This window comes from Pseudomonas sp. SZ40 (assembly GCF_052958135.1).
This window is the reverse complement of sequence record NZ_JBQWIF010000021.1, coordinates 57,144-98,120: the sequence shown is the minus strand read 5'-3', so window position 1 is coordinate 98,120 and position 40,977 is coordinate 57,144. Positions and strand designations below refer to the sequence as shown.

At 62.6% G+C, this 40,977-nt stretch carries 39 protein-coding genes and 1 pseudogene (1 of these 40 cut by a window edge); 14 read left to right on the top strand and 26 right to left on the bottom strand.

Annotated features, from left to right (window positions below; translation table 11 throughout):
- Nucleotides 1–141: 141 nt before the first annotated feature.
- A complete protein-coding gene (tyrS, locus tag ACT9T4_RS17055) occupies nt 142–1,341 on the bottom strand; it encodes a tyrosine--tRNA ligase (RefSeq protein WP_042554333.1) in 1,200 nt (399 codons plus the stop codon).
- Between the two features lie 210 nt (nt 1,342–1,551).
- Here tyrS and ACT9T4_RS17050 point away from each other — a divergent pair, with 210 nt between their 5' ends.
- Both ACT9T4_RS17050 and ACT9T4_RS17045 read left to right on the top strand, forming a co-directional pair.
- Nucleotides 1,552–2,970, top strand: coding sequence for a peptidoglycan DD-metalloendopeptidase family protein (locus ACT9T4_RS17050; protein ID WP_042554332.1), 1,419 nt, complete (start codon nt 1,552–1,554; stop codon nt 2,968–2,970).
- Nucleotides 2,971–2,974: 4 nt separating this feature from the next.
- A complete protein-coding gene (locus ACT9T4_RS17045; RefSeq protein WP_499118076.1) occupies nt 2,975–4,063 on the top strand; it encodes an anhydro-N-acetylmuramic acid kinase in 1,089 nt (362 codons plus the stop codon).
- A gap of 64 nt (nt 4,064–4,127) precedes the next feature.
- Here the strand turns inward: ACT9T4_RS17045 and erpA are convergent, their stop codons facing one another.
- The 3 genes from erpA to ACT9T4_RS17030 form a co-directional block, all read right to left on the bottom strand.
- The gene (gene erpA, locus ACT9T4_RS17040) at nt 4,128–4,481 is read right to left on the bottom strand and encodes an iron-sulfur cluster insertion protein ErpA (protein WP_042554330.1); all 354 of its coding nucleotides are present in this window, start codon (nt 4,479–4,481) and stop codon (nt 4,128–4,130) included.
- Nucleotides 4,482–4,555: 74 nt separating this feature from the next.
- On the bottom strand, nt 4,556–4,966 hold the full coding sequence (locus ACT9T4_RS17035; protein WP_179539157.1) for a bactofilin family protein: 411 nt from the start codon (nt 4,964–4,966) through the stop codon (nt 4,556–4,558).
- Between the two features lie 16 nt (nt 4,967–4,982).
- Entirely contained in the window at nt 4,983–5,633 is a 651-nt protein-coding gene (locus tag ACT9T4_RS17030) for a DUF6776 family protein (protein WP_231570167.1), read from the bottom strand.
- Between the two features lie 271 nt (nt 5,634–5,904).
- Here ACT9T4_RS17030 and hemJ point away from each other — a divergent pair, with 271 nt between their 5' ends.
- The 4 genes from hemJ to ACT9T4_RS17010 all read left to right on the top strand — a co-directional run bounded on the left by hemJ (nt 5,905) and on the right by ACT9T4_RS17010 (nt 9,284).
- Entirely contained in the window at nt 5,905–6,330 is a 426-nt protein-coding gene (hemJ, locus tag ACT9T4_RS17025) for a protoporphyrinogen oxidase HemJ (protein ID WP_042554327.1), read from the top strand.
- Nucleotides 6,331–6,354: 24 nt separating this feature from the next.
- Nucleotides 6,355–7,293 (top strand): NAD(P)H-dependent flavin oxidoreductase, encoded by a 939-nt coding sequence (locus ACT9T4_RS17020; protein ID WP_499118074.1) that lies wholly within the window; start codon nt 6,355–6,357, stop codon nt 7,291–7,293.
- Nucleotides 7,294–7,399: 106 nt separating this feature from the next.
- Entirely contained in the window at nt 7,400–8,389 is a 990-nt protein-coding gene (locus ACT9T4_RS17015; protein ID WP_499118072.1) for a DUF805 domain-containing protein, read from the top strand.
- Nucleotides 8,390–8,495: 106 nt separating this feature from the next.
- Nucleotides 8,496–9,284 carry an SDR family NAD(P)-dependent oxidoreductase gene (locus tag ACT9T4_RS17010; RefSeq protein ID WP_042554324.1) on the top strand — a complete coding sequence of 263 codons (789 nt, stop codon included), beginning with the start codon at nt 8,496–8,498 and terminating at the stop codon, nt 9,282–9,284.
- Nucleotides 9,285–9,290: 6 nt separating this feature from the next.
- Here ACT9T4_RS17010 and ACT9T4_RS17005 read toward each other — a convergent pair whose 3' ends face one another.
- Entirely contained in the window at nt 9,291–10,772 is a 1,482-nt protein-coding gene (locus ACT9T4_RS17005) for an AAA family ATPase (protein ID WP_042554323.1), read from the bottom strand.
- Nucleotides 10,773–10,951: 179 nt separating this feature from the next.
- Between ACT9T4_RS17005 and coq7 the strand changes: the two genes are divergently transcribed.
- Nucleotides 10,952–11,599, top strand: coding sequence for a 2-polyprenyl-3-methyl-6-methoxy-1,4-benzoquinone monooxygenase (coq7, locus tag ACT9T4_RS17000; RefSeq protein WP_042554322.1), 648 nt, complete (start codon nt 10,952–10,954; stop codon nt 11,597–11,599).
- Nucleotides 11,600–11,637: 38 nt separating this feature from the next.
- On the opposite strand, the gene ACT9T4_RS16995 is transcribed toward coq7, so the two are convergent.
- Nucleotides 11,638–12,063, bottom strand: a complete 426-nt coding sequence (locus ACT9T4_RS16995) for an OsmC family protein (protein WP_042554321.1) — start codon at nt 12,061–12,063, stop codon at nt 11,638–11,640.
- Between the two features lie 424 nt (nt 12,064–12,487).
- On the opposite strand from ACT9T4_RS16995, the gene crp reads away from it, so the two are divergent.
- Nucleotides 12,488–13,132: a cAMP-activated global transcriptional regulator CRP gene (gene crp / locus ACT9T4_RS16990; protein WP_042554320.1), complete on the top strand. Its 645-nt coding sequence runs from the start codon at nt 12,488–12,490 to the stop codon at nt 13,130–13,132.
- A 38-nt stretch (nt 13,133–13,170) separates the two neighbouring features.
- Here crp and ACT9T4_RS16985 read toward each other — a convergent pair whose 3' ends face one another.
- From ACT9T4_RS16985 to ptsP, 3 genes are read right to left on the bottom strand one after another with little or no spacing between them, the layout of a single operon-like run.
- Nucleotides 13,171–14,910, bottom strand: coding sequence for a PTS fructose-like transporter subunit IIB (locus tag ACT9T4_RS16985; protein WP_042554319.1), 1,740 nt, complete (start codon nt 14,908–14,910; stop codon nt 13,171–13,173).
- Between the two features lie 15 nt (nt 14,911–14,925).
- Nucleotides 14,926–15,861: a 1-phosphofructokinase gene (pfkB, locus tag ACT9T4_RS16980; protein ID WP_042554318.1), complete on the bottom strand. Its 936-nt coding sequence runs from the start codon at nt 15,859–15,861 to the stop codon at nt 14,926–14,928.
- Nucleotides 15,861–18,737, bottom strand: a complete 2,877-nt coding sequence (gene ptsP / locus ACT9T4_RS16975; protein ID WP_499118068.1) for a phosphoenolpyruvate--protein phosphotransferase — start codon at nt 18,735–18,737, stop codon at nt 15,861–15,863. Before ptsP ends, pfkB begins: the two co-directional genes overlap by 1 nt.
- 151 nt (nt 18,738–18,888) lie before the next feature.
- Between ptsP and cra the strand changes: the two genes are divergently transcribed.
- Complete coding sequence (gene cra / locus ACT9T4_RS16970) at nt 18,889–19,878, top strand: catabolite repressor/activator (protein ID WP_042554316.1); 990 nt, start codon at nt 18,889–18,891, stop codon at nt 19,876–19,878.
- Here the strand turns inward: cra and ACT9T4_RS16965 are convergent.
- Nucleotides 19,868–21,925: an AsmA family protein gene (locus tag ACT9T4_RS16965; protein WP_499118066.1), complete on the bottom strand. Its 2,058-nt coding sequence runs from the start codon at nt 21,923–21,925 to the stop codon at nt 19,868–19,870. The genes cra and ACT9T4_RS16965 overlap by 11 nt on opposite strands.
- Nucleotides 21,926–22,072: 147 nt before the next feature.
- Here ACT9T4_RS16965 and ACT9T4_RS16960 point away from each other — a divergent pair, with 147 nt between their 5' ends.
- On the top strand, nt 22,073–22,855 hold the full coding sequence (locus tag ACT9T4_RS16960) for a TatD family hydrolase (protein ID WP_042554314.1): 783 nt from the start codon (nt 22,073–22,075) through the stop codon (nt 22,853–22,855).
- Here ACT9T4_RS16960 and ampE read toward each other — a convergent pair.
- The 3 genes from ampE to ACT9T4_RS16945 form a co-directional block, all read right to left on the bottom strand.
- Nucleotides 22,852–23,688, bottom strand: coding sequence for a regulatory signaling modulator protein AmpE (gene ampE, locus ACT9T4_RS16955; protein ID WP_042554313.1), 837 nt, complete (start codon nt 23,686–23,688; stop codon nt 22,852–22,854). The two genes, ACT9T4_RS16960 and ampE, sit on opposite strands and share 4 nt — an antisense overlap.
- Nucleotides 23,685–24,248, bottom strand: coding sequence for a 1,6-anhydro-N-acetylmuramyl-L-alanine amidase AmpD (gene ampD / locus ACT9T4_RS16950; protein WP_042554312.1), 564 nt, complete (start codon nt 24,246–24,248; stop codon nt 23,685–23,687). The genes ampE and ampD overlap by 4 nt, the downstream gene beginning before the upstream one ends.
- Before the next feature lie 147 nt (nt 24,249–24,395).
- Entirely contained in the window at nt 24,396–26,693 is a 2,298-nt protein-coding gene (locus ACT9T4_RS16945; RefSeq protein ID WP_042554311.1) for a DUF1631 domain-containing protein, read from the bottom strand.
- A gap of 294 nt (nt 26,694–26,987) precedes the next feature.
- Between ACT9T4_RS16945 and nadC the strand changes: the two genes are divergently transcribed.
- Nucleotides 26,988–27,836, top strand: coding sequence for a carboxylating nicotinate-nucleotide diphosphorylase (gene nadC, locus ACT9T4_RS16940; protein WP_042554310.1), 849 nt, complete (start codon nt 26,988–26,990; stop codon nt 27,834–27,836).
- Between the two features lie 50 nt (nt 27,837–27,886).
- Here nadC and trpC read toward each other — a convergent pair whose 3' ends face one another.
- The 3 genes from trpC to ACT9T4_RS16925 are packed head-to-tail and all read right to left on the bottom strand — an operon-like array spanning nt 27,887 to nt 30,359.
- A complete protein-coding gene (trpC, locus tag ACT9T4_RS16935; protein WP_499118063.1) occupies nt 27,887–28,723 on the bottom strand; it encodes an indole-3-glycerol phosphate synthase TrpC in 837 nt (278 codons plus the stop codon).
- Nucleotides 28,720–29,766 carry an anthranilate phosphoribosyltransferase gene (gene trpD / locus ACT9T4_RS16930; protein ID WP_499118061.1) on the bottom strand — a complete coding sequence of 349 codons (1,047 nt, stop codon included), beginning with the start codon at nt 29,764–29,766 and terminating at the stop codon, nt 28,720–28,722. Before trpD ends, trpC begins: the two co-directional genes overlap by 4 nt.
- Nucleotides 29,763–30,359, bottom strand: coding sequence for an aminodeoxychorismate/anthranilate synthase component II (locus ACT9T4_RS16925; protein ID WP_042554307.1), 597 nt, complete (start codon nt 30,357–30,359; stop codon nt 29,763–29,765). The genes trpD and ACT9T4_RS16925 overlap by 4 nt, the downstream gene beginning before the upstream one ends.
- A gap of 409 nt (nt 30,360–30,768) precedes the next feature.
- Here ACT9T4_RS16925 and ACT9T4_RS16920 point away from each other — a divergent pair, with 409 nt between their 5' ends.
- Entirely contained in the window at nt 30,769–32,010 is a 1,242-nt protein-coding gene (locus tag ACT9T4_RS16920) for a GAF domain-containing sensor histidine kinase (protein ID WP_499118058.1), read from the top strand.
- A gap of 16 nt (nt 32,011–32,026) precedes the next feature.
- On the opposite strand, the gene ACT9T4_RS16915 is transcribed toward ACT9T4_RS16920, so the two are convergent.
- From ACT9T4_RS16915 to ACT9T4_RS16890, 6 genes are all read right to left on the bottom strand, one after another.
- Entirely contained in the window at nt 32,027–32,608 is a 582-nt protein-coding gene (locus ACT9T4_RS16915) for a lysis protein (protein WP_156152713.1), read from the bottom strand.
- The gene (locus tag ACT9T4_RS16910) at nt 32,605–33,144 is read right to left on the bottom strand and encodes a glycoside hydrolase family 24 protein (protein WP_042554304.1); all 540 of its coding nucleotides are present in this window, start codon (nt 33,142–33,144) and stop codon (nt 32,605–32,607) included. The genes ACT9T4_RS16915 and ACT9T4_RS16910 overlap by 4 nt, the downstream gene beginning before the upstream one ends.
- A 95-nt stretch (nt 33,145–33,239) precedes the next feature.
- A complete protein-coding gene (locus ACT9T4_RS16905) occupies nt 33,240–34,376 on the bottom strand; it encodes a glycoside hydrolase family 5 protein (RefSeq protein WP_179539169.1) in 1,137 nt (378 codons plus the stop codon).
- Nucleotides 34,377–34,546: 170 nt separating this feature from the next.
- Entirely contained in the window at nt 34,547–34,873 is a 327-nt protein-coding gene (locus tag ACT9T4_RS16900; RefSeq protein ID WP_042554302.1) for a phage holin family protein, read from the bottom strand.
- Nucleotides 34,866–35,225: a putative holin gene (locus ACT9T4_RS16895; RefSeq protein ID WP_042554301.1), complete on the bottom strand. Its 360-nt coding sequence runs from the start codon at nt 35,223–35,225 to the stop codon at nt 34,866–34,868. The genes ACT9T4_RS16900 and ACT9T4_RS16895 overlap by 8 nt, the downstream gene beginning before the upstream one ends.
- A 504-nt stretch (nt 35,226–35,729) precedes the next feature.
- Entirely contained in the window at nt 35,730–36,092 is a 363-nt protein-coding gene (locus ACT9T4_RS16890; RefSeq protein WP_499118054.1) for a PA0613 family protein, read from the bottom strand.
- Between the two features lie 188 nt (nt 36,093–36,280).
- Here ACT9T4_RS16890 and ACT9T4_RS16885 point away from each other — a divergent pair, with 188 nt between their 5' ends.
- Together ACT9T4_RS16885 and ACT9T4_RS16880 are read left to right on the top strand one after the other, a co-directional pair.
- Entirely contained in the window at nt 36,281–36,943 is a 663-nt protein-coding gene (locus tag ACT9T4_RS16885; RefSeq protein WP_179539171.1) for an XRE family transcriptional regulator, read from the top strand.
- Between the two features lie 49 nt (nt 36,944–36,992).
- The gene (locus tag ACT9T4_RS16880) at nt 36,993–37,292 is read left to right on the top strand and encodes a pyocin activator PrtN family protein (protein ID WP_042554298.1); all 300 of its coding nucleotides are present in this window, start codon (nt 36,993–36,995) and stop codon (nt 37,290–37,292) included.
- 64 nt (nt 37,293–37,356) lie between these two features.
- Here the strand turns inward: ACT9T4_RS16880 and trhP are convergent.
- The 4 genes and pseudogenes from trhP to ACT9T4_RS16860 form a co-directional block, all read right to left on the bottom strand.
- A pseudogene (trhP, locus tag ACT9T4_RS16875) lies at nt 37,357–38,774 on the bottom strand (prephenate-dependent tRNA uridine(34) hydroxylase TrhP).
- 213 nt (nt 38,775–38,987) lie between these two features.
- A complete protein-coding gene (locus ACT9T4_RS16870; protein ID WP_042554296.1) occupies nt 38,988–39,290 on the bottom strand; it encodes a hypothetical protein in 303 nt (100 codons plus the stop codon).
- A gap of 45 nt (nt 39,291–39,335) precedes the next feature.
- Nucleotides 39,336–40,688 carry a cell envelope integrity protein CreD gene (gene creD / locus ACT9T4_RS16865; protein ID WP_042554295.1) on the bottom strand — a complete coding sequence of 451 codons (1,353 nt, stop codon included), beginning with the start codon at nt 40,686–40,688 and terminating at the stop codon, nt 39,336–39,338.
- A 192-nt stretch (nt 40,689–40,880) separates the two neighbouring features.
- Nucleotides 40,881–40,977: the end of a CBS domain-containing protein gene (locus ACT9T4_RS16860; protein WP_499118051.1), read on the bottom strand. The gene runs 341 nt beyond the window's last position; 97 of the gene's 438 nt are visible here — the last part of the coding sequence; the start codon falls outside the window, past its right edge — the gene reads right to left on this strand; the stop codon is at nt 40,881–40,883.

Genomic DNA, 40,977 nt, shown 5'->3' with positions numbered 1-40,977 from the left:
CATTCTACTCGAATTCGCCGTCCGTGCAACCTTTATTTTCGTCTAACTTCTTGTTTAATAAGGAGTTTTCAGATCAGGCCGCGCCGGAAGTGGTGCGCATTATAGGCCCCCACGAAATCAGGTCAAGGGCTTATTTCAGGTTTATTCGGATTTCAGCGTAATACGCGCGAAAGCCTTCTTGCCGGCCTGACAGACATGCGTCGCACCCAGCTTGAACACGAAGGCTCGATCGACAACCTGACCATCCACTCGCACACCACCTGAACCCAGCAGGTCGCGAGCGACTGCCGCATTCTTCACCAAACCTGCCTTATTAAGGAGAGCGGCGATCGGCATGTCTTCGGCAGAAGCCAGCTCAACCTCTGGCAGGTCCTCCGGCAGCTCGCCGTCCTTCATACGGTTACCGGCAGAGCGGTGCGCGGTTGCAGCGGCTTCTTCGCCGTGAAAGCGCGCGACGATCTCTTCGGCCAGCTTGATTTTGATATCACGAGGGTTGGCGCCATTCTCGACATCCGTCTTGAACTGCCCGATCTCGTCCATGGAGCGGAAGCTCAGCAGTTCGAAGTAGCGCCACATCAGCGCATCCGGCATGGACACCAGCTTGTTGTACATGACGCCGGGCGCTTCCTGGATACCTATATAGTTGCCCAACGACTTGGACATCTTCTTGACGCCATCCAGACCTTCGAGCAGCGGCATGGTGACCACGCACTGAGAGGCCTGGCCATAGGCGCGCTGCAGCTCACGCCCCATCAGCAGGTTGAATTTCTGATCGGTGCCACCCAGCTCGACATCGGCACGCAAGGCAACGGAGTCGTACCCCTGCACCAGCGGGTAAAGGAACTCATGAATGGCGATCGGCTGATTGCCGGAGTAGCGCTTGTCGAAGTCGTCGCGCTCGAGCATCCGCGCCACGGTGTACTGCGAAGCCAGACGAATGAAATCGGCAGGCGTCAGCTCGTTGATCCACGTGGAGTTGAAGGCAACCTCGGTCTTCGCCGGATCGAGGATCTTGAACACTTGCTGCTTATAGGTCTCGGCGTTCTCGAGAACCTGCTCGCGGGTAAGCGGCGGGCGAGTGGCGCTCTTGCCGCTAGGGTCGCCGATCATTCCGGTGAAGTCGCCAATCAGGAAGATCACCTGGTGACCCAGATCCTGAAACTGGCGCAGCTTATTAATAAGCACGGTGTGGCCCAGATGCAGATCCGGCGCGGTCGGGTCGAAGCCAGCCTTGATACGCAGCGGCTCGCCACGCTTGAGCTTGTCGATCAGCTCCGCCTCAACCAGGACTTCTTCCGCACCGCGCTTGATCAGCGCGAGCTGCTCTTCAACCGACTTCATAAGGACTCACAATCACCAAATTCAAAAGGGAACCAACCATACAAGATCACGGACAAATGACAAGTTTTGCCCAGCGTAAAGCCACAGGCTTACCAGCCATCACCTTCAGGGTTGCCTCAAGGTGGATTTGGTTATATTTTATACAGTTACTGCATATTCATCAGTATCTTCTTTTCCTCTTCATCTTTTCACTTCAAAAAAAGCAGCCCTATGACCTCGACAACTAAAGCGCCGCCGCTCTATCCCAAAACCCACATCATTGCAGCGAGCGGCGTAGCCGCACTGCTCAGCCTGGCCCTCCTGGTGTTCCCTTCCCGGGAAGTAGAAGCGAAAAAGACCTTTCTCAATCTCGACATGGACAACGGCTCGGAGCAGGTACAGCAGAACCTGCCGACGCCTCCGGCAGACGTGGCACAGGATCAACCTGCCGATGAATCACCCTTCGCGCAAATTGAAGGCAACGAAGACACCCAGAACGCCGAGCTGGAAGCCGAGCCCCAGGTAGCCGAACAGCCGCCGGAAGATCCTCTCAGCAAAACCGTTGCTGTGGCCAATGGCGATACGCTTTCCACGGTATTCAGCAAGGTCGGCCTGTCGGCCAACACCCTGCATGACGTGATAAACAGCAGCAAGGACGCCAAGCAGTTGAGCCGCCTCAAGGTCGGCCAGGAGCTGCAGTTCAAGCTCAGCGAAGACGGTCAGCTGGAAAGCCTGCACAGCAAGCTCAGCGACCTGGAAAGCGTCAGCCTGAACAAGACGGAAAAGGGCTACGACTTCAAGCGCGAGCTGGTCAAGCCGGATGTACGTGATTCCTACGCTCACGGGGTAATCAACAGCTCGTTGTTCGTGTCCGCGAAGCGCGCCGGTCTGTCGCACAATCTGACCATGGATCTGGCCAACATTTTTGGCTACGACATCGACTTCGCCATGGATATTCGGCAGGGCGACGAATTCGAAGTCATCTACCAGGAGAAGGTCGTTGCCGACAAGTCCGTTGGTACCGGCAACATTCTTTCCGCGCGCTTCACCAACCGCGGCAAGACTTACACTGCCGTGCGTTACACCGACAAGCAGGGCAACGTCAGCTACTACGATGCCGATGGCAACAGCATGCGCAAGGCATTCATCCGTACCCCGGTGGACTTCGCCCGCATCAGCTCGCGCTTCTCCAACGGCCGCAAGCACCCGATCCTCAACAAGATTCGCGCCCACAAAGGCGTGGATTACGCAGCCCCGCGCGGCACTCCGATCAAAGCGGCCGGTGACGGCAAGGTGATCCTCGCAGGCCGCAAGGGCGGTTACGGCAACACCGTCGTACTGCAGCACGGTAGCCGTTACCGTACCCTCTATGCCCACATGCAGGGTTTCGCCAAAGGCGTACGTACCGGCGGCAGCGTCAAGCAGGGCCAGATCATCGGCTACATCGGTACGACCGGCCTGTCCACCGGGCCGCACCTGCACTATGAGTTTCAGGTCAACGGCACTCACGTGGACCCGCTGAGCCAGAAGCTGCCCATGTCCGACCCGATCGCTCGCCAGGAAAAACAACGTTTCCTGCAGATGAGCAAGCCACTGATGGCGCGCATGGATCAGGAAAAAGCCACCATGCTCGCGCTGAACAAGCGTTAAGCCGATGCTCTACCTTGGCGTGATGTCCGGCACCAGTCTTGACGGGCTGGACATCGCCCTTATCGAACAAAGCGAGCACACCAGGCTGCTCGCTCATCATTACCAGCCCCTCCCCGACGCGCTCCGCGAACAATTGCTGGCACTCTGCAGCTCTGGCCCGGACGAGCTCGCGCGTGCAGCCGTCGCCGAGCAGCAATGGGCGCATCTGGTCGCCGAAGGCGTGCATAGCCTGTTGGCCGAACAGAATCTGCAACCGCAAGCCATCCGCGCGATTGGCAGCCATGGCCAGACCGTGCGCCATGAGCCGGCACGGGGTTTCACCATCCAGATCAGCAATGCCGCACTGCTCGCCGAACTGACCGGAATCAGCGTGGTGGCGGACTTCCGTCGCCGCGATGTCGCGGCGGGCGGCCAGGGTGCACCGCTGGTGCCGGCATTCCACGAGGCGCTGTTCGCCAGCCGTGACGCGGCAAGGGCGATCCTCAACGTGGGCGGTTTCAGTAACCTGAGCCTGCTGGAAGAAGGAAAGCCAGCGCTGGGTTTCGATTGCGGCCCTGGCAACGTATTGATGGACGCCTGGATTCAGCAACATCAAGGGCATGCCTATGACCGCGACGGCGCATGGGCGGCCAGCGGCCAGGTGCAGGATGGCTTGCTCAGCGCGCTGCTCGGCGATCCCTTCTTCCAGGCCACAGGCCCGAAAAGCACCGGCCGCGAGCTGTTCAACCTGCCATGGTTGATGGAACAGCTGGCAAGACAGCCCATATACAAGGCAGAAGACGTGCAGGCCACGCTGCTCGAGCTGACCGCAACGAGCATCGCCTCTTCACTGCAACAGGCTCAGCCACATTGCAGCGAACTGCTGGTGTGCGGCGGCGGCGCTCACAACAGGACATTGATCGAGCGCTTGCAGGCGCTGCTGCCGGGCGCTCGGGTCAGCAGCACGGACGATCACGGCGTGCCGGCTGACTGGGTAGAGGCCATGGCATTCGCCTGGCTGGCCCACTGCTGCCTCAATGGGATCCCGGCCAATCGTCCAGAGGTTACTGGCGCCCGTGGGCCAAGAATCCTTGGCGCCATCTACCCGGCCTAGAACCAACGCCCAGAACGAAAAACGCCGCGCAAATGCGCGGCGTTTTCGTGTATGGCAAGGCGGGTCAGATCGAGAACGAAGACCCGCAGCCACAGGTGGTGGTCGCATTGGGGTTCTTGATCACGAAACGCGATCCTTCCAGGCCTTCCTGATAATCAACTTCGGCGCCTACCAGATACTGAAAACTCATCGGATCGACGACCAGAGCGACACCTTCGCGCTCGATGATGGTGTCATCATCGGCAACGTCTTCATCGAAGGTAAAACCGTACTGGAAACCGGAGCAGCCGCCACCAGTGACGAATACGCGCAGCTTCAGACGCGGGTTGCCCTCTTCATCAACCAGGTTCTTAACCTTGCTTGCCGCCCCTTGCGTGAACTGCATCGCTGCGGTGGGGGTGAAGGTTTCGACGCTCATGTTTCTCTCCCGGCGCCAGGCGCCATACTGCGTTGTAGCGCTACATTATCCGCTTACCCTAGAAAAGCGGTCAACTATTCTACGTCGTCCACGCTCTCCGGTAGCTCCAACGGTCTACCCTGTTCCTTGATCGGCCGCAAACCACCCTCGACCTGCGCCCCCATGGCCATTTCCATCAGGCCGTAGTAGAGGTTGCCGCGCACCCGAGCCTTAGGCCCCAACTCGACGTGCTGAGTGGCGTAGACATCACCGATGATCTCGCCATCGATCACTATATGGGGGGCTCGCACTTCACCTTCAACCTGGCCATCGACACTGACCCGCACCAGGCCTTCCTCGGTGCGAATATCGCCAAGCACCCTGCCATCGATCTGCACGGCCCCCTGAAACTCCAGATCACCGCGAAATGCCGCGCCTGCGGCGATCAGGCTGGTCTTGCCAGTGAAACGCTGCATGTCTGCCTTGCCTTTGCCTTTATTCCACATCGCGAACCATCACTTATCAGTCAGTCCATTCGATTTGACGCTCGACGGGCTTGCCACCCTCGACATCGGCCTTGATACGTATCTGCTTCGGCTCGAACCCCTCGGGGAGCTGCAGCTCGCCGAGACGTCCGCCTTCCGGAATCGCCTGCAGGTGCTTGAAGGCGAACGGAATCGACTGGTCGGTCGACCCCTCTGGCAAATCTCCGCTCAATTGCCCTAACTGCAGGCTTTTCGCCTTGCCTGCCTGGCGGCCATCCACCTGCACATGCAAACGCCCTTGCAAGGGTTTGTCATCCTTGCCGACCCGACTGAGCATGATCTTGAAGCGGAACAACCCCGCCTGCTCAGTGGGATGGATGTCGACACTGCGGATGAGCAGCCCATCGACGCGGCTGTCCGGAGCCAATACACCCTTATAGAAGGCTAGCTCCTGTTGCTGCTTGAAGTTCTGTTCTTCGAGCAACTTGATATTCAGACGACTCTGCTCATTGGACTGCTGAGCCAGTTGCTCGCCGCTGCTGAGCACCGCCATGCGCTGACGCAGCTCGTCGAGCTCCCGCGCCTGTTCGTCCAGGCGAACCTGCATCGCCTGCGCTTCGACGCCCTGCTCCTGCGTCGCCCTGGCCTGCCACCAGCTTCCCAGATAGAAAGCGCTGGGCACGGCCATCAGCAGGAGGACCAACGCAACACGAAGACGCCGTTCATGGGCGCGATTACTGGGGCGGACTTCCCAACCCGACATCAGGCAAGCCGCCCGCGCAGGCTGCGACGGCGAACAGGCAGTATTGTCGGAGTGAAGGCGGATGCGGGCATCGGGTGCCTCGAGAATGCTAAGAGATGACGATCATAAAGGCCGATCTGCCTGCGGCCAACCGTCTTGATGACTATTGAGACCATGGGCACTAGTATCGAAGCACTTATTACCGAGAGGAACGGCAATGCTCTACCTGTGGATCAAAGCTCTGCATATCGTCGCCATGGTCTGCTGGTTTGCCGGTCTGTTCTACCTGCCACGTCTGTTCGTGTACCACGCCATGAGCGAGGACGCGCCAAGCCGTGAACGCTTCAGCACCATGCAGCGCAAACTGTATCGCGGGATCATGACCCCGGCGATGATCGCCACTCTCGCACTCGGCATCGGCCTGCTGGTGATGGTGCCGGGCTGGATGAGCCAGGGCTGGATGCACGCCAAACTGACACTGGTGTTGCTGCTGGTGGGCTACCACCATGTTTGCGGCGCCATGTACAAGCGCCTGGCCCGTGGCGAGAACAAGCGTAGTCACGTGTTCTATCGCTGGTTCAACGAAGTACCGGTATTGCTGCTGATCGCCATCGTCATTCTGGTGGTGGTCAAACCGTTCTGAACAGGATCTGCCAAGGAGCCTTCAATGTCCCTGCCTCCCCTGCTGGAAAACCGCCTGCGCCTTCCGCTGGTCGCCGCGCCGATGTTCCTGGTCTCCAACCCTGCACTGGTAACCGCCTGCTGCAACAACGGTATCGTTGGCAGTTTTCCCGCCCTGAACCAGCGTGACAGTAAAGGCTTCGAGAGCTGGCTCGAGGAAATCGAAGCGGGCCTGCAGCAGGATGGCGCCCCCTTCGCTGTCAACCTGATCGCCCATGCCAGCAACCCGCGCCTGGAGCAGGACCTGGCCATCTGCGCAGCCCACCGGGTACCGATCATCATCACCAGCCTCGGTGCGGTGAAAGAGGTCGTCGATGCCGTACATGCCTATGGTGGCCTGGTCTTTCATGACGTCACCACGCGCCGGCATGCGGAAAAGGCCGCCGAGGCGGGTGTCGACGGGCTCATCGCGGTCGCTGCGGGCGCCGGGGGCCATGCGGGGACCTGGAGTCCCTTTGCGTTGATCGCGGAGATCCGCCAGTTCTTCGACAAGACCGTACTGCTGGCAGGTGCTCTCAACAGCGGCCATGAAATGCTCGCTGCGCAGATACTCGGGGCCGACCTGGCGTATATGGGCACTCGTTTCGTCGCCACCCAGGAGAGCGCCGCCGCGCAGGACTACAAGCAGATGATCATCGAGGCGCGGGCCAGCGACATCATTCACACGCCTGCGGTGTCCGGCGTACCGGCCAGCTTCATGCGCCAGAGCCTGGAACGAGCGGGTTTCGATCTGCGCACCCTGCGGGGCGCTCCCCCAGATGCCAAGCTCAAGCCGCTCGACGAGGAAGCCAAGGCGTGGAAGACCGTCTGGTCGGCGGGTCAGGGCGTCGGCGGAATCAGTGACCTGCCGTCAGCAGGTGAGCTGATCGCTCGCCTGGATGACGAATACCGACGGGCCATGCGGTCGAAGCTTTCGGCAAGCTGAGAACCACCGCTCAGCAACATGCGAAAGTAGCCCTTGGCCACTTGCCGAAGATCTGAGGGAGCGATAGGGTCTGCCCATTCTCTCCCGTGCAGACAAGGACGCTCGCATGAGCCAGCTCCGCTACAAGATCGTCTTCGATGGCAGCCTGATGCCCGACACCTCGATGGACACGGTCAAGGCAAATCTGGCCAGCCTGTTCAAGAGCGACCGCGCGCGCATCGACACCCTGTTCGGCCGTGGGCCCATCGCCCTGAAGCGCGACCTGGCTGAAGATGAAGCCGACCAGTATCTGACCGTGCTGCAGCGTGCCGGCGCACGAGCACGCAAGGAGCCCGACCTGGCCGCCGCACTGAGCCTGGTTGAAACCGATGAGGAAAAGGCCGCCAGCGCACCGCCTGCCGAACAGTCTCAGCAACCCATGGACTGCCCGAAATGCGGCCATCAACAAATGACCGCCCCCGAGTGCTCCGCGTGCGGCGTGATCATCGAGAAGTATCTGGCTCGGCAGGCGGCTCTGGCCGAAAGCACCCCGGCGCAGCCGGCTCAGAGCGCATCGCCAGCACAGCACACGCCCTACACCCCACCTCGTGCCAATATCGACACTCAGGCCGGCCAGGTCGGCGAACTGAAGGTCGCTTCGTTCAATGGCCGTATCGGCCGCATGCGATACCTGGCGTGGTCGCTGGTGCTGATGTTCGCCTTCGCGGCGGTCGTTGCCGCGCTGTCGGCCGTGGCGCTGCTCTCGGAAACCCTGAGCGGCATTCTCGTCATCGGTGCCAGTATCGGCATGCTGGTGATCAGTGTGCAGATCGGCGTGCAGCGCCTGCACGACATGGGCTGGACGGGCTGGCTGTGGCTGCTCAACTTGGTGCCGATCGTCAATAGCGTATTCTGGATCATCATGCTGGTGGTACCAGGCACCGTCGGCAGCAATCGCTTCGGCCCGGAACCGCCACCCAACAGCCTGGCAGTCAATCTGCTGGCCGGCCTGTTCATCGTTCTGATGGTCGGCGGGTTGCTGACGCTGTTCCTGAGCGGTTTTGCCATCCTGGCGGTGTTCGGTATGTTCTTCGACCAGGTGGTGAGCGGGTCCTGATCGATACCGCTGCATTTATTTTCCCTGCCGGCGTTGCCAGTGCAGCGCTGACAGGCCTGTTGCGGATAGGCTATACGCCCGTCACGGACAGCATCAGGAGAACCCCATGTCCCGCTATGCCCTGGTCACCGGTGCCTCCAGTGGTATCGGCCTTGCCCTGGCCGAAGCATTGGCACGCCGCGGGCGTAACCTGATTCTGATCGCTCGCCAGCGCGATGCCCTGGAAAGCATCGCCTACGAGCTGACACAGCGTTTCTCCGTCGAAGTCCTGTTCCGTGTTTGCGACCTCAGTGAACCCCTGCAGTTATCCGGGCTGATGCACGAACTCGAGCAGAACGGTCTCGTCATCGAGCTGCTGGTGAACAATGCGGGCCTCGGCAGCGCCGGCTCATTCGTTGCCCAGGACTGGAGTCGCGAACAGGAACTGCTGGAAGTGAACGTGCTGGCACTCGCGCGCCTGTGCCACTCAATCGGCACGGTGATGGCAGGGCGTGGCAGCGGGCAGATCCTCAACGTGGCGTCGATAGCCGCTTTCCAGCCGGGGCCATGGATGAGCAATTACTACGCGAGCAAGGCGTACGTGCTGCATTTTTCCGAAGGCTTGCGCGAAGAGCTGCGACCTTACGGTGTGAAGGTGTCGGTACTCTGCCCTGGGCCGACGCGCAGTGCGTTCTTTCGCAACGCTCAGCTCGATGCCAGCGCGCTGGAGAACGGCAAGCTGATGCTCAGCGCCGAGGAAGTTGCCCTGATAGCCGTGCGTGGCCTGGACAAGAACCACGCGATCATCGTCCCCGGCTGGCGCAACCGCCTGCTGACCCTGGCCCCAAGGTTTTTCCCACGACTGCTGGTGCGCCGATTCGCGGCGCGGCTCAACCGACGTTTCGGCCGCGCCTGATCGACCTCAATTTGCGCTGACCGTCCGCCCCCGCGCCCATTCCCGCAACTCGGCCAGCGGCTCGGCCATGATCACCGACAATGGCGACGTGGCCTGGATGCCACGCAACAGCATGCCATGGTCGACGGACTGCTGCTGCGCCTGAGAGGCGTACAGCGCGCTGACCACCACCTGCTCGATCTCGGCACCGGAAAAACCGCTGCTTGCCGCCGCCAACTGCGGCAGGTCGTAGGCCGTGGCATCCAGCTCGCGGCGTTGCAGATGGATACGGAAGATCTCGGCGCGGGTTTCCAGGTCCGGCAGGTCGACGAAGAACAACTCGTCGAAGCGCCCCTTGCGCACCAGCTCGGGCGGCAGGCGACCGATTACGTTGGCGGTAGCGACCATGAACACCGATGATTTGCGCTCGGCCATCCAGGTCAGCAGCGTACCGAGCACGCGCTGGCTGACGCCGCCGTCCTGATCGCCGCTTGCCAGGCCCTTCTCGATCTCGTCGACCCACAGCACGCAGGGCGACATCTGCTCGGCCAGCTTCAGTGCCTCGCGCAGATTGCGCTCGGTTTCCCCGAAGAACTTGTTGTACAGGCAGGCGAAATCCAGGCGCAGCAGCGGCAAGCCCCACAACCCGGCTACCGCCTTGGCTGCCAGGCTCTTGCCCGAGCCTTGTACGCCGACCAGCAGCACGCCCTTGGGCAGGTCGACACCGGTGCCGTCGAAGAAGATTCGCTGCCGCTCGCCGAGCCAGCGCTTGAGGTTGCTCAGGCCACCCACATCGGCGAAACGCGCGGTGTCGTACTCGTAACTGAGTACGCCATCGAGGTCGAGCAGCTCGAACTTGGCCTTGTTGAGTTCCGGCAGGTCTTCCTGGGTGATGGCGCCGTCATCGCAGATCAGGTTGCGCGCCAGCAGCCGTGCTTCCGCGTGGCTCATGCCACGCAAGTTCTTCACCACCTGCTGCAGGGTGCGGTTATCGGTGCGGACACGACGATTGCGGTTGCGCTCGCTCCAGCGCGTGGCCTCATCACGGACGATCCCCAGCAGTTCGTCCTCCCCAGGCAACGCCAGGTTGAAACGCGCCGCGTAGCGTTGCACTTCTGGCGGTAACTTGCAGGCATGGGATACCAGCACCACCGTCGGCGCCTGGCTGCCATCGGCCATGGCGATTTCCTTGAGCAGGCGCACCAGCTTGGGGTTATCGACCAGAAAGGGATGCAGGTCGCACAACACGTAGAGGTTTGCCTGAGGGTCGGCCTTGATCAGCCGCAACGCAGCTTCCGGTTCGCTGCTGCCGCTTTCCGCGAAAGCCTCACCGGCAAAGCCGGCGCGCTGCAGCCCTTCGGTAACCGACCAGGTGAGCAAGCCAAGGCCGCGGCGTACCGCCAGACCGGTCAGCGTCTCCAGTACCCGCCGTTCATCCCATGATTCGATGAGCACCAGCGTGACCTTGGAATCGAGTACCAATCCCAGGTCGTGAATATCGTTCTTCACAGCAACTCCTTATGCCCCAGAGGCAAGCCCATACTCCCGCCAACCGACAGCGTCGGGCAAGTGCCGGATGCACGACTGGAGAGGCACGACACGTTTGCACTCGGTGCCGATGCAGGCCGCCGAACACGACGGACCATTTACGGTAGACTGGCTGCTCATGTCCTCGCCGGAGAACCCTCATGGCCAACGACCGCCATTATTCGCCCGCCGACCGCCTGCTGCTGCAAGCCGACATGGCGCTGCGCACGCTGCTGCCTTTCAGTGGCCAGCCGAGCCGTCCATCGCCAGCCATCGTCGAACCCGAGGCGCAGCTCGACGCGAAACAGACTCGCCACATCGCCGGCCTGATGCGCATCAACCACACTGGGGAAGTCTGCGCGCAGGCGCTGTATCAGGGTCAGGCACTGACCGCCAAGCTACCACGCGTGCGTGCGGCCATGGAGCATGCGGCGGATGAAGAAATCGATCACCTGGCCTGGTGCGAGCAACGCATTCGACAGCTGGGCAGCCACCCGAGCGTCTTGAATCCGCTGTTCTATGGATTGTCGTTCGGCGTTGGTGCCGTAGCCGGCCTGGTCAGCGACCGGGTCAGCCTGGGTTTCGTCGCGGCAACCGAAGACCAGGTGGTCAAACACCTCGACGAACACCTCGAACAGATCCCCGAAGAAGATGGCAAATCCAGAGCCATCCTCGAACAGATGCGCCGCGACGAGCAGGAGCATGCCAACAGTGCGCTGGATGCCGGCGGTGCGCGCTTCCCGGCGCCGGTCAAACTGGGCATGACACTGCTTTCGAAGGTCATGACCAAGACTACCTATCGGATCTGACCAGTAGCAGAAGGGCGATAAATGATCACCCTTCTGCTTCAAGCACCCAGTTCGACGATTTCGTAATCGTGGGTGATTTCCACACCGGCACGGCCAAGCATGATCGAAGCCGAGCAATACTTCTCGGCAGACAGCTCGACCGCCCGCTTGACCTGAGCCTCTTTCAAACCACGGCCCTTCACCACGAAGTGCAGATGGATCTTGGTGAACACCTTGGGATCCTCGCTGGCGCGCTCGGCTTCGAGAAAGGCTTCGCAGCTTTCCACCGGCTGGCGAGATTTCTTCAGAATGCTCACCACATCGAAATTGCTGCAGCCGCCCAGGCCGATCAGCAACATCTCCATCGGGCGCACGCCCAGATTACGGCCACCATTCTCCGGCGGACCGTCCATCACTACAGCATGGCCACTACCCGACTCGCCTAGAAACAGCGCTTCGCCTGCCCATTGAACGCGAGCTTTCATCGTTGCCGCCCCTCCTTCAAAAGGCCGGAAGCTTATCACAGGGCGACTTTTACGACGGGTGCCACAGATGCTGCTAGAGTTCACAAGCGGAACGTGCAATACCTCACAAAACAGTTCCTCTGGAAGTATCACTGTTCATGATGATGCCGTTTTAGTGGCACAATCCCTTTATCGAAGCGCGACACATCGTTATCAGTCGATAAGAACAAGATATTGACCAGGGCGCTATCGATCACAACGCATTGCATGCAACGCCATATTCCGCTGCAAAAATGTGGGCATCCACTGTTTGCGAAACGATTCGGACATCGTTTCACGCACTGGAGAGCCGGCATCTGCCTTGCGAGATAGTCAAGCACTTGGGTCTGAGCGGCTTCATCTAACACGTCTGCCAGGCTTATCTTTCTATATTCGGGACTCAGGCATGGTCGCAATCACTCTTACACCCAAAGTAAAAAACTTCGACAAACTGCTCGCCCATTGCCACCGCCGTCGTTATACGGCCAAGAGCACGATCATTTATGCAGGTGACCGCAGCGAAACGCTGTATTTCATCGTCAAGGGTTCGGTCACCATCCTGATCGAAGACGACGACGGCCGCGAAATGATCATCGCCTACCTCAACCCCGGAGACTTCTTCGGCGAGATGGGACTGTTCGGCAAGGACGGTGCGGAGAAAGAGCGCAGTGCCTGGGTTCGCGCCAAGACCGAATGCGAAGTTGCCGAACTGAGCTACGCCAAGTTCCGCGAGTTGACCCTGCAGGATCCAGACATTCTCTTCGCGCTGGGTACGCAGATGGCCGAGCGGCTGCGCAACACCACCCGCAAGGTGGGTGACCTGGCGTTTCTCGACGTTACCGGTCGCGTTGCTCGCACCCTGCTCGACCTGTGCAAACAACCGGATGCGATGACTCACCCGGACGGCATGCAGATCAAGATCACTCGTCAGGAGATCGGCCGTATCGTCGGTTGCTCGCGGGAGATGGTCGGGCGCGTGCTCAAGGCCCTGGAAGAACAGGGCCTGGTGCACGTCAAAGGCAAGACCATGGTGGTCTTCGGCACACGCTGAACCACGGGCAGGGCATCCGCGGATGCCCTGCGCCATTTTCAAGCCTTGGCAGCCACCGTCAGGGCTTCGACCTCAGGGCGCTTGATCAGCGCGTAGACCACCCCGGTCACCAGGCTGCCCGCCACGATCGCCAGCAGATACAGCAACGCATGGTTGATCGCGTTGGGGATCAGCAGCACGAACAAGCCACCGTGTGGCGCCATCAGCTTGCAGCCGAAGTACATCGACAGCGCACCGGTCAGTGCGCCACCGGCGATGCTGGCGGGGATGACCCGCAATGGGTCCTTCGCGGCGAAGGGAATCGCCCCTTCGGAAATGAAGCACAACCCCAGCACACCGGCTGCCTTGCCGGCTTCGCGCTCGGTCTGGCTGAACTTGCGGCGGGCCAGAACCGTGGCGATGGCCATGCCGATGGGCGGCACCATACCGGCAGCCATGGTCGCGGCCATCGGCGCATAACTCTGCGATGCCAGCAGGCCGACGGAAAACGCGTAGGCCGCCTTGTTGATCGGTCCACCGAGGTCCACGCACATCATGCCGCCGAGCAGCAGTCCGAGCAGGATTGCATTGGTGGTGCCCATGTTCTGCAGGAACACCTCCAAGGCAGCCATGATTCCGGCGACCGGCGTACCGATCACATAGATCATCGCCAGGCCCGTGGCCAGGCTGGCCAGCAGTGGTATCAGCAGAATCGGCTTCAGTGCCTCGATGCTCTGCGGCAGGCGTAACCAGCGATTCAGCGCCAGGGCCAGATAACCCGCAAGGAAGCCGGCGATGATGCCCCCCAGGAAACCGGTACCCAAGGCGCTGGCCAACATACCGCCAATCATCCCTGGCGCCAGCCCGGGACGGTCCGCGATGGAGTACGCGATGTAACCGGCCAGTACCGGGATCATCAGCGCGAAGGCCGCTTCACCACCGATTTTCATCAACGCAGCAGGCAGGGTGCCTTCCTGCTTGAACGCCTCGATACCGAACACGAAGGACAGGGCGATCAACAGACCACCGGCCACGACCATCGGCAGCATGAACGACACGCCGGTGAGCAGATGCTTGTATGGCCCGCTCTTGCTACCCGGCTTGCCGGCATCGGCGGTTTGCGGTTGCCCTACCCCCTGCTGCTGCACGCCCTCGGCCAGCGCCTTCTGCAAGGTCTGCTTGGGCTGCTTCAAGGCGACGCCGGTGCCGCAGCGATAGACCTTCTTGCCAGCGAAACGCTCGGTCTCGACCTCGATATCCGTGGCCAGCAACACCACATCGGCCGCGGCGATGCTGGCGTCGTCGAGCAGGTTGCGCGCGCCCACCGAACCGCGGGTTTCTACCTTCAGGTCATAACCCAGTTGCTCCGCAGCCTGTTGCAGCGCTTCGGCAGCCATGAAGGTGTGGGCGACACCCGTTGGGCAAGCGGTAATCGCCACCAGCTTCGGCTTGCCGCCGGAAGAGGCCGTGGCCACGGGCGCAGCCTTCTCGAGCACCTGCGCCTGTTCGGCAGCGATCAGCAGAAACTGCTTCGGGTCAGCCAGCGCTTCGGACGGCGTGGATTGCACCACGCGCTTGCCAACGAAACGCTGCAGATCCAGCTCGCCGGTTTTCACCACCAGCACCAGTTCGGCTGCGGCGATATCGGTTTCGCTCAGCGGCGAGCCGATCGCCTTGGGGTCATGCACCTCAACCTGGGTGGACCAACCCAGACGCTCGGCAGCGGCCTGCAACAGGCGCGAACACAGAACGCTGGTGACCTGGCCGTTGGGGCAGGCGGTAATGATCAGCACATTCATTGCAACGACCTCTTGTTATTGTTTCGACGTCACAGCCACCGCCGCTTCCAGGCGGGCGAGCTGTTGCCGATCGTGAATTCCGAATCCGATTTGCGTGACCGCCTGGGCGGCCACCGCCGTCGCCAGGCGCAGCGTGCGCTCGGCAGGCCATTCACTGAGCAGGCCGTGCAAGGTGGCGGCGAGCAGCGAGTCGCCAGCACCGACAGTGCTGACCACCTCGACCTGTGGCGGCTGCGCATGCAGCACACCATGGGGACCGAACCAGTCAGCACCCTGGGCGCCGCGCGACAGCAGCACATGCTCGATGCCGCCTTGCTGCAGCTGGCGGATGGCGTCGTCCAGGCGCTCGGGAGATGCCGACGCCAGGTCGCAAGCCTCGGCCAGTTCTTCTTCATTGGGCTTGATCAACCAGGGTCCCGCCGTCAAGCCGGCACGCAAGGCTGCACCACTGGTATCCAGCGCCAGCGGCAAGCCGAGGCTCACCAGGCGACGCAACAGCGCAGCGAACCATTCGATCGTCACACCGCGCGGCAGGCTACCAGCAACGACCACAGCGTCGTGCCCCACGGCGATCTGCTCCAGCTGCTCCAGCAGTTGCTGCTGATGCGCCGCGTCGACTTCCGGCCCGGGGCCGTTGAGATCGGTGACGCAGCCATCACGCTCGGCGAGCTTGATGTTGCTGCGGGTCTCGCCGGGCACTCGCACGAATGCGTCGATGAAACCACGACGCTGGAACAGCAGCTCGAACGGCGCGGCATTGGCCTGGCCGAGAAAACCGCTGACGGTGACCTTGTGGCCGAGATCGGCGAGGACCTGGGAGACATTGAGCCCCTTGCCCGCCGCATGACTGGTCATCCCCAGGCTGCGATTGACCGCCCCGGGCTGCAGGGTATCGAGGCTGACGGTGAGATCCAGCGCCGGGTTCAGGGTCAGGGTGAGAATACGCGCCATCAGTGTGTCTCCTCGACCAGCGCACGCACCGCGGCAGCGCTGCTCAGAGTCAGGGCCTGCTGTGCCTGCACCTGGCTGTGATGAAGGTCCAGCTCGCGGACCCGCGCCTTGACCAGCGGGATGCTGCGTGCGGCGACGCTCAGTTCGTCGACGCCCAGACCGACCAACAGCGGGATGGCGAGCATGTCCGCGGCCAGCTCGCCACAGACACCGACCCACTTGCCTTCGGCGTGGGCAGCCTCGACGGTCATGCCAATCAGGCGCAGCACCGAGGGATGCAGGCCATCGGCCTGGGCCGACAGGGTGGGATGGCCGCGGTCGATGGCCAGGGTGTACTGGGTCAGGTCATTGGTGCCGATACTGAAGAAGTCCACCTCACGGGCCAGCACCGGCGCCATCAGCGCAGCGGATGGCACCTCGATCATGATGCCCAGTTGCAGATCGTCCAGCGGAATCTCCTGACGCAGCGTCTCGACCATCGCGCGCGCCGCGCGCCATTCTTCGATTTGCCCGACCATCGGGAACATGATGCGCAAGGGGCGCCCATCGGCAGCCTGCAGCAAGGCGCGCAGTTGGGTTTCCATGATGTCCGGGCGTTGCAGGGTCAGACGTATGCCGCGCACACCGAGGAAGGGGTTTTCCTCCTCCGGCATCGGCCAGTAAGGCAAGGGCTTGTCACCACCGACATCCAGCGTACGCACGACCAGCGGCCGGCCTTGCAGGGCATCGAGCACACGCCGGTACTCGGCCTCCTGGGTCGCCACGTCCGGCGCCTGGGAGTGATCCATGAACACCAGCTCGGTGCGCAGCAAACCCACTGCCTCGGCGCCCAGCTCGACCGCAGCGGCAGCCTCACCACTGGCGCCGATGTTCACGGCGACCTCGACTGCATGACCATCACGGGTACGCGCCGGGTGCATACGCTCGCCATGGGCACGTTCGCGGCGCTGCTCGCTGGCCTGTCGCTCGCGCTCGGCCTGGGCCAGGGTGGCATCGTCCGGAGCGACCCAGACCTGACCACGGTCACCGTCGAGCAGCAATCGAGTGCCCTGCTGCAAGGCCAGCAGGCCTTCACCAGCACCGACCACGCTGGGAATCCCCAGGGCACGGGCGATGATCGCACTGTGCGCGGTAGCGCCACCACGAGCGGTGACGATACCGGCGACGCGTTGACGGTCGAGGCTGGCGACGTCCGAAGGGCCGACCTCGCCCATCACCAGAATGTAGGGCTCAGCGGGTTCCTGAGGCGCCTCGACACCACAGAGGTGCGCCAGCACGCGGCGGCCTATATCACGCAGGTCGGCAGCGCGCTCGGCCAGCAGCGCGTCACGCAGCGACTCCTGCTGGGTCGCGGCCGCCTCGATCTCGCCGATCCACGCAGCCTGCGCACTGGCACCCGCAGCCAGGCGGGCATCGACGTCCTCACGCAGAGCCGGATCACGCAGCATCGCCTGATGAGTGACGAAAATGTCGCGCACACTGGCTTCCTGGCTACGCTCGACCAGCCGCTGAATCTCGCCGTCGATATGCTGCAGAGCGGCATCCAGGCGCTCCCGTTCCACGCTGACGCCCTCACCTTCGGCGGGATAATCGAGGCGCGGCACACGGCGCACGAAGGCCGGGCCGCTGGCGATACCTGGTGACGCGGCGACTGCTTGCAGGCGAGTGCCGGCAGACGGCGCGCTGGGCGCCGCATCAGCTTCAGGCAAGGGCGGCGAATCGACGACCAGCTCGGCTGACTCAGGGGGTAGCGGCTCGACCTCTTCACCGAGACCGGCACGAACAGCCGCCTCGATGGCCGGCAATGCGTCGTCAGCGATCGCGGGCTCGGCGCTGAACTCCAGCACCTGGCCGCGGCGGGCGCCGAGCGCCAGCAGTTTGCTCAAACTCTTGGCCGATACGCCGACCGCAGCCCCCTCGGCCAGACGTACGCGGATGTCACCATTGAAACCTTGCGCGAGCTCACTCAGCGCCTTGGCCGGACGGGCATGCAAACCATGGGCGTTGGCCAGGGTGATGCGCAGCGCTGGCCAGTCGGGAGGCAGCTCGGCGCCCAGCGCCTCGAGCACGCCACGGCTGGTGGTCGCGTGCGCCAGGGCATCACCCTGCCCGGCGATCAGCAGATCGCAGAGACGCTCGAGCACCTTGCGATGCCCCTCGCCCAGACAGGCGAGACAGAACAGTCCGGCTACCGGCTGACCAGCCTGCTGCAGCGGCCGTGCCGGGGTGACGAAGGCCAGACCCGGGCGCTCGACGCCCTGCTCGCTGCTCAGCCACCACAGCCCGTTACCCAAGGGCAACGGCTCGCCCTGAACCAGGCTGCCGGAAAAGCCGGATGCCGTGCAGCCGGCCTTCTTCAGCAGGCGGGCGCCTTGCCAGGCCAACTCGTCCAGATCTTCTGCGTTGACGCCGAGCCCAACCAACTGGCTATCGAGAGCCAACTCCTGAGGGGCGCCCTGCAGCAGGGCAAGGATGGCATCTGCATCCTGAGCCTCGCGCAACGCCTGGCTGAGGTCACCTTCGCCAAGCGCCCGGGTGAGCAGTTGCAGCAGACGCAGGTGCTCGTCGGAGCGTGCGGCAATCGCGATGGCCAGGTACACACGCTGGCCATTGCCCCAGTCCACGCCTTCGGGGTACTGGATCAGACGCATGCCGGTCTGGAACACCTGATCGCGGGTTTCCGGCGTGCCATGCGGAATGGCGATGCCCTGCCCCAGATAAGTCGAGCCCTGCCGTTCGCGGGCCTGCATGCCATCCAGATAGCCGGACGCGACCAGGCCGTCGGTGACCAGGCTGTCGGCCAGATCGGCCAGCGCCTGTTGCTTGTCCGCGGCCTGCCGGCCCATCTGGATCTGCGAAGGGTGTAGTTCGAGCATGACGTTTCTCCTCGAGCAAGACCGGCGCGGTGCACGGGCTTGGCGGACATTCTTGTTAGCTTAGTCGACTCGTTTGCTGAATCGTTTCATCTAGCGCTGGCACGTTACCTGATAATCGGTAATCCTTGAAGTCCGCCAGAGGAGACGTACCTTGAAACTGACCGACATCGCCCGCCTGGCTGGCGTATCGCTGACCACCGCCAGCTACGTGATCAATGGCCAGGCTGCCAAGCGCCGGATCAGTGCGGCGACCGTTCAGCGGGTGCTGGAAGTGGTGGAGAAGCACGACTATCGTCCCAACCCACAGGCCGCCGGCCTGCGGCGCGGGGAAAGTCGCTGCCTCGGGTTCATCCTCCCGGATCTGGAAAACCCCAGTTACGCGCGCCTGGCCAAACTGCTCGAACAACGCGCCCGAGATGCCGGTTATCAGTTGCTGATCGCCAGCTCCGATGATCGGCCGGACAGCGAGCGACAACTGCTCGAGCTGTTCCGCTCGCGCCGTTGCGACGCGCTGATCGTCGCCAGTTGCCTGCCTCAAGACGCCCCCGAATACCGTCAGCTGATCGCGGCCGGCACCCCGGTGATTGCCGTGGACCGCGCGCTGGACCCCATGCACCTGTATTCGGTCATCAGCGATGATCGTCAGGCTGGCGAGTTGCTGACCAAAAGCCTGCTACAGCCGATGCCACGCCAGGCCGCCCTGATCGGCGCCCGCCCGGAACTGCCGATCAGCCTGGCCCGCGAACAGGGCTTTCGCGACGCACTGGCGGATTTCGATGGATTGGTCAGCGTCAGTCATGGCGAGCAGTTCAGCCGTCAGTGGGGCCACCGGCAGATGCGCGAGCTGATGGCGCAGGGCACCCTGCCTGACGTACTGGTGACCACCGCCTACGTGCTGCTCGAAGGTGTGCTGGACGCACTCTACGAACACCCGGAAATGGATACCAGCCGCCTACGCCTCGGCACCTTCGGCGATGCCCAGCTACTGGACTTTCTGCCCATGCGGGTCAACGCCATCTCGCAGCAGCATGAGCGGATAGCCGACCGGGTGTTCCAACGCCTGCTCGACGCCCTGGACGGAGCCTATCAACCCGGCCTGGACGCTATCGAGCGGCACCTGAAAACCCGCTTCAACGGTTAGCCCCCTGACGCATCTGCTCCAGGAGCGGCGCGCATTCGTTGGGTTGGTCGCCGCTCGGCGCTACCAGCGCCACCAGCCCCGCAGCGGGTGCCACCAACGCGCCCAGCGCCAGCATACCGGCGCCGCGCAGCACCAGCGGGCCGGCCTTCACGCCCGGTCGAGGCTCCTTGAAGGTGCCGCGCACGTACAGCGGCGAGCGCAGCGAGAAAACCCGGAAGCCCTTGGACTCCGGGGTGATGGTCAGGTCGAGCTGTTCGTTGCCGAAATTCACCGTACCGTCGATACCGATCAAAGCATTCTCGGTGTCGATCACCATCAACTCCGGCTTCAACACGCCTTGTCTGATGTTCAGGTTGGCGGCCGCGCAGTTGATCTCCACATCGTCATCACCGAACAAGCGACCGACCACATAGTTGCCGACGTTCAACCCTGCGATCTCCATCAGGTTGCGACTGACCCGCCCATCGTTGATCAGCAGCTTGACCCGACCGTTCGAACTGCCCAGCAGGGTCGCCACTGAGTTACCGGTGCCACTGATCGTCGCATCGCCATTGAGCGCCCCCAGGCTGCTCTGCATCACTTCCACACTGGGGAACAGCTGGCGCAGACGGAAATTACGGGCGCGCAACTGCGCCTCAGCCTTGAGCGGCGTACCACGACCATCCAGACGCAGCGTGGAATCCAGGCGCCCGCCGGCCACACCGAAACGCAGGGGCTCGAGGCTGAGCATGCCTGCATTGAGCACCACGTGGGTGAACAGGTCGGTGAATGGCAGCTCCTCGCTGTGCACGATGCGTTTGCCAGTGAAACTGACGTCGGCATCCATGTCGCGCCAGCGCTCGGTCTGGAACGCCTCGACCGGCAACACCTTGTTGCCCGGCTGGACGCTGGCGGCACCACGCTCTTTCTTCTCGGCATTCGAGTCGGCACCAATCAGCGGCGCCAGATCGGCGAAACGCAGTTGATTGGAGACCAGCGTACCGGACAGCTTGGGCCGCGGCTCGCGAGCCACGAATGTGAGGTCGCCGTGAATGTCACTGTCACCGATACGCCCATTGAATTTCTCGTAGCGGAACAGCGGACCATCGGGGTCCTGCAACTGCGCGACCAGACGGCCATCAGTGGAGTAAGCCGGGGTATCCGGCAGCGTCACGCCGGTCAGGGGATAGAGATTGCCGAGGCTGGCGCCGGAGAGCCGCAGGCGCAGATCGAGCGCACCGAGGTTCTTCGGATCGGTCAACGTACCGGCGACCTGCACACGGGTGGTGCCAGCACGCACATCCGCCTGAACCGGGAACGGCTGGCGGGCATCCTGCAGCGCCAGCAGGCCGCCGATCTTGCCGTTGCCGGTCAGCGCCTGCCCCTTGTAACGCCCCTTGGCCTGCCAGGCGAAGGCGTAATCCTGGGGCGTCACGACGGCTTCGTCCCGTTGACTGGCGGTCTTGCCGACGATTTCGTCGAACGCGATGGGCTCGCCGAGCGGCTGCACCAGCAAACTCACGCTGGCCTGCAAGGTCTGATCGTCGTAACGCAGCTGTGCCTTGTCGAGACCTATGGTGCCGATGTCCATCATCCAGGGGGCTGCGGGCTCCTCGTCCGGCTGCTCCTGCTCGCCGAGATCGAAGGTCCAGTTGTCACGCCCGTCGGCGAGCCGCTCCAAGGCCGCGTCGGCGCCGGTCAGGTGAATGCGCGGGATGGATACGGTTTTCCACAACAGCGGCAACGGCGACAGACTGGCCTCGACACGCTGCAGGCTGACGAAGTGATCACCCTTGGCCCACTCGGGATTACCCAGGCTAAGCTGCTCGGCAGACACGTGCGGCCAGGGAATCCAGGCACGCAACCCCGGCTCGTCGCGCTCACGCTGCCAGGTCACCGCCAGGTTGCCTTCGATGGCGAAGGGGCGGTTGAGTGCTTCGGACACTCGCGAATTGATCGTTGGCTTGAGCAGGTTCCAGTCGAACAGCACCAGAAACAACATCAGAGCTGCGATCAACAACAACAGGCTGGCCAGGCACCAGCCAAGTATCTTGCGAAGACGCATCATGCGGCCGCCCTTTGCTTTCGGCGATCCCCACAACCGCCGTCCCTGTGAGGTTCGACTGGCCAACGGCGTGAATGACTCACAGAATGTTGCAGCCGCTGTGTATGCAAACCCTGTTCAATCCTCTGTTCACCTGCCCGGCAGAACGCTATGCAACTGATCGACACCCACACCCATCTCGACTTTCCCGACTTCGACGACGACCGCAACGAGGTACTGGCGCAGGCTCGCACGCTCGGCGTCGAGCGGCTTGTGGTACTGGGCGTCGAGCATGGCAACTGGCAACGCCTGTGGGATCAGGTGCAGCAACATGAGGGGCTGTACGCGGCTTTCGGCCTGCATCCGGTCTATCTGAACCAGCACCGTGCCGAGGATCTTCAGTCATTGCAGGACTGGCTGCAGCGCCTGCACGGCCATGAAAAGCTCTGCGCCATCGGCGAGTTCGGCCTGGATTACTACCTGGAGGATCTGGACCGTGATCGCCAACAGTCACTTTTCGAGGCGCAACTGGTTCTGGCCGCGCGCTTCGAGCTGCCTGTACTGCTGCACGTGCGTCGTGCCCATGCGCCGGTGATCGCCGCCTTGAAGCGCTTCAGACTGCCCCGTGCGGGGATCATCCACGCCTTCGCCGGCAGCTACGAGGAAGCCAGGGAGTACCTGAAGCTGGGCTTCAAGCTCGGCCTGGGCGGAGCGCCGACCTGGCCCCAGGCCAACCGCCTGCGCCAGGTGATCGCGCGGCTGCCGCTGGATGCCATCGTGCTCGAGACCGACTCACCGGACATGGCGCCGGCCATGCACCCGAACCGACGCAACAGTCCCGCTCACCTGCCGGACATCTGCCGTGAACTGGCGCCGCTGCTCGGGGTTGGCCCGGAGGCGCTGGCGGCGGCCAGCAGCCGTAACGCCATGCAACTGTTCGGCTGGCAGCCTTAGAACAGTAGTGTCCACAGGGCGATTGCAGCGAACCAGAGGATTGCCGTGCGCACCAGTAATTGCCATAGGCTATCCAGGGTTGCCACACCGGCTTCGCCCAATAGCGGCTCTGGCGTTTCGGCGGCAGCGCGAGCGGCCCCGGAAGCGAGCTGGGCAGCCGAGATATCCCAGCTCAGGGCTTCATGGAGCAGAGCACGGCTCACGGCGATGAAATTGCCGACCAGCGCGAAGCTGGCAGCCAGCACACGCACCGGCAGCCAGTCGAAGGCATGCCGCAACTGTGCCGCACGCTCACGCAGGGCATCGGACTGAGCATGCTCGACGAGCAACGCCAGCAACCGATAAGCCAGCGCAGCCAAAGGCCCTAGCAGGACATACCAGAAGATCACCGCAAAAAAGCTCTGGTACGCCTGCCAGACCATGAACGTCTGCACGTTGGGCAGCAGCGTGGCTTCGCCCTCGCCGTCGACCCCCAGATCACGCTGCGCGACCAGGTAGGCCGCCTCGCCATCGCCGCGCCGCCAGCTGTCACGAAAAGGCCCTAGAGCGGCCAGCAGGTCGCCACGGCCAAGGCTGTAGAGCACCACCAGCAGGTGCACGGGCAGCAGCAGCCAGCCGTAGGCCAGTGGCGCCAGCAGCGTGAGGACCAGCGCGACGACAAGCAGCGGGACACCGACCAGCAGCACGATCGCCAGCCACGGCGAATCGCTGCTGGTGCCGCTGCGCTCCAGGCGCCCGAGGGCGCGCAGCCAAGGCTCGTCGTGCTGAACACGTTGGCGCCATGAAGAAAACTTTTCGATCCACAGCACCAGCAGCAACACCAGGAAACTCATGATGCCTCCTTATCAGTCATCAATGCGCGGCGCAGCCGTGCCCAATCGAATGCAGGGCCCGGATCGGTCTTGCGTCCAGGCGCGATATCGCTGTGCCCGCAGATACGCTCGACGGTGATCGCCGGGTACGCGCTCTGCAGCACGCGGGTCAGTTCCGTCAGCACAGCGTACTGCGCATCCGTGAACGGCAGGTGATCGGTTCCTTCGAGCTCGATCCCCACGGAGAAATCGTTGCAGTTTTCCCGGCCATCGAAACAGGAGACGCCGGCGTGCCAGGCACGATCCAGGCACGACACGAACTGGACGAGGGTACCGTCACGCTCGATCAGAAAGTGGGCTGACACCGTCATGCTGGCGATGCCCGCGAAGTACGGATGGGCATCGGCTTGCAGGCAATTGCTGAAGAACGCCTGCACCTGCCCGGTGCCGAACTGGCCAGGCGGCAAGCTGATGTTATGAATCACCAACAGGGAAATCTCAGCCTGCGGGCGCTCATTGAAATTGGGCGAAGGACAGTGCTGAATCCCTTGATACCAGCCGTCTTCGAGTTGCTTGTGCATACGTGCTCCCCGAACGAGCGCACACTCTAGGGGCTGTTAACGCTGCAGCGCAAGTTAAGGAGGATCGGACGCCAGAAACGACTCGCGGCCTGACAAGGCCGCGAGAGGGAGATCCGCGCTGGGAACGCGAAAAACGATGCGCCAGGGTCAGGCGTTCTTGAGTCGGCGCAAGTTGCCGATCACCGATTCAAGAGCCCGGTCGAACAACAGTGCATCATCCAGCAGGCGCACGGCATTGCGGCGGAACTCGACAGCCAGGCCCATGCGGGATTTCTCGAGCACCTTCATACCGGTCCGGTTGACGAAGATGTACTTGCCGGTCGGCTTGATGATCGCCGCCAGCTTGCAGCGAACCTTGTGCTCTTCGTCTTCCTGAAACTCGACCCAGCTGCCGACACGCAGCGCATCGACATGCAGCAGCGCCTCGTCATCGTCGGCGAGCATCGGCTCTTCTTCCTCGACACGAGTTTGCCCCGGCGCCAGCAACACGATCTCTTCGACCACCTCGACCATGGCCGACACGCCCTCTTCGCTCTCGGGCGGCAGTTCCAGCAGAGGCAACTCGATGCCAACGGCGGAGAGTGCGGTGCGCTGCACGTCATCGGATTCGGTTGGCGCACTGCGCTCGACATCCGGCATGGCCCGCTTGAATCGCTGGAAAGCCTGTACGTGCAGCGCTTCGAGCTGACCGAAGAACTCACTGGTAGAGAAAGGATCGAACGCCGCACTGGCCATCCCTTCACGCAACGCCTTGAGCAAGCCGGGCACCAGCTCGAGCAAACGCAGGCGCGCTTCCGGATTCTCGTGGGGCTCCACGCTCCAGATCAGGTCGTCCATGGTGGCCAGGGACGCATGCCATTGCTCGGAGTCGGTGCCGTGCTTGAGGCAGGTCAGCATCATCACCTTGCTCCAGGCTTCACGCAGCAGACGCACCACCACTTCTGGCAGCGTCTTGCCCAACAGCCGCTCGTTCAGCGCGTGCTCGACCTCGCGACGCGCCAGCTCGGCACGGGCGCTGCCTTCTTCGGCATCACGGGTACGCTGCTCGAGCAGCTCGCTACGGCGACGCTCGTCACCGGTAAAGGCGAGGAAGTCGGCCAGCAGTTCGGAGAAGATCGCAGGATCATCGGTAAAGTCGTTGAGCAGCCGCTGCACGACCTGTTCGATCTTCTGATAGAGGCTGTCACGCTGGCTGTGGTCGTGCTCACCCCAGCCGAGGGCGGCAGTGGCGATTTCGTTGAGCAGGCGGCGCGCCGGATGGCTGCCGCGACTGAAGAACGTCTTGTCGAGGACCGCGACCTTGAGCATGGGGATCTGCAGGCGCGCGATCAGCGCTTTCAGCGAATCCGGCAGGCTGCGGTCATCGAGGATGAATTCGAAGAGCATCGACACCAGGTTGATGACGTCTTCATCGACCTCGCCGACTACCCGCACGCGGCCACTCTTGGCACTGGCGCGAGTCAACAGATGCTCGAGCTGAGCACGCAGATCGACATCCATCGGGGCCTGGATCGGCGCGCGCTGTTGCATGTGCGACAGCAGGCGCATCAAGTCGTTGGTGGAGATCGGCATGGCATTGGCCGGGGCCTGACGACGCACCGAAACGCTCTCCCGGGACTGCGACAGCAATTCCTGCAATGCACTGAAAACTTCACGCACTTCGTCGTCGCCATAACCGGCGCAGGACAGGTCGACGCTTTCCGCCTGGTCGTGGCGGCTCGGTCGATTATGGCTGGCGGCACGACGAGGCGGCGCGGACTTCAACTCGGGCAATACGCCTGCCTCGACCAGAATGCCGTTTGCATCGCCATAGAGCTGCTCCAGACCACTGAGCACGTACTTCTCGAACAGTTTGAGGATGATCAGCTTGACCTTGATCTCGACACCCAGCCCGCTGCACGAGTCGAGGAACAGCTCGCTGAGCGAAACCGGTCCGAGGGGGTTGGACTTGTCGTCGAGCTTCTTGCTGACGACCGCATTGAGGCGCGTGGTGAGGTGAGTGAGGGCGACGTGGTCGCGGCTCAATACCTTGGCGATCATCGAATCCAGCGCGACGGTTTCTTCCAGCTCATCGTTCTGTACGAGTGACAGGCTGTCGAAAGACACCGTGTCGAGTGACGGCGGCTTGCCGACCACGTACTGATTCAAGCTGGCGAAGGACTCGAAAACCTTCTGCAGAAAACCACGCTCGATACCTTTGCGCTTGAGGCGCAGGTCACGCATGGCTTCGAAGAACGCATTCTGTTCGGCGTTGCTGGTGGCGCGGTCCGCCATGTCGAACAGGGTGTCATCGGCATTGTCGAACAACGCCTGCAGGGCCTGCTTGAGCTGCGTGGCAGCCCGATCACGGACCTGAAGAAGAGACGCAGGTAGCCTGCCGGCAGCGGGATGAGCCGTTTCAGAAACCATTTTGTTCAGATGCACTACGTTGGCATCGGTTTTCATCACGATCTCCTGCGCACTGCGCTGGCGGAGCAAGCTCAAACAGAAATGCGAGCGCCATATTAACGTCAACGATATGACGCCAATACATCCGAATTAAAACATTATAGGAATGCTGCAGGAGATACCAAGGCAAATTCCTGCAGATATGACCTGCGTCACAGGTACCCGGGACGCAGTCGTCACCAGGCTCGCGCATGTGACCGGGTGTGACCGCCAGGGTTCATTTTCAGCCGATGAACGTAACACTCACCGAGACTGCCTCTATAATCCCCGCCTCAGCCAATCGGAGGCCCCATGCCGAACCTACTGCTCACCGAGCTCCGCGCCGAAATCGAGGCCAATGTCCGCCGCAGTTTGCGCGAGGACATCGGCAGTGGCGACATCACCGCTCAACTGATCCCCGAATCACGCCTGGCCCATGCCACGGTGATCACTCGGGAAGACGCGGTGATTTGCGGCACCGCCTGGGTGGATGAGGTATTTCGTCAGCTCGACCCGCGCGTTGCGGTGCACTGGCAGGTGCAGGACGGCCAACGGGCAACGCCGAACCAGGCGCTGTTTCATCTCGAGGGTCCGGCGCGCGCCCTGCTCAGCGGCGAACGCAGTGCGCTGAACTTCCTGCAAACCCTGTCGGCCGTGGCGACCCGCTGCCAGCACTACGCCGAACGGGTGCAGGGTACCGACGTGAAGCTGCTCGATACCCGCAAGACCCTGCCCGGGCTGCGTCTGGCGCAGAAGTATGCAGTGACCCAGGGCGGTTGCCACAACCACCGAATTGGCCTGTTCGACGCCTTCCTTATAAAGGAGAACCACATCGCCGCGTGCGGAGGCATCGATGCCGCAGTGGCTGCCGCACGCAAGATCGCCCCCGGCAAACCGGTCGAAGTGGAAGTGGAAAGCCTGGAAGAGCTCGAACAGGCCCTGGCTGCCGGCGCCGACATCGTCATGCTCGATGAGCTGTCGCTCGAGGACATGCGCCGCGCGGTGACCATCAATGCCGGTCGCGCCAAGCTCGAGGCTTCTGGCGGCGTGAACGAGACCACCTTGCGCAGCATTGCCGAGACCGGCGTGGATTACATATCCATCGGTACCCTGACCAAGGACGTCAAGGCAGTGGATCTGTCGATGCGCCTGTCGCTTTGAGCCGATCCTGAATACGACAACGGCGCCCGAGGGCGCCGTTGTCGTATTCGTCAGTCCACGTCAGGGCTGACGATCAGTCGCTTGCGCTCGGGAAAGAACAGGCGCTCCAGTTCGGCGCCCGGATTGTCCGCACGCATGAACGCTTCACCGACCAGGAACGCATACACGTCGCTGATTTCCATCAGCTCCACGTCGGCACGATTGAGGATGCCACTTTCGGTCACCACCAGGCGGTCGCGGGGAATGCGCGGTAGCAGATCCAGGGTGGTTTCCAGGTTGACCTCGAAGGTGTGCAGGTTACGGTTGTTGACGCCGACCAGCGGCGTATCCAGCACGTTGAGCGCACGCTCCAGCTCATCGCCGTCATGCACCTCCACCAATACGTCGAGATCGAAGGCCTTGGCCGTTGCCGCCAGTTCGCCCATCTGCGCATCGGACAGTGCCGAGACGATCAGCAGCACGCAGTCGGCACCCAAGGCCCGCGCCTCGACGATCTGGTACGGATCGATCATGAAATCCTTGCGGATCACCGGCAGGGAGCAGGCACTACGCCCTTCCTGCAGGTAGCGGTCAGCGCCCTGAAAGAAGTCGATATCGGTCAGGATCGACAGACAGGTTGCACCGCCCTCCTGATAGCTCAGGGCTATTTCCGCCGGAACGAAGTTCTCGCGCAGCACACCCTTGCTCGGCGATGCTTTCTTGATCTCGGCGATCACCGCCGGCTGCTTGCTCCTGGCCTTTTCGATCAACGCAGAGGCAAAGCCACGTGGCGCATCGGCCGCGCGTGCTTCGCGCTCGACTTCGGCCAGGCTGACGATCGCACGTCGGGCCGCGACCTCCTCGGCTTTGCGGGCGAGGATCTTTTCCAGAACGGTGGGAATGCTCACCCTTCATTCTCCTGTTTGAATACCGCGGTAAAGGATACCAACTCTTCCATCTTTTCCCGGGCGAGGCCGGTGTGCAGCGCGTCATGAGCCAGGCTCATGCCATCGCTCAGGTTGTCGGTATGGTCCGCGGCATAGAGCGCAGCGCCAGCATTGAGCACGATGATGTCGGCAGCCTTCTGACCGACCTCGCTCTTGCGGCGGCCCAGCGCATCGCGGATCAGCTCCAACGACTGCTCGGCGCCGTCGACGGTCAGGCCGATCAGACTCTGACTCTTGATGCCAAAGTCCTCGGGCTGGATGCGGTACTCGCTGACCACGCCGTTCTTCAGTTCGGCAACGAAGGTCGGCGCGGCCAGGCTGATCTCATCGAGACCATCCTGGGCATGCACCACCAGCACGTGCTGGCTGCCGAGGCGCTGCAGCACCTCCGCCATGGGCCGGCACAGCGCCTGGCTGAATACGCCCACCACCTGGTGTTTGGCGCCAGCCGGGTTGGTCATCGGGCCAAGCATGTTGAACAGCGTACGCAGACCCAGCTCACGACGCGGGCCGATGGCGTGCTTCATCGCGCCATGATGGGACGGCGCGAACATGAAGCCGACACCGACGGTCTCGACGCAGCGCGCCACCTGTACCGGCGTGAGGCCCAAATAGATGCCAGCCGCCTCGAGCAGATCGGCACTGCCGCTTTTGCCCGACACCGCCCGGTTGCCGTGCTTGGCCACCTTGCCACCGGCCGCGGCGACGACGAAGGCCGCAGCGGTGGAGACGTTGAAGATATTCATGCCGTCGCCACCGGTACCGCAGGTATCGACCAGCCGTTCGGCAGCGATCTCCACCGGCGCGGCCAATTCTCGCATCACGCTGGCGGCACCGACGATCTCATCGATGGTCTCGCTCTTCATGCGCATGCCCATGAGAAAGGCGCCGATCTGCGCGTCGGTGCACTGCCCCGTCATGATCTCGCGCATCACGTCGCGCATTTCCTCGGTGGACAGGTCCAACTGGGTGACGATGCGGTTGAGGGCTTCCTTGATGTTCATGCGCGCACGCCTCCGGTCTGCTTGAGGAAGTTGGCGAACAGTTCGTGGCCCTGCTCGGTAAGAATCGACTCGGGGTGAAACTGCACGCCCTCGACGTTCAGGGTCTTGTGGCGCAGGCCCATGATCTCGTCGACGGAGCCATCTTCATTGGCAGTCCAGGCGGTGATTTCCAGGCACTCCGGCAGGCTGTCACGCTTGACCACCAGGGAGTGATAGCGGGTCACGGTGAGCGGATTGTTGAGGCCGGCGAACACGCCTTTGTCTTCATGAAAGACCGGGCTGGTCTTGCCATGCATCACCTGACGGGCGCGCACCACATCGCCGCCATAAGCCTGGCCGATGCTCTGATGACCCAGGCAGACACCGAGGATCGGCAGCTTGCCGGCGAAATGCAAAATCGCCTCGATGGACACCCCGGCTTCGGTGGGCGTGCACGGGCCTGGGGAGACGACGATACGCTCGGGCTGCAGCGCCTCGATCTGGGCGACGGTCAGCTCGTCGTTGCGAATGACGTGGACATCGGCACCCAGCTCGCCCAGGTACTGCACCACGTTGTAGGTAAAGGAATCGTAGTTGTCGATCATCAGCAGCATTTTAGATTTAACCCTTTGATTTACTGCTCTTCAGCCAATCGCCCTGTTTTCCACGCCCTCATTGGTACCCGCATCATCGATGCTGGGAACACGGATCGTAGGGGGCTGGAGCAAGGCAGAGAGAATCATCCGGCATGGCCGGAGAAAAAGATCAGGCGCGCCAACGCCAACGGGCGTGGGCTTTGATGACTCGCATCAGAAGGGTGCTGCTGGCATTCACGGGGAAGGTCTCGCGTTTATCTGCCCGCACAGTAGCCCACAGCGCTAACGCGCGCAATATCACACTGCCGGGATCGCGGATCGATCAGCGCCAGTGGCTCTTCGCGCGCGCCCTTGCGCCACTGTAAAGTTCGGTGAGCGGTGAAACCGACTGCTGTACCCTGTGTTCTTTGCAATCGGAACGGCCAAGATGTCGACGATCAATTTTGGCCCCGACCTTCGTGCCGTCGCGAAGATCGAGGCGATTCCGATGATCCTGCGCATGGTCAAGCATGTGACCGGGCTACGATTCGCTGCCGTCGCGCGGGTCACCGACAAACAGTGGATCACCTGCGCGGTCGACGACTCGATCGAGTTCGGGCTCAAGCCCGGCGACGAGCTCGCACTGGAAACGACCATCTGCGACGAGATCCGGCAACACCGTACGCCGGTGCTGTTCGGTCACGCCAGTGAACACCCGGTGTTCTCTCGGCACCACACGCCAAGGCTCTATGGCCTGGAAAGCTACGTGTCGATCCCGATCGTCCAGGGCAACGGCGAGTTTTTCGGTACGCTGTGCGCGATCGACCCGGCTCCGGCTGATCTCGATACGCCGGTGATTACCGAAACGCTCACGCTCTTCGCCCAACTGATCGCCGCCAACCTGGACATGCAGGCCTCCGTGGAGCAAAGCCAGCGAGAACTCGAGGTCGAGAGGGAGACCGGGCATCTGCGTGAACAGTTGATCGCGGTACTCGGCCACGACCTGCGTACGCCTTTGAGCGCGGTCAGAATGGGGGCCGACCTGCTCGAATCCAAACTGCTGGACCGCCCCGAGCGCCGACTGGCCACGGCGATTCAAAGCAGTGCCAGACGCATGGGCTCACTGATCGAGAACATCCTCGACTTCGCGCGCGGTCGGCTGGGCAGCGGCATTCCCGTCGAACACCGAGTGGTCGGCAACCTGCAGGCCGATTTCGACCGTGTCATCAGCGAAATTGCAGAAGCCTACCCAACCGCGGTCATCGAGCGGTCGGTGAGTGTGCCGCAGGCGAACCTGTGCGACCCGGTCCGGCTCTGCCAACTGCTATCCAATCTGCTGGCCAACGCTGTCACCCATGGCCGCCACGGCACCACGATCAAGGTGGATGTCAGCGTGGAAGGCGAGCATCTGGTGCTCAGTGTGTGGAATCAGGGCGTGCCGATCGAGCCGCAACTGATGCCAAAGCTGTTTCAGCCTTATACCCGCTCGGAAGTGGGCCAGCGTGAGGGGCTGGGCCTGGGGCTCTATATCGCGTCGGAAATCGTCAGAGGGCACAACGGCACGATCTGCGTCGTTTCCAATGAAACGGACGGTACATCCTTCACCGCCCGGCTGCCGACCCTGAGCACCGACGCTCAGCGGACGCCGCATGCCAGGGCCGAGCCGCCGGCAACGGATACCCATCCCTAGCAGGCGGCCGGTCGAGCTAGGGCGACAGGCTTATCGTCCGTGCATAGGCCTGGCACATCCCTAGGGCGATGATCGCCCGGTCTCCTCGTTCGACGATGCCGACAATTCGTTGAGCAGATCCTGCGTCAATGTCGGCTCGGCGGGCTCCATCCACCAGGCGTCCGGCACTGGCGGTGGAAGACACTGCGCCACCACCGGCATCGCTGGCACCTGGGCTGGCGACCAGGACTGACAACCGTAACTCAGCAGTAGCGAGACGATCACGCAGGCGGGCAGCAGTTTTTTCAGCATCGGTAAGTCTCCTGTGTTGGTTCTGGGATGCGGCCTGCAGCTGCTGTTCCAGCGTCAGACGTTTTTCATTCGCACGCCGCGCCTCACCGGCTGCGGCGCTCTGCGCCATGGCCAGCGTGTCGGCATGCAGCTTGTCGCGCACGGCAATCTGCTGTTCGAGCTCGCGACCCTGCTCGGCCATCCGCTCGCCCAGCCTCCAGCCCTGGGCGAGCCAGCCAAGGCCGGCGGCGCCGACCAGCAGCGTCACAGCCAGGCTTGCGCCTGCTAGCACGCGGTACTTGAGCGGGATGAGCGATAGCCAGCTCATGCCGCCACCTGCCCGCCGCATGCGCTGTACCTGGCCAACAAGTCGGGCTTGTCACAGGCTTGAGCAGCGCGTTCCTCTTCGTAGTTGCACAACAGTGCGCTCAGTTCATGTTCGCGCTGGCCATAGCCAGCCCCAGGCAGACTGGCCCAGATCGGTGCGGCAGCCGTGATGGCCTGTTCGATCTCCCCCTCGCGAATGAGCCCGAGCGCACCGCACTCATCCAGCAGCTTCACTGCGGCCAGATCCTGCGCCGCGGGCGTGAAGCGGCCGCGGAAGTGGTAGAGGCTGACGAGCGAGTCCCAGGTACGGGCCAGGAACTGGTAGCGCCCGGCCGCCGTGGACTTGATGCCGTAGCGCGGCAGGTCGATCAGCTTTCGCGGATGCGCGCTGTAGTCGCTGAACAGCGTGCCGCCGACAAGGACGTTGTAGCCATCGTCACTGTGATCGATGGTCGAGGTGCCTTCGCTCCAGGCGAGCATGTCGAGAAAGGCGAGCACATTGGTGCCGCCCGCCTGGGCAGCGGTGATACGGGCCATGAGAATTCTCCTATCAGGAATGGCCCGCCGAAGCGGGCCATGTCAGGCTGTGTGAAAACGACTGCGCTCGATCACACGGCCTGATGTCGATGGGTTTAACGGGGCCCGTAGGCCGTGGTGGTGTTGCCGATACGCGCCATCAGCGAGCGCGTGTTCGGCTTCAGGGTGCCGTCGTTGCGGTCCATGCCATTGGGCGCATCGTCGTCGTCACCAGGACCGGCCAACCACTGGAAGCGCAAGATATGGTTGGCATCGAAGTACTTGTGCAGCTCGGTGAAGTAGGTACGCATACCGGGCACGTGATCCGGCCCCCCGAACTCGCCAGCGATACCCCGCTTGCCATTGGCCTTGAGCCAGTCGACGTAGGGGCGCCAGTCCGCCACACGATCGCGGTAGCTGACCGACTCGCTGGCCACCGTCCACTTGCCGCCGCCCACACCTTCCTTGTCCGGATACTGGTGCGCCTCGTAAAGCAGGCGATCAGCAGGATCAGTGAGGTTCTTGAGCGCGTCGGAACGAGCCGGCCAGTGCAGTGCCGTACTGAAGGCATTGCCCGCCACGGTGATGAAATGCTGCGAGTCCTCGGTACGAACAGCGTTGATGAGACGCTGCGCATTGGCAGTCCACAGGGCTTCGACGTTCACACCGCCATCGGCCTTGGTACCGGCATTGTGGGGCTCGTTCATCAGCCCATAGCCGAGCACGCCGGGCTCGTCCTTGAACTTCTGCACGATGGCCGTCCAGATGCGCGCCAGCAGTGGGTAATCGACGGGACAATCGGGGGCGCCAATCGCCGTCCACAAGGCGTATCCGCCGCCGAAGGACTGCACGGTGCGGCCGGCCACCGGGCCAGAGGCGCGGACATACCAGCGGGCGTAGTTGTGCATGTCGAGCAGGCAATAGCCGCCCCAACTGTGCACATGGCGGATGGCCTTGCGGATCTCCTCGACGTAACCCTGGCGCAAGCTGAAACCGCCTGCGCCATCGAGAATGGCGATGCGCTCACCGGCGAACGGCAAGCGCGCGGCGAATGGCTTGCCGTTCAGGCCGCCCGCATAGGACTTGATGTAGTCGGGTTGATGGCCTCGAGGCGCGATGGTGCGGTAGTGCGTATCGAGCGATGCAGTGGTGATGGCGTCCACATAGGGGTTGTTACCCAACCCCGCAGCGTTGAAACCGATAAGCGGAAACTCACCGGCTGCGGCCATCTGGTCAAAGGTTTTAATGCTCATGGTATTTCCTCCAGACGAAAAAAAGCCCGCATTGCCGCGGGCCTTGATGAAGTGCAACGTTTGAGTGAAAGGGCCAGCCAGCGGCCCCAAGGGTCATGGCACCTGATCGCAGGCAGGCTGCGTCACATGCTCGTTACAGGCCGACGCCAGCGCGGCGGCCTGGTGTAGTTCTAAGTCCGATCCTCGACACGCTCGGCATGCACGTCGGAGCAATGGGGTGGGCACTCACGGATGACGCCAGCCAGGTTGCCCCCCGAACGGAACACCGCGACGGCGAACACGGCCAGTAACAGCACCAGCGACCATGCCTGCGCTGGCAACCTCAGGTCGCCGAGGGCGATCTGCAACATCGCCGACCCCGAGCTGCCCATCAGCAACATGGCCATGCAACTCATGCCGCGCCTGAAACGTGCGCCCTGCCGGCGGTAGGTGAACAAGCGTACGAATACAGCGCCACACAGGCAGAACGTCGCATGCGTGAGTACGAGACTAATCATCGTTGCCTCCTCGCGCCTCGGCCCCAGGCGGGGCCCCGCGACGCTTGATTGCAGCCAGCATGATCGTTACCACCAGCCCCGCACCGGCAAACCCTGCCGGCCCGGAATAGGCAAAGGGACGCATACCGTAGAATTCGAAATCGACGATCGCCGGAGTGAACAGATACCCCATCACGAACGACGTCATGAAGAACGTCAGGCGATTCCATAGCGGCAGCTCTTGTGTAGTGGTGAAGTAGACCAGTGCTCCAAACAAGGCCCCAACCGCGGCCTCTCCGTTGATGCTGTCTAGGATCGTGGGCAGGTTCACTCCCAAGGTGCTAGCCATTAACACGCTACCGGGCTCGCTCATTATCAAAATCCTCCCCGTGGCCAGCGGCCACGACGACGTCCCCCAAAGGCACAGGGTTTTGTTGTTAGAAGCCGCAGCCACGAGGGGAGGCCTGCCTGCTGGCAAGCCCCTGATCTCGTCGAACGGCGGAAATAAAAAAGCCCCGCACGTCTGCAGGGCCCTTGGTCACGGATCGCCCGATCAGGCCACCTGGTGACAGAAACAAAAAACCCGGCTTTGGCGGGCCGGGCTTTACGAGGCAGGCTGCTGGCCCACCTCGTTGACGTTGATCAATTTATAACCCCCGATTCTCAGGGTCACAAGGCACCTGCGGCCATCAGCGGAGACGCGCTGAAAAAAAGCGGACACGATCGGGTCTGGTACGTCTGGTCGCCCGAAAAATCAGCGCACGCGCCTCCACCGGCGCGCTTGCAGGGGGCGCGTCGGTGGAGCGTCGAGATTGCAGTGAGCCGCAGCAGGTGCTTTCAGCGGGCGGAATCGGTAGGGCGGATGTGATAAGCGCGCTCAGGCGGCGCGCTTCAGGAGGTGTGACTGAATGACCTTGTGCGCCTGCCCCAGGCGCCGATAGAACTGCGAGCGGCTGCAACCGCACGCGGCCCATTTCTGGCTGAGCGAAGCGGCGTCACCACAATAGTGCTCGATGACGACCTGGCGCTGTTCGAGCGAAAGGTGCTTGCCGACGATCCAGTCGATCTCAGCGGTTGTGTCCAGCAATACGCGACTACCACGCTCGCTGCGAATCAACACACCTTGTGTAGCCATCAGCGCGGCGATGACAGAGCCACCGAACCCGGACGCCAGTTCACTCTCCTTACCCAGCTTCTTGTCAGCCCATATCTGCAGCGCTTCATCAATGTAGGCAATCATCAGGATCCTCCTGCCACCCCGCTGGTGGCGATAACGGATGGGCCCTCGGCGCATTGGCGCTTATCGGGCTCGAGAACTCGTCGAGCCATACCGGTGATCGACAAACTAAAAATAATCACGAATCGTGTTTTATTCAAGGCGAAAACTGCGCTATAAATATTTCACATCGTGATTAACGGAGCACCTTCATGGAAACCCTCGGCAAGCGCATCAAACGCCTGCGCAAGAGCACAGGTCTCAGCCAGCAGCTGCTGGCCGAGGCCTGTGGCTGGTCATCGCAGTCACGCATCGGCAACTACGAAAGCGACCTGCGTGAGCCCAGCCTGGCGGACCTGCTGCTGCTCGCACCGGCACTTGGCGTGAGCATCGCCGAGCTCGCTGGCAGCGAGGCGCTAGCCGAGCCTGCGAGTGCGGCAAGTGACACGCTGGACGTGGGCCACGCCCGTGGCGGCGCGGTGCCGGTGGTGGGGCATGCGCAGCTGGGCACCCACGGGTATTTCGAAGAGATCGACTTTCCCGTCGGCCATGGAGACGGCTACCTGCGCATCCACAGTGACGACCCGAACGCCTATGGCCTGCGGGTCAGTGGTGACAGCATGCATCCACGGATCAAGAACGGCGAGTACGTGCTGATCGAACCGAACAAGGCCTTCCATGCCGGCGATGAGGTGATGGTGCGCACCCTCGATGGCCAGGCGATGATCAAGGAATACATCTACCTGCGCGATGGCATGTACCGCTTCGACAGCGTCAACCAGAATCACCCGCCCATTCATATTCCGCAGCACAACGTCAGCAAGATTCACCTGGTGGGCGGCATCCTCAAATCCTCGCGCTTCGCCGAAGATTGATCACCCGTCCTGTCACCAACCGAGAGCCGTCCGATACCGAGCCATTGCCATGAACACTCAGCCTGAGCCGCCCCTGCCGCTCCAGACGCTGGAGCTACTTTTCCGCACCCACGGCGACGTGCTGGTGCCCATCGACCGAGTGCGTACGGTGTACTTTCGGCACCTGAGCCCGGACAACTTCATTCGCGCCATCGCGTCCGGGCGACTGAACCTGCCGATCACCACCCTGGACAGCAGCGCCAAGGCGCCCAAGTTCATCGAACTGCATCACCTGGCAGCCTACATCGACAGCTGCGCCAACGTCGCCCATGGGCAACCGAGCGGCCAGCCGGCCACATCCGCCGCCTGAACATCGAGCCCTAGCGCTTGGCGCGCGAGGTTGACGTTGCCATCCCGCGAACCCTGCGGCGCGATTAACATCCGCCCGCTTGCCGGCGATGCGATTTGGCAGCGGCAGCCTTGCCGCACTGAATGCCACGGTCCCTTTCATTACCTGCCACACGCGGGTCGATCGAGCCCGGCATCACACATCCCGCATCAGCAACGCGAACTGCAACTCCACGCCTGCCGGCACGGGCAGGTACACGACATGGCCATCGCCGGGCGCGACGGCGATGGTCTCCCACGCTCTGTTTTGCAAACGCTCCAGGGTGAAGCGCAGGTTACCGTTCGGGGTCATCAGCTCCATGCCGTCCCCGACTGCGAAGCGATTCTTGACCCGCACTTCGGCCAGTTCGCCACGGCGCTCGCCGGTGAGCTCACCGACGAACTGCTGGCGCTCGGCGTGCGAGCTGCCGTGCTGGTAGTTCTGATATTCGTCGTGTACATGGCGGCGCAGGAAGCCCTCGGTGTAGCCGCGGTGGGCCAAGGATTCCAGGCTGTCCATCAGGCCGCGGTCGAAGGGCCGGCCCGCCACCGCGTCGTCGATGGCCTGGCGATACACCTGGGCGGTGCGGGCACAGTAGAAATGGGATTTGGTGCGTCCTTCGATCTTCAGCGAGTGCACGCCCATCTTCACCAGTTGCTCGACGTGCTGCACGGCGCGCAGGTCCCGTGAGTTCATGATGTAGGTGCCATGCTCGTCTTCGAACATGGGCATCTGCCCATCGCCATCATCGAGCAGGAATACCTGCTCGCTCGGCGCGCCGATACCCAGGGTAGGCTGCACCTGATGAACGATCTCACCCAATTCGTTCTCACCCGCAGCCTTCACGTCGTACTGCCAGCGGCAGGCATTGGTGCAGGCCCCCTGGTTGGGGTCACGGCGATTGAGGTAGCCCGACAGCAGGCAACGCCCGGAGTAGGCCATGCACAAGGCGCCATGGACGAACACCTCCAGTTCCATGTCCGGTACCTGAGCGCGGATTTCTTCGATCTCCACCAGGGACAACTCCCGCGAGAGGATCACCCGCGTCAATCCCTGCCCCTGCCAGAACGCCACACTGGCCCAGTTCACCGCGTTGGCCTGTACCGAGAGATGGATGGGCACCTGTGGATAACGCCCGCGCACCAGCATGATCAGCCCAGGGTCGGACATGATCAGTGCATCGGGCGCCATGTCGATCACCGGCTGCAAATCGTCCAGAAAGGTCTTCAACTTGGCATTGTGCGGCGCGATGTTGACCACCACGTAGAAGCGCTTGCCCAAGGCATGAGCCTCGCCAATCCCCTGGGCGAGGTTGGCGTGATCGAACTCGTTGTTGCGCACTCGCAGGCTGTAGCGCGGCTGCCCGGCATACACCGCATCGGCGCCATAAGCGAACGCGTAACGCATGTTCTTCAGGCTGCCGGCCGGTGACAGCAGTTCGGGACGAAACACGGAGCTGGGCATGACCACGAGGACTCACGGAAAAACAGGGCCGGCGATTCTAGGGACCTCGGCCACCACGACCATTGATCTGCGTCTATGGCGGCGTACGCTCGACTGGCTTCGGCGACCGTCGGCCATCGGCACCTGCCGGCCAAGGCACGGGAAACAACCGGGCGATGCAGCGTGCCAGTTGCCGCCCTGCGCTGCGCTCTTCACGCAACCCGACGCGGCCACTCATCGCCGGTACCACAGGCGGAAGAAGCCCAGCGCGAACAGCAGAGCGATCTGCATCATCGCCACGCACAGCTGCAGAAACGACTGCACGGCGCTGTTCGTCGGCGCATCGGTCACGCCGGTCAAGGCCGCCCAGAAGGTCTCGGGCAACAGGTGCAGGCCAAGCTGAGCGAAGGGCCAGCCGCTGAGCATCAGCAGCTCGATCCAGTCGAAGCGGCCAGCGAACATCATGGCGATCAGCAGTACGCCGGCGATGCACAGGCCAAGGGCGAAGCAGGCGGAAAATTGCAGTAACAGGCGCATGGCAGTCTCCAGGGGGCGTGCGACCCGCACGCCCCGGCAAGGTGATCAGGGGGTTATCCGGGGTTCACCGCTGGCCGGTCGGCCCACGCCGTACCAGTCGAGCTTGCGGGTCAGCACCATCACGCAGCCCAGTACGCCGAACACCAGCAGCGAGCCCATCAGCAGGGCGTAGTCTTCGGCACCGAGCAGGCCGTAGAGCAGCCCGTACAAGGCCGCCAGCAACACGCCGAAGGCAGCACCTCGCGACCAGCTACGCAACACGCTGCTGACGTAGAAGGTGTTCAGCGCCACGCAGCCCAGAGCGGACAATCCATAGGCGAGGGCAAACCCCAAATGCTCGGACAGCGACAACAACAGCAGGTAGAACAGCGCCAGCGACAGGCCCACCAGGGCGTACTGCACCGGGTGCACGGCCAGGCGCTTGAGCACCTCGAAGAGGAAGAACACGGCGAAGGTCAGGGTGACGAACAGCAGCGCGTACTTGATCGCTCGGTCGGCCTTGAGGTACTGGTCTACCGGCTCGATGAAGCTCACGCCGAACGCCCTGCTCTGCATGGCCGAGCAGGAGCCGCTGACGCAACTGCTCAGGGCATCCTGCATGTCGGTGGCGAAGAAACTGGTCTGCCATTTGGCGGTGAAGCCCTGCTCGGTGACATCGCGCTGGCTCGGCAGGAACTCGCCGACGAAGCTCGGGTGCGGCCAGTCCGAACGCAGGGTTACCTGACTTTCCCGGCCGACCGGGGTGATGCTCAATTGCTCGGTGCCCTGCAGTTTCAGGTCGAAGGCGAAGGTGTAGGCCTGCTCGTCACGGCTGTCACGCGCTGGTAGTGGAACGTGCACGCCGCTGCCGAAGCTTTCGTCGCCGCTGCCCGGCTCGAAGCTCAGGCTGGCTCCGTTGAGCTGCAGCTTGAGGTCATTGCCGATGCCACGCACATCGCTGATGCCGACGGCCACGAAAGGATCGCCGAAACGAAAGGCCTCGACATCGCTGACTCCGTAGTTGGCCGGCACCCGGAACTCGCCGCTGACGTTGCTATCGCTGTGATACAGGCGCGCCTGATAGATACCGCGGTAACGCAGCTCGGTGCGCACATCGCCATCGAGGGTGAAACGCTCCGGCAGGAAGTACAGGCGGCCCTGTTCGATCGACTCCTCCTGATAACGCTCTTCACTGTCCTTGCGGGTTTTCCAGGTAAGCACTCTCTTGCGATAGGGCACCACCAGAATCGGCCCGGTGATCTGCTGGGCGTAACTGGAGCTGCGGGCGATATCGCGCAGCACGTCGTTACGCAGACTCTGGCGTTCATTGACCAGGCCATCGATCAGCAACAGGGGAATCATCAACAACAGAATCAACAGGGCGATGGTGCCCAGTTTCAACATCAGGCTTCGGTTCATGGCACAGCGCTCCGTGCAGTTGGGATGCACGCAGTCTGGCCACGCCCCATGGAGGCAGCGTGGAGTAGAGATGGAGATTGTGTGGCGATTGTGCGGTTAGCCAGACGCTTGAGGCGCCTGAGCGGAAACGGCAGACGGATGATCCGGCGTCAGGAAACGCCGATCGTCACCGTCTGCGGGCGACGGCGGGGCTCACTCACCGCGGATGTACTGTTCCAGATGCTGAATCAGGTCTTCCTGGGCGCTGATGATGTCCTTAACCAGGTCGCCAATCGACAGCAGGCCGATC

What these genes read in the sequence shown, in the direction of transcription:
- erpA (WP_042554330.1), bottom strand. Translation starts at nt 4,481, where the DNA reads ATGAGCGTCGAAACCTTCACCCCCACCGCAGCGATGCAGTTCACGCAA.
- ACT9T4_RS16910 (WP_042554304.1), bottom strand. Translation starts at nt 33,144, where the DNA reads ATGGCCCGTATCACCGCTGCCCAGGCGGGCGGCACCAATGTGCTCGCC.
- crp (WP_042554320.1), top strand. Translation starts at nt 12,488, where the DNA reads ATGGTCGCAATCACTCTTACACCCAAAGTAAAAAACTTCGACAAACTG.
- ACT9T4_RS17020 (WP_499118074.1), top strand. Translation starts at nt 6,355, where the DNA reads ATGTCCCTGCCTCCCCTGCTGGAAAACCGCCTGCGCCTTCCGCTGGTC.
- ACT9T4_RS16960 (WP_042554314.1), top strand. Translation starts at nt 22,073, where the DNA reads ATGCAACTGATCGACACCCACACCCATCTCGACTTTCCCGACTTCGAC.
- ACT9T4_RS16895 (WP_042554301.1), bottom strand. Translation starts at nt 35,225, where the DNA reads ATGAGCGAGCCCGGTAGCGTGTTAATGGCTAGCACCTTGGGAGTGAAC.
- ACT9T4_RS17030 (WP_231570167.1), bottom strand. Translation starts at nt 5,633, where the DNA reads ATGGCCGTGCCCAGCGCTTTCTATCTGGGAAGCTGGTGGCAGGCCAGG.
- ACT9T4_RS16905 (WP_179539169.1), bottom strand. Translation starts at nt 34,376, where the DNA reads ATGAGCATTAAAACCTTTGACCAGATGGCCGCAGCCGGTGAGTTTCCG.
- tyrS (WP_042554333.1), bottom strand. Translation starts at nt 1,341, where the DNA reads ATGAAGTCGGTTGAAGAGCAGCTCGCGCTGATCAAGCGCGGTGCGGAA.
- ampD (WP_042554312.1), bottom strand. Translation starts at nt 24,248, where the DNA reads ATGCACAAGCAACTCGAAGACGGCTGGTATCAAGGGATTCAGCACTGT.
- ACT9T4_RS17015 (WP_499118072.1), top strand. Translation starts at nt 7,400, where the DNA reads ATGAGCCAGCTCCGCTACAAGATCGTCTTCGATGGCAGCCTGATGCCC.
- ACT9T4_RS17045 (WP_499118076.1), top strand. Translation starts at nt 2,975, where the DNA reads ATGCTCTACCTTGGCGTGATGTCCGGCACCAGTCTTGACGGGCTGGAC.
- ACT9T4_RS17035 (WP_179539157.1), bottom strand. Translation starts at nt 4,966, where the DNA reads ATGTGGAATAAAGGCAAAGGCAAGGCAGACATGCAGCGTTTCACTGGC.
- ACT9T4_RS16885 (WP_179539171.1), top strand. Translation starts at nt 36,281, where the DNA reads ATGGAAACCCTCGGCAAGCGCATCAAACGCCTGCGCAAGAGCACAGGT.
- ACT9T4_RS16985 (WP_042554319.1), bottom strand. Translation starts at nt 14,910, where the DNA reads ATGAATGTGCTGATCATTACCGCCTGCCCCAACGGCCAGGTCACCAGC.
- pfkB (WP_042554318.1), bottom strand. Translation starts at nt 15,861, where the DNA reads ATGGCGCGTATTCTCACCCTGACCCTGAACCCGGCGCTGGATCTCACC.
- ampE (WP_042554313.1), bottom strand. Translation starts at nt 23,688, where the DNA reads ATGAGTTTCCTGGTGTTGCTGCTGGTGCTGTGGATCGAAAAGTTTTCT.
- ACT9T4_RS16915 (WP_156152713.1), bottom strand. Translation starts at nt 32,608, where the DNA reads ATGAGCTGGCTATCGCTCATCCCGCTCAAGTACCGCGTGCTAGCAGGC.
- trpD (WP_499118061.1), bottom strand. Translation starts at nt 29,766, where the DNA reads ATGAACATCAAGGAAGCCCTCAACCGCATCGTCACCCAGTTGGACCTG.
- ACT9T4_RS16945 (WP_042554311.1), bottom strand. Translation starts at nt 26,693, where the DNA reads ATGAAAACCGATGCCAACGTAGTGCATCTGAACAAAATGGTTTCTGAA.
- ACT9T4_RS16900 (WP_042554302.1), bottom strand. Translation starts at nt 34,873, where the DNA reads ATGATTAGTCTCGTACTCACGCATGCGACGTTCTGCCTGTGTGGCGCT.
- ACT9T4_RS16965 (WP_499118066.1), bottom strand. Translation starts at nt 21,925, where the DNA reads ATGATGCGTCTTCGCAAGATACTTGGCTGGTGCCTGGCCAGCCTGTTG.
- ACT9T4_RS16890 (WP_499118054.1), bottom strand. Translation starts at nt 36,092, where the DNA reads ATGATTGCCTACATTGATGAAGCGCTGCAGATATGGGCTGACAAGAAG.
- ACT9T4_RS17010 (WP_042554324.1), top strand. Translation starts at nt 8,496, where the DNA reads ATGTCCCGCTATGCCCTGGTCACCGGTGCCTCCAGTGGTATCGGCCTT.
- creD (WP_042554295.1), bottom strand. Translation starts at nt 40,688, where the DNA reads ATGAACCGAAGCCTGATGTTGAAACTGGGCACCATCGCCCTGTTGATT.
- ACT9T4_RS16995 (WP_042554321.1), bottom strand. Translation starts at nt 12,063, where the DNA reads ATGAAAGCTCGCGTTCAATGGGCAGGCGAAGCGCTGTTTCTAGGCGAG.
- coq7 (WP_042554322.1), top strand. Translation starts at nt 10,952, where the DNA reads ATGGCCAACGACCGCCATTATTCGCCCGCCGACCGCCTGCTGCTGCAA.
- hemJ (WP_042554327.1), top strand. Translation starts at nt 5,905, where the DNA reads ATGCTCTACCTGTGGATCAAAGCTCTGCATATCGTCGCCATGGTCTGC.
- ACT9T4_RS16920 (WP_499118058.1), top strand. Translation starts at nt 30,769, where the DNA reads ATGTCGACGATCAATTTTGGCCCCGACCTTCGTGCCGTCGCGAAGATC.
- ptsP (WP_499118068.1), bottom strand. Translation starts at nt 18,737, where the DNA reads ATGCTCGAACTACACCCTTCGCAGATCCAGATGGGCCGGCAGGCCGCG.
- ACT9T4_RS16870 (WP_042554296.1), bottom strand. Translation starts at nt 39,290, where the DNA reads ATGCGCCTGTTACTGCAATTTTCCGCCTGCTTCGCCCTTGGCCTGTGC.
- ACT9T4_RS16880 (WP_042554298.1), top strand. Translation starts at nt 36,993, where the DNA reads ATGAACACTCAGCCTGAGCCGCCCCTGCCGCTCCAGACGCTGGAGCTA.
- nadC (WP_042554310.1), top strand. Translation starts at nt 26,988, where the DNA reads ATGCCGAACCTACTGCTCACCGAGCTCCGCGCCGAAATCGAGGCCAAT.
- ACT9T4_RS17050 (WP_042554332.1), top strand. Translation starts at nt 1,552, where the DNA reads ATGACCTCGACAACTAAAGCGCCGCCGCTCTATCCCAAAACCCACATC.
- ACT9T4_RS16925 (WP_042554307.1), bottom strand. Translation starts at nt 30,359, where the DNA reads ATGCTGCTGATGATCGACAACTACGATTCCTTTACCTACAACGTGGTG.